This is a genomic window from Rhodococcus sp. 5G237 (assembly GCF_053764735.1).
On sequence record NZ_JBSNCD010000002.1, the window covers coordinates 456,071 to 511,993 of the forward strand.

Annotated in this window: 59 protein-coding genes and 1 pseudogene (2 of these 60 only partly in view); 34 read left to right on the top strand and 26 right to left on the bottom strand. The window is 68.6% G+C overall.

Annotation, left to right across the window (positions count from 1 at the left end; genetic code table 11):
• Positions 1-333, top strand: the 3' portion of a protein-coding gene (locus ACWPOC_RS05485) for a phosphatase PAP2 family protein (protein ID WP_120281546.1). 207 nt of this gene lie to the left of the window's left edge; 333 of the gene's 540 nt are visible here — the last part of the coding sequence; its start codon lies beyond the left edge, outside the window; the stop codon is at positions 331-333.
• Between the two features lie 39 nt (positions 334-372).
• Here ACWPOC_RS05485 and ACWPOC_RS05490 read toward each other — a convergent pair whose 3' ends face one another.
• Positions 373-624: a DUF2530 domain-containing protein gene (locus ACWPOC_RS05490; protein ID WP_016691319.1), complete on the bottom strand. Its 252-nt coding sequence runs from the start codon at positions 622-624 to the stop codon at positions 373-375.
• A gap of 80 nt (positions 625-704) precedes the next feature.
• Here ACWPOC_RS05490 and ACWPOC_RS05495 point away from each other — a divergent pair, with 80 nt between their 5' ends.
• From ACWPOC_RS05495 to ACWPOC_RS05530, 8 genes are all read left to right on the top strand, one after another.
• Positions 705-2,174 carry an NCS2 family permease gene (locus ACWPOC_RS05495; protein WP_120281547.1) on the top strand — a complete coding sequence of 490 codons (1,470 nt, stop codon included), beginning with the start codon at positions 705-707 and terminating at the stop codon, positions 2,172-2,174.
• A gap of 44 nt (positions 2,175-2,218) precedes the next feature.
• On the top strand, positions 2,219-2,650 hold the full coding sequence (locus ACWPOC_RS05500; protein WP_120281548.1) for an Rv0880 family HTH-type transcriptional regulator: 432 nt from the start codon (positions 2,219-2,221) through the stop codon (positions 2,648-2,650).
• Between the two features lie 125 nt (positions 2,651-2,775).
• Positions 2,776-3,582 carry a TrmH family RNA methyltransferase gene (locus ACWPOC_RS05505; protein WP_120281549.1) on the top strand — a complete coding sequence of 269 codons (807 nt, stop codon included), beginning with the start codon at positions 2,776-2,778 and terminating at the stop codon, positions 3,580-3,582.
• Positions 3,579-3,851 (top strand): DUF2537 domain-containing protein, encoded by a 273-nt coding sequence (locus ACWPOC_RS05510; protein ID WP_120281550.1) that lies wholly within the window; start codon positions 3,579-3,581, stop codon positions 3,849-3,851. Before ACWPOC_RS05505 ends, ACWPOC_RS05510 begins: the two co-directional genes overlap by 4 nt.
• Positions 3,852-3,953: 102 nt before the next feature.
• Positions 3,954-4,379 carry a DUF7144 family membrane protein gene (locus ACWPOC_RS05515; protein ID WP_120281551.1) on the top strand — a complete coding sequence of 142 codons (426 nt, stop codon included), beginning with the start codon at positions 3,954-3,956 and terminating at the stop codon, positions 4,377-4,379.
• 311 nt (positions 4,380-4,690) lie between these two features.
• Entirely contained in the window at positions 4,691-5,107 is a 417-nt protein-coding gene (locus ACWPOC_RS05520; RefSeq protein ID WP_120281552.1) for an SHOCT domain-containing protein, read from the top strand.
• A 210-nt stretch (positions 5,108-5,317) separates the two neighbouring features.
• Positions 5,318-5,743, top strand: a complete 426-nt coding sequence (locus tag ACWPOC_RS05525) for a DUF7144 family membrane protein (RefSeq protein WP_455408159.1) — start codon at positions 5,318-5,320, stop codon at positions 5,741-5,743.
• Positions 5,744-5,870: 127 nt separating this feature from the next.
• Complete coding sequence (locus ACWPOC_RS05530) at positions 5,871-7,454, top strand: alpha/beta hydrolase (protein WP_455408160.1); 1,584 nt, start codon at positions 5,871-5,873, stop codon at positions 7,452-7,454.
• Positions 7,455-7,487: 33 nt separating this feature from the next.
• Here ACWPOC_RS05530 and ACWPOC_RS05535 read toward each other — a convergent pair whose 3' ends face one another.
• The 4 genes from ACWPOC_RS05535 to ACWPOC_RS05550 all read right to left on the bottom strand — a co-directional run bounded on the left by ACWPOC_RS05535 (position 7,488) and on the right by ACWPOC_RS05550 (position 11,645).
• Entirely contained in the window at positions 7,488-8,189 is a 702-nt protein-coding gene (locus tag ACWPOC_RS05535; protein ID WP_455408161.1) for a DUF6928 family protein, read from the bottom strand.
• 14 nt (positions 8,190-8,203) lie between these two features.
• Entirely contained in the window at positions 8,204-9,070 is an 867-nt protein-coding gene (gene sepH / locus ACWPOC_RS05540) for a septation protein SepH (RefSeq protein WP_268655216.1), read from the bottom strand.
• Between the two features lie 221 nt (positions 9,071-9,291).
• Positions 9,292-10,413, bottom strand: a complete 1,122-nt coding sequence (serC, locus tag ACWPOC_RS05545; RefSeq protein WP_060651998.1) for a phosphoserine transaminase — start codon at positions 10,411-10,413, stop codon at positions 9,292-9,294.
• Between the two features lie 104 nt (positions 10,414-10,517).
• The gene (locus tag ACWPOC_RS05550) at positions 10,518-11,645 is read right to left on the bottom strand and encodes a citrate synthase 2 (protein WP_230788029.1); all 1,128 of its coding nucleotides are present in this window, start codon (positions 11,643-11,645) and stop codon (positions 10,518-10,520) included.
• 184 nt (positions 11,646-11,829) lie between these two features.
• On the opposite strand from ACWPOC_RS05550, the gene pdxH reads away from it, so the two are divergent.
• Positions 11,830-12,516 carry a pyridoxamine 5'-phosphate oxidase gene (pdxH, locus tag ACWPOC_RS05555; RefSeq protein ID WP_174247087.1) on the top strand — a complete coding sequence of 229 codons (687 nt, stop codon included), beginning with the start codon at positions 11,830-11,832 and terminating at the stop codon, positions 12,514-12,516.
• Positions 12,513-13,781 (top strand): MFS transporter, encoded by a 1,269-nt coding sequence (locus tag ACWPOC_RS05560; protein WP_159416588.1) that lies wholly within the window; start codon positions 12,513-12,515, stop codon positions 13,779-13,781. The genes pdxH and ACWPOC_RS05560 overlap by 4 nt, the downstream gene beginning before the upstream one ends.
• Here the strand turns inward: ACWPOC_RS05560 and ACWPOC_RS05565 are convergent.
• A complete protein-coding gene (locus ACWPOC_RS05565; RefSeq protein ID WP_455408162.1) occupies positions 13,764-14,711 on the bottom strand; it encodes a serine hydrolase in 948 nt (315 codons plus the stop codon). The genes ACWPOC_RS05560 and ACWPOC_RS05565 overlap by 18 nt on opposite strands.
• The gene (locus tag ACWPOC_RS05570) at positions 14,708-15,583 is read right to left on the bottom strand and encodes a LysR family transcriptional regulator (protein WP_455408163.1); all 876 of its coding nucleotides are present in this window, start codon (positions 15,581-15,583) and stop codon (positions 14,708-14,710) included. Before ACWPOC_RS05570 ends, ACWPOC_RS05565 begins: the two co-directional genes overlap by 4 nt.
• 167 nt (positions 15,584-15,750) lie before the next feature.
• Between ACWPOC_RS05570 and bla the strand changes: the two genes are divergently transcribed.
• The 4 genes and pseudogenes from bla to ACWPOC_RS05590 all read left to right on the top strand — a co-directional run bounded on the left by bla (position 15,751) and on the right by ACWPOC_RS05590 (position 19,070).
• Positions 15,751-16,728: a class A beta-lactamase gene (bla, locus tag ACWPOC_RS05575; protein ID WP_455408164.1), complete on the top strand. Its 978-nt coding sequence runs from the start codon at positions 15,751-15,753 to the stop codon at positions 16,726-16,728.
• Between the two features lie 270 nt (positions 16,729-16,998).
• Complete coding sequence (locus tag ACWPOC_RS05580; protein WP_016694482.1) at positions 16,999-18,297, top strand: citrate synthase; 1,299 nt, start codon at positions 16,999-17,001, stop codon at positions 18,295-18,297.
• 50 nt (positions 18,298-18,347) lie between these two features.
• Positions 18,348-18,698 (top strand): annotated as a pseudogene (locus tag ACWPOC_RS05585) (FKBP-type peptidyl-prolyl cis-trans isomerase); the annotation flags it as partial.
• A gap of 6 nt (positions 18,699-18,704) precedes the next feature.
• Positions 18,705-19,070, top strand: a complete 366-nt coding sequence (locus ACWPOC_RS05590; protein ID WP_039958015.1) for an FKBP-type peptidyl-prolyl cis-trans isomerase — start codon at positions 18,705-18,707, stop codon at positions 19,068-19,070.
• Positions 19,071-19,140: 70 nt separating this feature from the next.
• On the opposite strand, the gene ACWPOC_RS05595 is transcribed toward ACWPOC_RS05590, so the two are convergent.
• Positions 19,141-19,821: a TetR/AcrR family transcriptional regulator gene (locus ACWPOC_RS05595; RefSeq protein WP_120281561.1), complete on the bottom strand. Its 681-nt coding sequence runs from the start codon at positions 19,819-19,821 to the stop codon at positions 19,141-19,143.
• A gap of 105 nt (positions 19,822-19,926) precedes the next feature.
• On the opposite strand from ACWPOC_RS05595, the gene ACWPOC_RS05600 reads away from it, so the two are divergent.
• Positions 19,927-21,726 carry an acyl-CoA dehydrogenase gene (locus tag ACWPOC_RS05600; protein ID WP_120281562.1) on the top strand — a complete coding sequence of 600 codons (1,800 nt, stop codon included), beginning with the start codon at positions 19,927-19,929 and terminating at the stop codon, positions 21,724-21,726.
• Here ACWPOC_RS05600 and ACWPOC_RS05605 read toward each other — a convergent pair.
• Genes ACWPOC_RS05605 through ACWPOC_RS05620 form a run of 4 tightly spaced genes read right to left on the bottom strand, consistent with a single transcriptional unit; the run spans position 21,709 to position 24,070 of the window.
• Positions 21,709-22,221 carry a hypothetical protein gene (locus ACWPOC_RS05605; RefSeq protein WP_120281563.1) on the bottom strand — a complete coding sequence of 171 codons (513 nt, stop codon included), beginning with the start codon at positions 22,219-22,221 and terminating at the stop codon, positions 21,709-21,711. The genes ACWPOC_RS05600 and ACWPOC_RS05605 overlap by 18 nt on opposite strands.
• Before the next feature lie 44 nt (positions 22,222-22,265).
• Positions 22,266-22,757, bottom strand: a complete 492-nt coding sequence (locus ACWPOC_RS05610) for a CinA family protein (RefSeq protein WP_120281564.1) — start codon at positions 22,755-22,757, stop codon at positions 22,266-22,268.
• Entirely contained in the window at positions 22,747-23,523 is a 777-nt protein-coding gene (locus ACWPOC_RS05615; RefSeq protein WP_174246930.1) for a pyrimidine reductase family protein, read from the bottom strand. The genes ACWPOC_RS05610 and ACWPOC_RS05615 overlap by 11 nt, the downstream gene beginning before the upstream one ends.
• Before the next feature lie 37 nt (positions 23,524-23,560).
• On the bottom strand, positions 23,561-24,070 hold the full coding sequence (locus tag ACWPOC_RS05620; protein WP_120281566.1) for a flavin reductase family protein: 510 nt from the start codon (positions 24,068-24,070) through the stop codon (positions 23,561-23,563).
• Positions 24,071-24,169: 99 nt separating this feature from the next.
• On the opposite strand from ACWPOC_RS05620, the gene ACWPOC_RS05625 reads away from it, so the two are divergent.
• Genes ACWPOC_RS05625 through ACWPOC_RS05635 form a run of 3 tightly spaced genes read left to right on the top strand, consistent with a single transcriptional unit; the run spans position 24,170 to position 25,961 of the window.
• Complete coding sequence (locus ACWPOC_RS05625; RefSeq protein ID WP_120281567.1) at positions 24,170-25,300, top strand: YihY/virulence factor BrkB family protein; 1,131 nt, start codon at positions 24,170-24,172, stop codon at positions 25,298-25,300.
• The gene (locus ACWPOC_RS05630) at positions 25,297-25,722 is read left to right on the top strand and encodes a phage holin family protein (RefSeq protein WP_060652009.1); all 426 of its coding nucleotides are present in this window, start codon (positions 25,297-25,299) and stop codon (positions 25,720-25,722) included. Before ACWPOC_RS05625 ends, ACWPOC_RS05630 begins: the two co-directional genes overlap by 4 nt.
• On the top strand, positions 25,719-25,961 hold the full coding sequence (locus ACWPOC_RS05635; protein ID WP_120281568.1) for a DUF3618 domain-containing protein: 243 nt from the start codon (positions 25,719-25,721) through the stop codon (positions 25,959-25,961). The genes ACWPOC_RS05630 and ACWPOC_RS05635 overlap by 4 nt, the downstream gene beginning before the upstream one ends.
• A 69-nt stretch (positions 25,962-26,030) precedes the next feature.
• On the opposite strand, the gene ACWPOC_RS05640 is transcribed toward ACWPOC_RS05635, so the two are convergent.
• Positions 26,031-27,923 carry a propionyl-CoA synthetase gene (locus ACWPOC_RS05640; protein ID WP_120281569.1) on the bottom strand — a complete coding sequence of 631 codons (1,893 nt, stop codon included), beginning with the start codon at positions 27,921-27,923 and terminating at the stop codon, positions 26,031-26,033.
• A 130-nt stretch (positions 27,924-28,053) separates the two neighbouring features.
• Here ACWPOC_RS05640 and ACWPOC_RS05645 point away from each other — a divergent pair, with 130 nt between their 5' ends.
• Entirely contained in the window at positions 28,054-28,728 is a 675-nt protein-coding gene (locus tag ACWPOC_RS05645) for a GOLPH3/VPS74 family protein (RefSeq protein WP_455408165.1), read from the top strand.
• A gap of 21 nt (positions 28,729-28,749) precedes the next feature.
• On the opposite strand, the gene ACWPOC_RS05650 is transcribed toward ACWPOC_RS05645, so the two are convergent.
• From ACWPOC_RS05650 to ACWPOC_RS05695, 10 genes are all read right to left on the bottom strand, one after another.
• On the bottom strand, positions 28,750-30,255 hold the full coding sequence (locus tag ACWPOC_RS05650) for a carboxyl transferase domain-containing protein (protein WP_455408166.1): 1,506 nt from the start codon (positions 30,253-30,255) through the stop codon (positions 28,750-28,752).
• 118 nt (positions 30,256-30,373) lie between these two features.
• A complete protein-coding gene (locus ACWPOC_RS05655) occupies positions 30,374-31,567 on the bottom strand; it encodes an ABC transporter permease (protein WP_455408167.1) in 1,194 nt (397 codons plus the stop codon).
• Positions 31,564-32,454: an ABC transporter ATP-binding protein gene (locus ACWPOC_RS05660; RefSeq protein WP_455408168.1), complete on the bottom strand. Its 891-nt coding sequence runs from the start codon at positions 32,452-32,454 to the stop codon at positions 31,564-31,566. Before ACWPOC_RS05660 ends, ACWPOC_RS05655 begins: the two co-directional genes overlap by 4 nt.
• Positions 32,451-32,987, bottom strand: coding sequence for a hypothetical protein (locus ACWPOC_RS05665; protein WP_120281573.1), 537 nt, complete (start codon positions 32,985-32,987; stop codon positions 32,451-32,453). Before ACWPOC_RS05665 ends, ACWPOC_RS05660 begins: the two co-directional genes overlap by 4 nt.
• 1 nt (position 32,988) lies before the next feature.
• Positions 32,989-33,261 (bottom strand): helix-turn-helix transcriptional regulator, encoded by a 273-nt coding sequence (locus tag ACWPOC_RS05670; RefSeq protein WP_159416576.1) that lies wholly within the window; start codon positions 33,259-33,261, stop codon positions 32,989-32,991.
• A gap of 69 nt (positions 33,262-33,330) precedes the next feature.
• Positions 33,331-33,708: an RNA-binding S4 domain-containing protein gene (locus ACWPOC_RS05675; RefSeq protein WP_006551630.1), complete on the bottom strand. Its 378-nt coding sequence runs from the start codon at positions 33,706-33,708 to the stop codon at positions 33,331-33,333.
• Positions 33,709-35,346, bottom strand: a complete 1,638-nt coding sequence (locus ACWPOC_RS05680; protein WP_120281574.1) for an ABC-F family ATP-binding cassette domain-containing protein — start codon at positions 35,344-35,346, stop codon at positions 33,709-33,711. It lies immediately after the preceding gene.
• A gap of 69 nt (positions 35,347-35,415) precedes the next feature.
• Positions 35,416-36,780 carry an MFS transporter gene (locus tag ACWPOC_RS05685; RefSeq protein ID WP_455408169.1) on the bottom strand — a complete coding sequence of 455 codons (1,365 nt, stop codon included), beginning with the start codon at positions 36,778-36,780 and terminating at the stop codon, positions 35,416-35,418.
• A 115-nt stretch (positions 36,781-36,895) separates the two neighbouring features.
• On the bottom strand, positions 36,896-37,969 hold the full coding sequence (locus ACWPOC_RS05690) for a S1C family serine protease (RefSeq protein WP_455408170.1): 1,074 nt from the start codon (positions 37,967-37,969) through the stop codon (positions 36,896-36,898).
• Positions 37,966-39,096, bottom strand: coding sequence for an NAD(P)-binding domain-containing protein (locus ACWPOC_RS05695; protein WP_455408245.1), 1,131 nt, complete (start codon positions 39,094-39,096; stop codon positions 37,966-37,968). Before ACWPOC_RS05695 ends, ACWPOC_RS05690 begins: the two co-directional genes overlap by 4 nt.
• 131 nt (positions 39,097-39,227) lie before the next feature.
• On the opposite strand from ACWPOC_RS05695, the gene ACWPOC_RS05700 reads away from it, so the two are divergent.
• From ACWPOC_RS05700 to ACWPOC_RS05710, 3 genes are read left to right on the top strand one after another with little or no spacing between them, the layout of a single operon-like run.
• Entirely contained in the window at positions 39,228-40,118 is an 891-nt protein-coding gene (locus tag ACWPOC_RS05700; RefSeq protein ID WP_455408171.1) for an SPFH domain-containing protein, read from the top strand.
• 12 nt (positions 40,119-40,130) lie between these two features.
• Entirely contained in the window at positions 40,131-40,340 is a 210-nt protein-coding gene (locus ACWPOC_RS05705) for a hypothetical protein (protein ID WP_060652022.1), read from the top strand.
• 6 nt (positions 40,341-40,346) lie between these two features.
• Positions 40,347-41,030: a DUF2332 family protein gene (locus tag ACWPOC_RS05710; RefSeq protein ID WP_455408172.1), complete on the top strand. Its 684-nt coding sequence runs from the start codon at positions 40,347-40,349 to the stop codon at positions 41,028-41,030.
• On the opposite strand, the gene ACWPOC_RS05715 is transcribed toward ACWPOC_RS05710, so the two are convergent.
• A complete protein-coding gene (locus ACWPOC_RS05715; RefSeq protein WP_455408173.1) occupies positions 41,024-41,632 on the bottom strand; it encodes a TetR/AcrR family transcriptional regulator in 609 nt (202 codons plus the stop codon). The genes ACWPOC_RS05710 and ACWPOC_RS05715 overlap by 7 nt on opposite strands.
• A 127-nt stretch (positions 41,633-41,759) precedes the next feature.
• Between ACWPOC_RS05715 and ACWPOC_RS05720 the strand changes: the two genes are divergently transcribed.
• From ACWPOC_RS05720 to ACWPOC_RS05740, 5 genes are all read left to right on the top strand, one after another.
• On the top strand, positions 41,760-42,149 hold the full coding sequence (locus ACWPOC_RS05720) for an SPW repeat domain-containing protein (RefSeq protein WP_120281581.1): 390 nt from the start codon (positions 41,760-41,762) through the stop codon (positions 42,147-42,149).
• 78 nt (positions 42,150-42,227) lie between these two features.
• On the top strand, positions 42,228-42,959 hold the full coding sequence (locus ACWPOC_RS05725; protein WP_120281582.1) for an enoyl-CoA hydratase: 732 nt from the start codon (positions 42,228-42,230) through the stop codon (positions 42,957-42,959).
• On the top strand, positions 42,956-44,089 hold the full coding sequence (locus ACWPOC_RS05730) for an MBL fold metallo-hydrolase (RefSeq protein ID WP_455408174.1): 1,134 nt from the start codon (positions 42,956-42,958) through the stop codon (positions 44,087-44,089). The genes ACWPOC_RS05725 and ACWPOC_RS05730 overlap by 4 nt, the downstream gene beginning before the upstream one ends.
• Positions 44,090-44,141: 52 nt before the next feature.
• Positions 44,142-46,619, top strand: a complete 2,478-nt coding sequence (locus tag ACWPOC_RS05735; RefSeq protein ID WP_455408175.1) for an HAD-IC family P-type ATPase — start codon at positions 44,142-44,144, stop codon at positions 46,617-46,619.
• A 63-nt stretch (positions 46,620-46,682) separates the two neighbouring features.
• Complete coding sequence (locus tag ACWPOC_RS05740) at positions 46,683-46,967, top strand: antitoxin (RefSeq protein ID WP_455408176.1); 285 nt, start codon at positions 46,683-46,685, stop codon at positions 46,965-46,967.
• Positions 46,968-46,992: 25 nt separating this feature from the next.
• Here the strand turns inward: ACWPOC_RS05740 and ACWPOC_RS05745 are convergent, their stop codons facing one another.
• Positions 46,993-47,949, bottom strand: a complete 957-nt coding sequence (locus ACWPOC_RS05745) for a TIGR03885 family FMN-dependent LLM class oxidoreductase (RefSeq protein ID WP_455408177.1) — start codon at positions 47,947-47,949, stop codon at positions 46,993-46,995.
• Between the two features lie 29 nt (positions 47,950-47,978).
• On the bottom strand, positions 47,979-49,748 hold the full coding sequence (locus ACWPOC_RS05750) for a glycoside hydrolase family 15 protein (protein WP_455408178.1): 1,770 nt from the start codon (positions 49,746-49,748) through the stop codon (positions 47,979-47,981).
• A 151-nt stretch (positions 49,749-49,899) separates the two neighbouring features.
• Here ACWPOC_RS05750 and ACWPOC_RS05755 point away from each other — a divergent pair, with 151 nt between their 5' ends.
• From ACWPOC_RS05755 to ACWPOC_RS05780, 6 genes are all read left to right on the top strand, one after another.
• The gene (locus ACWPOC_RS05755) at positions 49,900-51,546 is read left to right on the top strand and encodes a Na+/H+ antiporter (RefSeq protein WP_455408179.1); all 1,647 of its coding nucleotides are present in this window, start codon (positions 49,900-49,902) and stop codon (positions 51,544-51,546) included.
• A 32-nt stretch (positions 51,547-51,578) separates the two neighbouring features.
• Positions 51,579-53,093 carry a SulP family inorganic anion transporter gene (locus tag ACWPOC_RS05760; RefSeq protein WP_120281588.1) on the top strand — a complete coding sequence of 505 codons (1,515 nt, stop codon included), beginning with the start codon at positions 51,579-51,581 and terminating at the stop codon, positions 53,091-53,093.
• A gap of 75 nt (positions 53,094-53,168) precedes the next feature.
• The gene (locus tag ACWPOC_RS05765) at positions 53,169-54,383 is read left to right on the top strand and encodes a sensor histidine kinase (RefSeq protein WP_120281589.1); all 1,215 of its coding nucleotides are present in this window, start codon (positions 53,169-53,171) and stop codon (positions 54,381-54,383) included.
• Positions 54,384-54,414: 31 nt separating this feature from the next.
• Positions 54,415-55,197: a LytR/AlgR family response regulator transcription factor gene (locus ACWPOC_RS05770; RefSeq protein WP_120281590.1), complete on the top strand. Its 783-nt coding sequence runs from the start codon at positions 54,415-54,417 to the stop codon at positions 55,195-55,197.
• Positions 55,194-55,568, top strand: a complete 375-nt coding sequence (locus ACWPOC_RS05775) for a hypothetical protein (RefSeq protein WP_217580127.1) — start codon at positions 55,194-55,196, stop codon at positions 55,566-55,568. Before ACWPOC_RS05770 ends, ACWPOC_RS05775 begins: the two co-directional genes overlap by 4 nt.
• A 7-nt stretch (positions 55,569-55,575) precedes the next feature.
• On the top strand, positions 55,576-55,923 hold the 5' end (the start) of the coding sequence (locus ACWPOC_RS05780) for a sodium/solute symporter (RefSeq protein ID WP_455408180.1). 1,449 nt of this gene lie beyond the right edge of the window; 348 of the gene's 1,797 nt are visible here — the first part of the coding sequence; it begins with the start codon at positions 55,576-55,578; the stop codon falls past the right edge of the window.

The following is a 55,923-nucleotide window of genomic DNA, read 5'->3' on the forward strand; positions in this document are numbered from 1 at the left end:
GTGTTGCTCAAGAATCTGTTCGGCCGTGTCCGGCCACCGGAACCCGAACGGCTGCTGGCCCTGCACACCGAATCGTTCCCGTCCGGACACGCGATGACCAGCGCCGTTCTGGCGACGGTGCTCGTCGCGGTCGCCGTGCGCACGTGGCCGCGCGGCGATCGCCGCCGGACCGCCGCGACGATCGCGCTCGCCGCCTACACCGTCGTGATCGGGCTCTCCCGCGTCTACCTCGCGGCGCACTGGTTCACCGATGTCGTCGCAGGCTGGATCTTCGGGATCACATGGGCCCTGCTGTGGGTGTGGTTGATCACTCGGGTGCGGATCCGTCGCTGACACCGCTGCGGGCGTGTCGCGCACGGCCGTGGGTGAGGGTCAGTCCAACCCCACCTGGGCACCCCGGTCGCCCCGTCGAGCGGCACGACGCTGCAGCAGGAAGAGCGCAGTTCCCAGCAGCCCCACCACGATTCCCGCCACGCAGACCGGAAGCACATCGTCCCGGAGTTCGCCGCCCACCACCGCCACGACGACGGTCGCCACCACCCACAGACCGGTTCCCACGGCAAGCGCGGGGCGAGGGTCGGCGAGGCGTCGGATGCGGGCTGCGACGAGCTGGGCGGGTTCCACGGTTTGCAGATTAGTTCCTTCGCGCTGCAATAATCGGTTCCCGTTGCGACGCCCCGTACTCGACGAGCGGATTTGTGGACATGGCCGTAGGCACCGACTCCAAGCGAACGTCCTTTCTGGACACCTATTTCAAGATCACCGAACGCGGTTCCACCGTGTCCCGGGAGGTGCGTGGCGGCATCGTCACGTTCTTCGCGATGTCGTACATCGTGGTCCTCAACCCGCTGATCCTCGGAAGCTTCTCCGCCGACGACGCGAGCGCGAAGATCGACGTGATGGGCAACATCCTGCCCATCAACCAGGTCGCCGCCGTCACCGCGCTGGTCGCCGGCTTCATGAGCATCGTCTTCGGTGTGGTCGCCAACTATCCGTTCGCCATCGCCGCCGGCCTCGGCATCAACAGCCTGCTCGCGGTGACCATCGCGCCGCAGGTCACCTGGCCCGAAGCGATGGGTCTGGTGGTCATCGACGGCATCATCATCGTCGTGCTGGCCCTGACCGGCTTCCGCACCGCGGTCTTCAACGCGATCCCGGCAGAACTCAAGGCCGCGATCGCCGCCGGCATCGGCGCCTTCATCGCCATGATCGGACTCGTCGACGCCGGCTTCGTCCGTCGCATCCCCGACGCCGCGGGCACCACTGTGCCCGTCGGCCTGGGTATCGACGGCTCGATCGCGTCGTGGCCGACCTTCGTCTTCGTCGTCGGTGTGCTGCTCATGGGTGTGCTCGTCGCACGCAAGGTGCGCGGCGGCCTGTTGATCGGCATCGTCGCCACGACGATCCTGTCGATGATCATCGAGGCCATCGCCGACGTCGGCCCGTCGCTGGGCACCAATCCCAAGGGCTGGAACCTCAGCACCCCCGAGGCCCCCGACTCCTTCTTCGGCATCCCGAACCTGAGCCTCGTCGGCAACGTCGACCTGTTCGGCGCGTTCACCCGCATCGGCGTGATCGCCGCGACCCTGCTCGTGTTCACGCTCGTCCTCGCGAACTTCTTCGACGCCATGGGCACCATGACCGGCCTCGGCAAGGAAGCCGGCCTGGCCGACAAGAACGGCACCCTCCCCGGCATCGGCAAGGCCCTCGTCGTCGAGGGCACCGGCGCCATCGTCGGTGGTGGCGCTTCCGCCTCGTCCAACACGGTGTTCGTCGAATCGGCCTCGGGTATCGCGGAAGGAGCCCGCACCGGCCTGGCCAACGTGGTCACCGGCGTGATGTTCCTCCTCGCGATGTTCCTGACCCCGCTGTACGAGGTGGTCCCCATCGAGGCAGCCGCTCCGGCTCTTGTCGTGGTCGGTGCCCTGATGATCGGTCAGGTCCGCGACATCGACTTCTCGGTGTTCGCTGTGGCGCTGCCGGCCTTCCTGACCATCATGGTCATGCCGTTCACCTACTCGATCGCCAACGGCATCGGCGTCGGCTTCATCACCTGGGTGATCTTGCACGCGGCCAGTGGCAAGGTCCGCACGATCCACCCGCTGATGTGGATCGTCGCGGTGCTGTTCGCCATGTACTTCGCTGTCGATCCGATCACCGAACTGCTCACCTAGACGGCCGACGCGTGTTTCGGGCGATGTGACGTATTCTGCACGCCATGATCTCGGATACACGCGCACTCGCCGGTGACCTCTCACTCGCCGTTGTGCGTCTGACGCGTCATTTGCGGGGGAGACGCACCGATTCCCGAGTTTCTCTGACCCAGATCTCGGCGATGGCCACCCTTGCGCAGGAGGGTGCGATGACCCCGGGGGCACTGGCAGCGCGCGAACGCGTCCAACCACCCTCGATGACCAGGGTCATCGCCTCTCTGCACGAACTCGGTCTCGTCGAGCGGACACCGCACCCGACGGACGGACGGCAGATCATCGTGACGCTGTCCGAAGCCGGGAGCGAGCTGCTCGCCGACGAGGCGCAGGCACGCGAAGTGTGGCTGACCGAACGGCTCGACAAGCTCGATCCGGACTCGCTCGCCACGCTGCGCGACGCCGTCGGAATCCTCACGGCGCTCGTCGCGGAAGACGACTGACCGCACCGCGGTCGATGACGACTGACCGCGCTGCACTGCGGTCGATGACGACTGACCGCGCTGCACCGCGGTCGCGACGACCGACCCGGTGCGGGAGGGTGCGGGGCCGCTGGGAGAATGACCCGGTGGTTCACGTCATCGACATCGACGATCCTTCCGACCCCCGGGTGGACGACTTCCGCGATCTCAACTCCGCGGACCGTCGGCCCGACCTTCCCGGTGGCAAGGGCCTGGTGATCGCGGAGGGTGTGCTGGTGGTCCAGCGCATGCTCGACTCCCGGTTCGCTGCGACGAGCCTGCTCGGCGTGGGTCGGCGGCTGGACGAACTCGCCGACGACCTGCGCGACGTCGATGTGCCGTTCTACCGCACCGATGCGGCGACCATGGCGGAGGTCGTCGGCTTCCACCTCAACCGCGGGGTGCTCGCCGTCGCGCACCGGCCCGAACCGCTGTCGCTCGACGACGTCCTCGACAAGGCGACCACGGTCGCGGTGCTCGAAGGGGTCAACGACCACGAGAACATCGGCTCGATGTTCCGCAACGCGGCCGGGCTCGGCGTCGACGGTGTGCTCTTCGGGAAGGGATGCGCCGACCCTCTGTACCGGCGTGCGGTGCGCGTGTCGATGGGGCACGTCCTCCGTGTCCCCTTCGCGCACGTCGACCGGTGGCCGTACGACCTGGATCTGTTGCGCAGCAGAGGCTTTCAACTGATCTCGCTGACCCCGGACCCGCGGGCGATCCCGCTCGCCGAAGCGATGACGGGGGAGAAGGTCGCACTGTTGCTCGGCGCCGAGGGACCGGGCCTGACCGAGCATGCGATGCGGGCGACCGACGTGCGTGCCCGGATTCCCATGGCTCCCGGCACGGATTCGCTGAACGTGGCCACCGCTGCGGCGATGGCGTTCTACGAGCGGGTGCGGCTCCCGCGATGAGCCAGGCTCGCGGCCCCGCGCCCACCCCCTGGGCGACGGGGCTCACGCTGACGGCATTCTCCTTCGTCGCCACCGTCATCACCGTCGTCGCCTGCGGGCAGGTGCTCGGCCGGATCCATCCGGCCCTCGCCGTCGTCGTCAATGTCGTGACGGTCGCGGGAGTCGCGCCGACCGTGTGGTCGTGGCTTCAGGTGCAGGTACTGCGCTGGCTCGCCGCCGGTTTCGTGGCCGGTGTACCGTTCGGCTGGCTCGCGCTGCTCGTGTCCTGACCGTTTCCGGGTGTGATTGCCGGCGGGGAAAATCCCCAACCTCCATTGAAGAATTCCGACGAAGCGCACACTCGAGATGTCGGGTCATCCGGAAGGAGCATCATGTCTCACAATGTGCATGCCGAGCGGGAGGAAATGTCGGTCAAGCAGGGTCTGGCCGCGGGAACGTCGGTCGGTGCCGCGATCATCATGACCTTGATCGGTGCTCTGCAACTGTTGCAGGGAATTGCTGCGGTCGCTGAGGACGAAGTCTTCGTCGCCGGCCAGGAGTATCTGTTCACGTTCGATCTCACCACGTGGGGGTGGGTCCACATCGTTGTCGGTGTCGTGATGGTGATCGTGGGCATAGCGTTGATCTCCGGGGCGACATGGGCGCGGGTGTCCGCGATGGTCATCGCCGCGCTGTCGATCCTGGTGAACTTCATGTGGCTTCCCTACTACCCGGGGTGGGCGCTTGCGATCATCGCCCTCGATGTAGTGGTCATCTGGGCGATCGCGACCTGGAACCCCCGCGCCGTGTACTCCTGACCGACTCGAGCGCGATACTGAATCGCGCCGATTGCGCAAACTGATGTCCTCCACCCATGAACGGGCGTATGGTATATCCGGCCCTCCCGATCAGAGGGACGGAGGTCGTCATGACTGAAGATGGACCTGCCGAAGCCCGAATCGGACAGTCGTCACGATTCGACACCGGTATCGATGAGTGGACCGGGGGCCGCGAGTAGTGGCAGTGCCGTAGCGGCACACTGCAGGGGGAAGCAGGATTCGAGATCTTCATTCTCCGGTGGTTTCACGGGGCATCGTCCCGCCATCGGTTCGGCCGAGGAGGTTCGGCTATGGATTCATTCTGGGACTACGTGTGGTACACCGTCGTCGTATTCGCCTTCGTGGCATACCTGATCGTCCTGTTCCAAATCATCGTCGACCTCTTCCGGGATCATTCCGTATCCGGTTGGGTCAAAGCGGTGTGGGTCATCGGTCTGGTGCTCCTTCCGTACCTGACAGCGCTGGTCTACCTGATCGTTCGCGGTCGGGGAATGGCTCTGCGGGCACAACAGGCCCAGGCCGAGGCGAAGCAGGCCACCGACGAATACATTCGCACCGTGGCAGCCGGGAAATCCCCGGCTCAGCAGATCGCCGACGCCAAAGCCCTGCTCGACTCCGGGGCGATCACGCCCGCGGAGTTCGAACACCTCAAGGCACAGGCCCTCGGCACCGTCGCGCCCGGACGTGACGGCGTGCCCATCGCGTGAATCGTCGTCGCGGGGAGGGCGCTGCGGACGGTGTCCTCCCGTGGTCGGCTCGTGCGTTCGACGCCTCGTCGCGTCGAGGAGCCTGCGGTTGAAAGTGTAAGGGTGGCAGCATAACCCGCAGGCACCCTTGTTCCTGAGAATCGGACCGTGACCGCTCCTCGCGAGGATCGGCGCACGGTCGATGTCTTCTTCGTACACGAGAGGATTGTCATGTCACAGGATGTACGCCCCGACCGGGGCGGGGTCAGTGTCAAACAGGGCATCGCCGCAGGCACCTCGATCGGAGCAGCGATCATCCTGGCAACCGTCGGCATCGTCCAGATCTTCCAGGGCATCGCTGCGGTGGCCGAGGACGAAGTCTTCGTGCGGGGCGTGGAATACACGTTCAAGTTCGACTTCACCACGTGGGGATGGATCCACATCGTCCTCGGTGTCGTGATGCTGGTCGCCGGTCTCGCGTTGATGAGCGGCGCCACGTGGGCTCGCGTCACGGCCATCATCATCGCCGCGTTGTCGATCATCGCGAACTTCCTGTGGTTGCCGTACTACCCGTGGTGGTCGATCCTGATCATCGCGTTGGACGCGGTCGTGATCTGGGCGATCTCGACCTGGCAGCCACGCGCCGACTACTACTGACGCGACCGTGCAAGAAAACGGCCGCAGCGTCCGGGGTGATCCGGGCGCGAACGTCGCGACCGATGTTCCCCGATCGCGGACACGGCGGTGGGCACTGCACCTCACACTTCCCGGGTGTTGGGGTGCAGTGCTTTTCGCGTGCCTGTCGTTCACCCCGTCGTTGCTTCCGCGCGGCGGGATCCTGCAGGGGATGATCTGCGGGATCACTGCCGCGATCGGATACGGCCTCGGCGTGCTCCTCGCGTTCGTGTGGCGCGCCTTCGCCGACCGGCCTCCTCGGTCTCCCAAGACTGCGTCGTGGTGGATCTTCGGCGTCTGCGGGGTGGTCCTCTTCGCGGTCTTCTTCGGGCTCGGTCAGTACTGGCAGCACGAGATCCGTACTCTGATGGGGGTTTCCGAGTACAACCTGGCACTTGCGGTTCTCTCCCCGCTCGTCGCGGTCGCGATGCTCGCTGTGCTGCTGGCGATCGGACGTGGTATCCGCGCCCTGTACCACTGGGCGGCACGGACACTCGACCGGTGGATCGGGCAGCGGGCCGCGAACGTCGTGGGGTGGGTTCTCGTCGCGGGACTCGTGTATGCGATCGTCTCCGGAGTGCTCCTCGCCGGCTTCATCGACGCCGCCAACGCGGCGTTCTCGGTGCGGGACACGAGAACCGAGGAAGGTGTGCAGCAACCGACGACCGCACTCCGCTCCGGTGGACCGGATTCGGTCGTTCCGTGGGATTCTCTCGGGTGGCAGGGGCGGATCTTCGTCGGGCAGGGGCCGACCACCGAACAACTCGGTGAGTTCACCGAAGGTCCTGCCCTCGAACCGATCCGGATCTACGCCGGCCTGGCATCGGCGGACGACACCGAGGATCGCGCGTCCCTCGCTGTCGAGGACCTCACCCGGGCAGGAGGATTCGAGCGGAGCAACCTGGTCGTCGTGACGACGACGGGGAGCGGCTGGGTGGACCCGGCTCTGGTGGACTCCGTCGAGTACCTCACCGGCGGCGACGTCGCGACGGTCGCGATCCAGTACTCCTATCTGCCCTCGTGGATCTCCTATCTCGTCGACCAATCGAAGGCGCGGGAAGCCGGACGCGACCTGTTCGACGCGGTGTACGACGTCTGGTCGAAGCTTCCCCAGGACGCCCGCCCCCGACTGCTCGTGGCTGGGGAGAGCCTCGGTTCGTTCGGCGGGGAGACCGCCTTCAGCGGCGAGTACGACCTGCGCAATCGCACGTCGGGCACGGTCTTCGCCGGACCTCCGAACTTCAACGTCCTCTTCCGGGAGTTCAGCGATCGCCGGGAGGCCGGCAGCCCCGAGATCGAACCGGTCTTCCGGGACGGCCGCACGGTGCGGTTCACGAACGACCCACAGGCGGAGATCCCGCCGACGGGCGAGCCGTGGGAGGGGAGTCGGGTGCTGTATCTGATGCACCCGTCGGACCCGATCGTCTGGTGGAGTCCGCGCCTGATCACGAGTGAGCCGGACTGGATCGGCGAAGCCCCCGGCCGCGACGTGCTCGAGGACATGGTGTGGATCCCGTTCGTGACCTTCTGGCAGGTCACGGCCGATCTGCCCTTCTCCACGGGTGTCCCGGCCGGGCACGGCCACAAGTACAGCACCGAGTACGTCGACGCCTGGGCTGTCGTCCTGCAATCCCCGGAGATCACACCCGACGACATCGACGAGGTGAAATCCATTGTCGGAGCAGAGGAGTGACGAGTACGACCGGGAGCGTCGCTCGATGGCACGTCAGTGCGCGGCGAGGCGCCGCCACCAGGAGGTCTTCGGTGCGGGGACGGAGATCTGCGGGACGGGGGTGCGCAGCGTGAAACTCCACGTCTCGATGTCCCGCGGGTCGAGTTCGTCGTCGCGACGCCCGACGTAACGGAACCCGAGCCAGGCCCCGTGCGCCTCCTCGACGAGCTTGCGGGGATGGAAGGGCAGCGACTCCGGGGGAGGGGGCACGTTCGGCGGCCAGCGGAGCGGATGCTCACCCGCCCAGAACGGGCGCTCCCACACGAACGGGAGTCCCTGGTCCTCGAAGAACTCGACGGTGTTCGCCCCGAAGCTGCGGCGCAGCGTGCCGCACTCCCACACGGCGAACGATCCCCACGCGCCGGCCGGATCGGAGGTCAGCAGGCACGTGCGTTCGGCGGCGGGCGTGCGCAACCACATCGCGGGTAGCTCCGAGGGGTGGCGCAGCGCGAACCGGCGACTCGACACCACCGTCACGCCGGGATAACTACCGATCCAGAATCGTTCGACGCCGTCGTCCTCGCTGGTATCCCCGGCGTCGGTCAGCGGAACCCGCGCGCCGGGATCGACCTGGAGATCCGGGAACAGGCGTGACAGAAGTGCTTGTGCCGCATCGCGATCCGGGGAGAATTCGCGCAGGACCGTTGCGGGATCGGGTGCGTCGACGTACCAGAGCGTCGACACCGTCGCCGACATCGTCGACGACTTCCTCAGACGCGCCCGTTACTGCGCACACCGAGCAGCACGTCGTCCCACGAGGGCAGCGCGGGCTTACCGCGCTTGTCCTTCGCGGGAGCCTGCGCCGCGCGTGATGCGTCGGTGTCGTCGGGCACCGTGACGGCGGCGGTCTCCTCGTCGGCGACCGGCTCGGGCGCCGGTTCGTCGGCGGCGGGAGCCTCCAGCGTGATCGGGGCGTGCCGCTCGGCGTTCTCCGCCTCGGTGGAATCGTCGACGTCGCGCGCCGAGTAGACCGGGGTCAGGTAGCGCAGGGGACGACCGCAGTCGGGATCGACAAGATCGGCGGCGATGTCGTCGAGCGCGGTGATCGTGCCGCCGTGAGCATCGGGCTGGTAGCGCCAGTGGGCGCGGTTCGTGGAGCGACCGGCGTGCCACCGCAGCTGTGCGACCCAGAAGCCCTCGTCGTCGCGCCAGGCGTCCCACTCGGCCTCGTCGAGGCTGTGTCCGCGAGCGCGGAAGGCCTGCGTGACGATCTCGTGGAGGGTCTCGACGGCGGGGCCGTCGGGGCGGACGGGATGCCCCTTCTTGGCCATGTCGGCCGCCCGGGACCGCTCGAGCAGGACGGGATAGGCGAACCGTTCGACCTTGGCGACCGGGATCCCGGCCTCGTCGGCCACCTGCTCGACCGAGGCGCCGCCGCGGATGCGGGCCTGGATCTCGCGAGGACGGAGCTGGCTGGTCGTCTCGATCTGGATCTGGCCGAGACGGGCCAGATCACCGCGAGCGGCCGCGCGCAGGGTGTCGTCGACGGGAATGCGGAACTTGTCCCCCGTCGTGGGATCGGCGAGCACCACATGCTTAGCATCGGGCTCGAGGCCGACCACTCGAAGCTCTCGCACCTTGACCTCCTCGCGCCGATCGCGATTGACCCGCCCGACTGTAACCGACCTGGATATTTTTCGTGGCCGGACACGCCGCGCCACGCCGAGCGACATCGCAAGAAATCCGCCGCGGCGCGTTATCGTCCAGGGTTCGCCGAAATGTCTCGATGCGAGGTCGAGACTATGACGAACAACGGGGCCGGATCCGACATCGGACCCGGCCCCGCTGTGCGGCGTGCTCAGAGCTGGGAGACGACCCAGTCGATGCTCTTGGTCAGCTGCGTGACGTCCTCGGGGTCGATGGCCGGGAACATGCCGATGCGCAGCTGGTTGCGGCCGAGCTTGCGGTACGGCTCGGTGTCGACGATGCCGTTGGCCCGCAGGATCTTCGCGACCTGCGCCGCATCGACGGAGTCGGCGAAGTCGACGGTGCCGACGACCTGCGAACGCAGCGACGGATCGGCGACGAACGGCGTCGCATACTCGGAGGCCTCGGCCCACTCGTACAGGCGTGAGGACGAATCCTTCGTGCGCGCGACGGCCCAGTCGAGGCCGCCGTTGCCGTTGAGCCACTCGATCTGGTTGGCGAACATCAGCAGGGTGGCCAGCGCCGGGGTGTTGTAGGTCTGGTCCTTGCTGCTGTTGTCGACGGCGATCGGCAACGACAGGAACTCGGGGGTGAAGCGACCCGACTCCTTGATCTCGGCGACACGCTCGAGCGCGGCCGGGCTCATCAGCGCGATCCACAGGCCGCCGTCGGCGGCGAAGCTCTTCTGCGGGGCGAAGTAGTACACGTCGACGTCGGAGATGTTCACCGGCAGGCCACCGGCACCCGAGGTCGCGTCGATCGCGATCAGGGCGTTATCGGAACCGGCAGGACGCTGCACGGGGACCGCGACACCCGTCGAGGTCTCGTTGTGCGCCCAGCCGATGAGATCGGCCGACGCGTCGGCGACGATCTCCGGAGCCGAGCCCGGCTCCGAACCCACGACGATCGGGTCGCCGATGAACGGGTTCTTCTTCGCGACCGTCGCGAACTTCGACGAGAACTCGCCGTAGGTGAAGTGCTGCGAACGCTCCCGGATCAGACCGAAGGCCGCGGCGTCCCAGAAAGCGGTGGTGCCACCGTTGCCGAGGACGACCTCGTAGCCCTCGGGCAGGGAGAACAGGTCGCGCAGACCCGAGCGGACACGGGCGACGACGTCCTTGACCGGCTTCTGCCGGTGGCTGGTGCCGAACACCGAAGCGCCGACGTCGACCAGCGACTGCAGCTGCTCGGGACGAACCTTGGACGGGCCGCAGCCGAAGCGGCCGTCTGCGGGCTTGAGGTCGGCGGGAATGATCGGTGACGCGTCTGCCATCGGAATGCGTGTCCTAAGAGTCGAGGGACATGGTGCACAGGTAGTCTAGACCGCCCCCTCGGAGCCCCGGCCGGGCGCTGGTCGGCCCGGCCGAGGAAGAGGCATCAGCGATGCGTGATCGAATCCCAGCCCGTGACCTCGGAGGCAGGGCGCGGATCGGGGCCGGTGTAGATCGCCGCGGGACGCACCAGCTTGCCCAGACGCTTCTGCTCGAGGATATGGGCGCACCAGCCGGCGGTCCGACCGCAGGTGAACATCGCGGGCATCATCGCCGCGGGGACCTCGGCGAAATCGAGGATCACCGCGGCCCAGAACTCGACGTTGGTCTCTATCGCCCGGTCGGGACGACGCTCGCGCAACTCGGCCAGGGCAGCTTGCTCGAGCGCGGCCGCAGCCTCGAAACGGGGAGCGTCGAGCCGCTTCGCGGTGCTGCGAAGCACCCGGGCGCGGGGGTCCTCGGCACGGTAGACGCGGTGACCGAAGCCCATGAGCTTCTCCTTGCGATCGAGGATGCCCTTGACCAGGCCGCGCGGATCGCCGGTGCGTTCGGTCTCCTCGATCATCGGCAGCACGCGCGCGGGAGCACCGCCGTGCAGCGGGCCGGACATCGCGCCGACCGCGCCGGAGAGCGAGGCGGCCGCGTCCGCGCCGGTCGAGGCGATGACCCGGGCGGTGAACGTCGAGGCGTTCATGCCGTGCTCGGCCGCCGACACCCAGTAGGCGTCGATCGCCTCGACGTGCTTGGGATCCGGGTCGCCCTTCCACCGCACCATGAAGCGCTCGGTGACGGTGCTCGCCTCGTCGATGCGCTGCTGCGGCACGGCGGGCTGGTAGATGCCGCGGGCGGACTGGGCGACATAGGACAGGGCCATCACCGCGGCGCGGGCGAGATTGTCGCGGGCGGTCGCATCGTCGATGTCGAGCAGCGGACGGAAGCCCCAGATGGGTGCGAGCATCGCCAGACCGGCCTGGACGTCGACGCGCACGTCGCCGGTGTGGATCGGCAGGGGGAACGGCTCGGCCGGGTGCAGACCGCGACCGAACTCGCCGTCGACGAGCAGGGCCCACACGTCGCCGAAGGTGATTCCCTTCTCGACGAGCTCTTCGATGTCGACCCCGCGATAGCGCAGCGCGCCACCGTCCTTGTCGGGCTCGGCGATGTCGCTCGTGAAGGCGACCACGCCTTCGAGTCCTGCGACGAAATCCTCGGGAACTGACGCGCGCGCTGCCATGACGGTTGGGCTCTCCTCGTTCGAGCACGGCCCGGTCCGAGCCGCGCTGCCGGTGGAATGAGGTCACCGTCAGGTGTGATCGGCGCCCCACTCGGGTCGTCGTGAAAACTGTAGCGCCCGTGGTCCGAGCGTCGCCGCCCGGATGCCGGGAGTACCGTCGTCGTTCGTGCCGTCCGATTTCCCGTTGCCGCGCCCCGAGGGTGACGACCTCGCGCGTATGCGTGTCGACTACAGCCCGGCCGGGCCGACCGACGAGTCCCCGGCCGACCGCGATCTCACCCCCGGCGATGTCGCCGAGGGCTGGCTTCCGCTGGTGCGTACGTGGTTTGCGAACGCGGTCGCCACCGCGGTGCCCGAGCCGAACGCGATGGTGCTCGCGACCGTCGACGAGCACGGACACCCGGCGACCCGCACCGTGCTGTGCAAGAAGATCGACGCCGACGGCCTGACCTTCTTCACCAACTTCGAGTCCGACAAGGGCCGCCATCTGGCCGGGCACCCCTATGCCTCGGCGACCTTCCTCTGGTTGCCCGTCTACCGGCAGGTGACCGTCCGCGGACCGGTCGTCCGCGTGTCCGACGAGGAGACCCTCGCATACTGGCAGACGCGGCCGCGCGGATCCCGCCTGGGCGCATGGGCGTCGCAGCAGTCGCGTCCCGTGGCCGAACGCGCCGATCTCGAGCACGCCCTCGTCGAGGCCGCCGAGCGCTACGAGGTCGACGACGACATCCCGGTGCCGCCGTTCTGGGGCGGATTCCGCATCGTCCCCGAGTCGGTCGAGTTCTGGCAGGGCCGGCCCAACCGGTTGCACAACCGGATCCGGACCCGGCTGGTGGACGGTCGCTGGATCACCGAGCGTCTGCAACCGTGAGGCGGCTGCTCGCCGACACCACACCGCTGCGCAACAAGGACTACGCCCGGCTGTGGTGGGCCGGGATCGTCACCGTCATCGGTGCACAGATGGCGGTCGTCGCCGTTCCTCAGCAGATCTACGAGATCACCCGCAACTCTGCCTATGTGGGGCTGACCGGTGTGTTCGGGCTCGTGCCGCTCGTGGTCTTCGGACTGTGGGGAGGGGCGCTCGCCGACGCGATGGACCGCCGCAAGTTGCTGCTCATCACCTCCACCGGTCTCGGCGTCACGTCCGTGTTGTTGTGGGTGCAGGCGGCGAGCGGGCTGAACAACGTGTGGGTGCTGTTGTGCCTGTTCTCGCTGCAACAGGCGTTCTTCGCGGTGAACCAGCCGACCCGCGCGGCGATCATCCCTCGGCTGCTGCCGGTAGGGCAGATCGCGGCCGCCACCTCGCTGAACATGACCGTCGTGCAGTTCGGCGCCATCGCGGGCCCGCTGTTCGCCGGGGCCCTCATACCCGTCGTGGGACTGTCCACCCTCTACCTGCTGGACGCGATCTTCCTGCTGGCCACGCTGTGGGCGGTGGTGCGACTCCCGGCGATTCCGCCGCTCGGCGAGGTCACCAAGGCCGGGCTGCGCGCGGTCTTCGACGGCTTCCGGTACCTGTCCGGCCAGAAGATCCTGCTGGCGTCGTTCGTCGTCGACATCGTCGCCATGGTGTTCGGGATGCCGCGTGCCCTGTTCCCGCAGATCGCCCACGAGTCGTTCGGCGATCCGGCGCAGGGCGGCTTCGCCCTCGGTCTGCTGTTCGCGGCGATGTCGGTCGGCGCGGTGGTCGGCGGCGTCTTCTCCGGATGGCTGCCGCGGGTGCAGCGCCAGGGTCTCGCCGTGATCGTGTGCATCGTCCTGTGGGGCGTGGCGATGGTCGGCTTCGGCGCCGCGGTGTGGTGGGCCGAGCCCGACGGCAGCGGTCTGCTGCTGTGGGTCGCCCTGTTCTTCCTGGCGTTCGGCGGGGCGGTCGACATGGTGTCCGCGGCCTTCCGCTCGACGATGCTGCAGACCGTCGCCACCGACGAGATGCGCGGCCGGTTGCAGGGCGTGTTCATCGTCGTCGTCGCGGGAGGACCGCGCATCGGCGACGTGCTCCACGGCGCCGCCGCGGCCGCGGCAGGAACCGCGGTCGCCGCGGCCGGCGGCGGCGTCCTCGTAATCGTCGGCACGCTCGTGTGCGTCGTCGCCTTCCCGGCCTTCGTCCGGTACCGGGTCTCACGCACTCTCGGATGACGGACCTGCGGAGTCGCCCGGCAGGGGAGCACGCAGCTCGGTGACGGCGATGCGCGCGGCTTCACCGATCGCAGCGTCGACGACCGGCAGTACGGGATCCGCGCGGGCGGCGCGGGTGAACACTGCGACGGCGATCGGATACTCGCCGGGGAACTCGACGACCGCCACCTCGTTGCGGATGATGCCGATCGTGCCGGTCTTGCCTGCGATCGCGACCCCGCGATGCGGGAAGCCCGACGCGATGCGGTGCGGCCAGATCTGGGCGCGCATCACCTGCTGCGCGAAGGCGGTGCTCTCGGGCGAGAGCACCGAGCCCGACCACACGGCCTCGAGCAGCCGGGTCATCTCCTCCGGGGTGGTCGCGCTCGTGTAGGCCGGGTCGTACGCCGAGACGGTCCAGGCGGCGTCGATGTCGGTGAGCGCCCGGAACGCCTCGACGGTGGTGCGGGTGTCCGTCTCCTCGACGAGGCGCTGATAGACGTCCGCCGTGCCACCGATGATCCGGGTCCGTGTGAGTCCGAGGCGCGCGAGCAGTTCCTCGACAGCGGTCGTGCCGATCTCGCCGAGCAGCACGTCGGCCGCCGCGTTGTCGGACACCGTCATCATCGATGCGGCCACGTCGCGTCGGCTCATCGTCACCGGATCCCGGAAGCTCGCGATCCCGGTCGGGCCGGGGGTGCAGTCCGACGGCACGATCCGCAGCTGCCCGGATGCGTCGAGCCGGCCTGCGTCCACCTCCGCGCAGAACGCGAGGAACAGCGGAAGCTTGTACACCGACGCGAGCACCACGCGTTCGTCCCCGCGCACCGACAACATCGCCGCACGCGGATCCGAACACCGGCGGACGTGCAGCCATCCCGTGCACCCGGCATCCGCGAACACCGCCCGGATCCGGTCGACCGCACTGTCTCGCCGTTCCTCGCCGTTCACCGGACCCGTTCCTTGAACAGCACGCGGTCGAGGGCGTCGACGTGCGCACCGACGTCGGCGTCGGCACGCCGGACGATGCGCACCCGCAGGGCCAGTGCGGACGGAGCCCAGTCCAGCCAGGCCACGCCGGGCACCGAGCCGGGTGGTGAGGTCGACATCCCGAAGTGGGTACCGGCGGCCACGGCGGCGAGCACCGCGCGGTCGTCCGCCGCCGGGGTGGTCTCGACATCGAGTCCTCGTTCGCGCAGCAGATCCTGCACCGCGTCGAAGGCCGCGGGGTTCCCCGTCCGCGGCGGCGCGGCGAACGTCAGGTCGGAGAGCATCGGCAACCGGGGCCGGTCGGAGCGGGCGCTGCGGTGGTCGTCCGGCACGACCAGCCATCGCCGGAGTTTGACCACCGGTCCGGCGTCGAGTCCTTCGGTCAGGGCCGGATGTTCGACGACGGCGAGATCGCACATGCCCGAGCGGACGGCGTCGACGAGTTCGACGGTGCTCGCGGAACGCGTCGACACCGTCGCCTCACCGCGTCTGCTCAGAGCGGTGACGCACAGAGTGACCAGACGGTCGGGTAGTGCGCGGGTGGCACCCCAGTGCAGAAGACCCCGGGCGCGGGCGACGCGTCCGGCCTCGGCGAGGAAACGATCGGCGTCGTCGACGAGGAGACGAGCGCGGGGGAGCAGCTCGGCTCCGGCGGGCGTGAGGACCGCTCCCTGCCTGGTGCGATGCACGAGTTCGGAACCGAGATGCTGCTCGAGTTTCCGAAGTCCTTGTGACAGAGGAGGTTGCGTCATGTCGAGCACCGCTGCGGCCCGGCCGAAGTGTCCTTCCTCCGCGACGGTGACGAAGAACCGGAGGTGGCGGATCAGGTCCATGGCAGGGGATTCAATCAGTACGGGCGGACGATTCGCCGACCCGGCGTGTCGCGCGGCCGGATCCCGTCCGTCGTTCCCGTCTCCAACAGCGGCGATAGTTTTTCCGACTCGTGCGGACGGCGGGTGGGTATTGGCGGGACGATTCCCGTCGGTGGTGTCCTGTCGGCATGACACCCACCGATTCACTCCTCCGGAACAGATTGTCGCGCAGGGGTTTTCTCCACTCCGCCCTTGCCCTGTCCTCCGTCGCCGCAGCGACGGCCTGCGGGTCGCAGGACGGTCCGGTCGACACGATCCCGTCGACGACGGCCGATTCGGTGCCCGACACACAGTTGCTCGCCGCCGGTGTCGACGAGCGTCTCCGGGAGATCGAGGACCGCTACGCCGTACGACTCGGTGTGGTCGCCCAGTCGCCGGTGACCGGGCGCGTCCACACCTACCGGGCCGACGAACGGTTCGCGATCTGTTCTCCGTTCAAGGTCTACGCCGCCGCCGCGATCCTGCGACTCGAGGCGGAAGGATCCCTCCGTCTCGACGAGACCCTCCCGATCGACCCGGAGGACATCGTCGTCAATTCGCCGGTGACCTCGGAACATCAGGGGCGCGTACTGCCGATCGACCGGCTGTGCGAGGCCGCACTCACCCGCAGCGACAACACCGCCGGAAACCTGATGCTCCAACGGATCGGCGGACCCGAGGCCGTCACCGCCTTCGCCCGTTCCGTCGGGGACGAGACCACCCGGCTCGATCGCTGGGAACCCGAACTCAACGAGGCGGCACGGGGCGACGAGCGCGACACCACCACCGCTGCCGGACTCGCCCGCGGCTTCCGGGAGGTGCTCCTCGGCTCGGGGCTGCCCGCTCCGCAACAGCGGACTCTGCTCGGCTGGATGCGCGCGACCACCACCTCGGACACCCGGATCCGCGGGGGATTGCCGCCGGGATGGACGTCGGCGGACAAGACGGGCGGGGGCAATCACGGGACGGTGAACGACGCCGGGGTGGTGTGGTCGCCGGACGGGCAACCGCTGCTGCTGGCGATCCTGTCGGACTCGACCACCGGTGACCCCGACGCGCCCCTCGAGGGCGCGCCCGTCGCGGAGACCACCGCCGTGCTGGTCGACGCACTCTTCGCCGTGCCGTGAGTACAGGGGCCGGCGTGGGGCGCCGATACGCGCAGATCCCCGCGTAACGACCTTGGTGAGACCCGGGTAGTATTGCCGCAGGTTATCGGCGTGTGCCGGCCTTGCGGCGCAGTCGCGGAGGGTGCGGGCGAGCGTTCGGAACCCACATGGACGACATACCGATCGGGGACTTTCGGCGGACCCTGCCTCAGCGCATACCCCGCGCTACGGCTAGGTTCTACGTGAATGTCCGGAAGTTTCTCGTAGGTCTGAGCTTGAGAGGGATCCTTCGTGCCCGCTGAGAATGACACCAACCCCACCCTCAGCTACCCCGGTGGCGAACACACGATGTCGATCGCCAAGGCGACGGAAGGCAATGACGGTATCGAGCTGGGCAAGCTCCTCGCGGCGACCGGGTACACCACCCTCGACCCGGGTTTCGTCAACACCGCCTCCACGAAGTCGGCGATCACGTACATCGACGGCGAGAAGGGCATTCTGCGGTACCGCGGATACCCGATCGAGCAGCTCGCCGAGAAGTCGACGTTCATCGAGGTCAGCTACCTGCTGATCTACGGTGAGCTGCCGACTGCGGAGCAGCTCGAGGTCTTCACCGACAAGATCCGCCGCCACACCCTCCTGCACGAGGATCTCAAGCGGTTCTTCGACGGCTTCCCGCGCAATGCGCACCCGATGCCCGTCGTGTCGAGCGCGGTCAACGCTCTGTCGGCGTACTACCCCGACTCCCTCGATCCGGACGACTCCGAGCAGGTCGAGCTGTCGACGATCCGTCTGCTCGCCAAGCTGCCGACCATCGCGGCCTACGCCTACAAGAAGTCGGTCGGTCAGCCCTTCCTCTACCCCGACAACTCGCTGTCGCTGGTCGAGAACTTCCTGCGCATGACCTTCGGCTTCCCGGCCGAGCCCTACGAGATCGATCCCGAGATCGCTCAGGCGCTCGACATGCTGCTCATCCTGCACGCCGATCACGAGCAGAACTGCTCGACGTCGACGGTGCGCCTCGTCGGTTCCTCCGACGCCAACCTCTTCACGTCCATCTCGGGCGGCATCAACGCACTGTGGGGTCCGCTGCACGGCGGCGCCAACCAGGCCGTGCTCGAGATGCTCGACGGCATCCAGAAGTCCGACGGCGACGTCAAGGACTTCGTCCGCAAGGTCAAGAACAAGGAAGACGGCGTGAAGCTCATGGGCTTCGGGCACCGCGTCTACCGCAACTACGACCCGCGGGCCGCGATCGTCAAGAAGACCGCCGACCGCATCCTCAAGAAGCTCGGTGCGGGCGACGAACTGCTCGAGATCGCCATGAAGCTCGAAGAGGCCGCCCTCACGGACGACTACTTCATCGAGCGCAAGCTGTACCCGAACGTCGACTTCTACACGGGCCTGATCTACCGTGCGATGGGCTTCCCGGACCGCATGTTCACCGTGCTGTTCGCTCTGGGTCGCCTGCCCGGCTGGATCGCGCACTGGCGTGAGATGCACTCGGACCCGACCCTGAAGATCGGCCGTCCGCGTCAGATCTACACCGGTTACACCGAGCGCCCGTACACGTCCCTCGAGGAGCGCTGAACCCTCGTAGCGACCGGAAAGATCGACCGAATCCCGACGAGGAGACACGCATGACAAAGCCCGAAATCGAGTTCCAGGAGGGTCCCGCCCCCACCCAGTTGGTCATCAAGGACCTGGTGGTCGGCGAAGGTGCCGAAGCGGAGCCCGGATCGAAGGTCGAAGTCCACTACGTCGGGGTCGAGTTCGATACCGGTGAAGAGTTCGACTCGTCGTGGAGCCGTGGTGAGTCCATCACCTTCCCGCTGTCCGGTCTGATCGCCGGCTGGCAGGAGGGCATCCCGGGCATGAAGGTCGGCGGCCGTCGCCAGCTGACCATCCCGCCGGAGCTCGCCTACGGTCCCGCCGGATCGGGACACCGCCTGTCGGGCAAGACGCTCGTGTTCATCATCGACCTGCTCGCCGTGCAGGTGCCGCCGGAGGTTCCGACGGTCGAACCGGCCACCGGCCCGGCGCCCGCCGATCTCGTCATCGAGGACATCACCATCGGTGACGGCGACGAAGCGCAGCCCGGCGGTGTGGTCGACGTGCATTACCACGGCGTGGAGTACGACACCAACGATGTGTTCGACTCGTCGTTCGCTCGTGGCGACTCCGTCCGCTTCCCGCTCGGACGTCTGATCCCGGGCTGGCAGGAAGGCATTCCGGGCATGCGCGTCGGTGGACGCCGCAAGCTCACGGTGCCCCCGCAGCTCGCGTACGGACCGGCCGGTTCCGGGCATCCGCTCGGAGGCAAGACGCTGGTCTTCGTGATCGATCTGCTCGGCGTCGGATAACCGGACCCGCAACGACATCCGAGGCCCGCAACACCGGTGAGACCACCGGTGTTGCGGGCCTCGTCGTCGTTCAGTTCCGGGGCGCCCCGAGCATCGACAACGCGAGGTCGACATAGTTGCGGGCCAGATCGTCGACGTCCACGCGGCCGGGCCGGTACCAGCGGGCGACGTCGATCCCCAGCGACAGGATCGCCAGCGCTGCGGTGGGCACGTCGCCGACCCGGAACGCGCCACTGTCGACACCCGAGGAGATGACCTCCCGGACCACGGCGTCGGTGCGCCTGCGGATCTCCGCGATCTCGCGGTAGTGCTCCTCCGAGAGCGCGTGCAGTTCGTACTGCGCGACCCGGCAGGTGGTGTGGTGCACGGCGTGGATCCGCACGAAACGGTCGACGATGGCGCGGATCCGCTCGATCGGGTCGGTGGAACTCGCGGCGGCGCTCTCGACCTCCTCGAGGACGTGGTGGTGCCCGTTGCGGCCGGCCTCGAAGAGTACGGCCTCCTTGGACGGGAAGTGCACGTAGAGCGCCGCGGGGCTCAACCCTGCGCCGACGGAGATGTCGCGGGTGGTGGTCGCGTGGTAGCCGCGGCGTGCGAAGGACTCCACCGCGGAGGCGACCAGCCGGCGCGCGACCTCGGATCCACCGCCTGGCAGCGCTGTGACAAGAGAGGCGTCGGGGGTCTGCTCGGGTGTGTCGGTCACGGGGTCCGTCCTGCGGCTCGCGGAGAAGGCGTCGTTGACATCATGCACCGTCGTTGGTCTACTGAGTGAGCGCTTAGTTCGCTCTTGCTCAGTTCGTTCCTGCTGAGTTCGTTCCTGCTACGGCCGATATCGAGTCGCCCGAAAGGATCCTCGATGCCCTCTCCCGTACTGTCCCGCCGCGACCTGGACTTCCTCCTGTACGACTGGCTCGACATCGAGTCCCTCACCGCTCGGGACCGCTTCGGCGAGCACTCCCGGGAGACCTTCGACGCCGTGCTCGACCTGAGCGCCGACATCGCCACCAAGCACTTCGCGACCCACAACAAGAAGGGCGACGCCCAAGAACCCCGCATCGGTGAGGACGGTCGCGTCGAGATCATCCCCGAAGTCAAGGACGCGCTCGACCTGTTCTGCAAGGCAGGACTCCTCGCCGGCGGGTTCGACGAGGAGCACGGCGGCATGCAACTGCCGGTCACCGTGCAGCGCGCATCGATGGCGTGGTTCCAGGCCGCGAACGCCGGCACCTCGGCCTATCCCTTCCTCACCGCCGCCAACGCGAGCCTGCTGGTCACCCACGGCAGCGACGAGCAGATCGAGACCTTCGTGCCGCCGATGCTCGAAGGCCGCTTCTTCGGCACCATGTGCCTGTCCGAACCGCAGGCCGGTTCGTCGCTCGCCGACATCACCACCAGGGCCGTGCCCGCCGCCGACGGCACCTACCGGCTGACCGGCACCAAGATGTGGATCTCCGGCGGTGACCACGAACTCACCGAGAACATCGTCCACCTCGTCCTCGCCAAGATCCCCGGCGGACCGGACGGCGTGAAGGGCATCTCGCTGTTCATCGTCCCGAAGTTCCTCGTCGAGGCCGACGGCGCGCTCGGCGAACGCAACGACGTTGCGCTCGTCGGCCTCAACCACAAGATGGGCAACCGCGGCACCACCAACACCCTGCTCAACTTCGGCGAGGGCGTCCACACCCCGGGCGGTGAGGCCGGCGCGGTCGGCTATCTGCTCGGTGAGGCGCACAAGGGCCTGTCGTACATGTTCCACATGATGAACGAGGCCCGGATCGGCGTCGGCTTCCTCGCCACCTCCCTCGGCTACGCCGGGTACCTGCAGTCGCTCGACTACGCCCGTACCCGCACGCAGGGCCGGCCGCTCGGCGCCAAGGATCCGGCCTCGCCGCAGGTGTCGCTCGTCGAACACGCCGATGTGCGACGAATGTTGTTGGCGCAGAAGTCCTATGTCGAGGGAGCGCTCGCGCTGGGGCTGTACTGCTCGAAGCTCGTCGACGTGCAGCGCACCGCCGAGAGCGACGGCGAGAGCACCCGCGCCGGTCTGCTGCTGGACCTGCTCACTCCCATCGCGAAGTCCTGGCCGTCGCAGTGGTGCCTCGAGGCCAACAGCCTCGCGATCCAGGTGCTCGGCGGCTACGGCTACACCCGCGAGTTCGACGTCGAGCAGTTCTACCGCGACAACCGCCTCAACCCCATTCACGAAGGCACGCACGGCATCCAGGGTCTCGACCTGCTCGGCCGCAAGGTGATCATGCAGGGCGGTGCCGCTCTCGCGCTGCTCGGCGAAGCGGTAGGAGAGACCATCACCCGGGCGACGCAGGCCGGGGGTGACGCCGCCGCCTACGCGGAGCAACTGGGCTCGGCCGTGGCGCGCGTCGCGGAAACGACCGCGACGTTGTGGTCCACCGGTGATCCCGCTGTGGCCCTGGCCAACTCGTCGGTCTACCTCGAAGCTGTCGGGCACGTGGTGGTGGCGTGGATGTGGCTCGAGCAGCTCCTCGCGGTGGGCGACCGCGAGGGCGACTTCTTCGATGGGAAGCGCGCCGCCGCGCGGTATTTCTTCCGCTTCGAACTGCCCAGGACCGGTCCGCAGTTCGATCTGCTCGCGAGTCTCGACCGCACGACCCTCGACGTGTCACCCTCGGTTCTGTAGCGACACCTTCCAGGCGACCGTCAACGACCCGCCGACCGGTAGCGCATGCCACCGGTCGGCGTGGTCGTCGAAGGTGTCCACGATCCGGTCGACCACCGGGGTGACGTCGTGCGCGGACACATATGCCGGAAGGCTCCGCGCCAGACCGCGCCGCACCTCCCAGACGGGAACGGCGATGCGCGCCAGTGTCTCCGACCTGATCGTGTCGGCCTCCGCGCGCGGCGACATCGTCTGCTTCTTCGACCGGCGACGCCGTCCCGCGCGGGTCCGCTCCGCGTTGTCGACGGGCCAGAACATGCCGTTGCCGCCCGCGGCCAACTGCCCGAAGACACCGAGTTCGATACCCGCCTCCCTCTCGACCAGCAGGTGCACGAGGTCGTGGGGGAGATAGGGGTGACCGCCCGGGCCGTTGCGCGGAGCGAGCTCCGGACCGGTGTCGCGATGCACCGCGATCTCGTACCCGATGCCGGGACCCTTCGTGAAGACGACGCGCATGCTCGTCACGTTAGGCCCCGGGGGTAGGAGATCGCATCCGATTTTCAGGCGGACGCACGCTCGACGAGCAACGACAAGGCGTGACGCACCGTCTTCGCGAGCACATCCTGGGGATCACCGTCGAAGCGCTGCTCCTCGCTGCGGGTGCCGTCCGGACCGGTCGTGGCGAAGCAGACCGTGCCGGGCGGCCGGCCGTCCTGTGGGTCGGGTCCACCGGCGCCGCTCACGGCGACGACGATGTCCGCGCCCAGGAGGCGGGAGGTGCTCTCCGCCATCGTGCGCGCCGCGCTCTCGCACACGACCGGGCCTTCCGCAACCTCGAGCAGGCCGTACTTGACCTCGCGCGAGTACGCGACGATGCCGCCGCGGAACCAGTCGGAGCTGCCCTTCGCGGCACCCAGGCGGGCTGCGAGCGTGCCCGCGGTGAGCGACTCCGCGCAGCCGAGTGTCAGCTCCTTGTCGGAGGCGAGCCGTGCCAGCTGCTCGATCAACTCGTCGGAGGTGTCCGTCCCCTCCACCACGTCGTCATCGGCCATGCGTGTCTCCTTCCAGAGCATCGGGTCGCACCCAGCGGGTGAGCAGGGTGCCGTCGTCGTCGCACACCAGGTGCGCACGTCGCAGGGGTGTCAGAGCGGCGGTCGGCGAGTGCGCGATACGCGCGGCGTTACCGGCGGCCAGGACCGGAGCCCAGGTCAGGCACAGCTCGTCGACGACGCCGTCCTCGATCAAGCGGCCGAACAGATTCGGTCCGCCCTCGCACAGCACCCGGAGCCAACCCGCCTCGCCGATCGCCGCGAGCAGGGAGGGCCCGTCGATCACCGCGTCGGCGATGACGCGGACGTCGCCTCCGGCGGCCTCCACCGCGCGCCGGGCGGTCTCGGGGGCTCGTGCGGTCGTGAAGACCACCGGTGGGATCGTCGTGTCGGTGAACAGGCGCAGGTCGGACGGCAGGTCGCACGAGGCGGTCACCACCGCGACCGGCGGTATCGGAGAAAGTCCGGCCTCCTCGCGGCGCGCGCGCAGGGCCTCGCTGGTCCTCGCGCCGCCGTAGTTCTCGGCCCGCACGGTGCCCGCGCCCACAAGGATCACATCGGCGAGTTCGCGCAACAGCCCGAAGACCTTCTTGTCGGCGGGCGAGCCGAGGGCACCGGATCGTCCCTCGACCGCCACGGCTCCGTCGAGGGAGGACACGAAGTTGATCCGCATCCACGGCCGGGGCAGGTCGTCGGGGTAGGCGTAGAGAGCGCGCAGCGCCGTGTCGTCCACGTGCTGCGCCGCATCGGTGTCGTCGAGTCGTCGCATGTCGCCGATCAGACCACTCCCGCCCGCCGGATGCACGTCACGCGCCGTGCCCGGCGTCGAGATCGCCCACGGACTTGAAGGTCATGAGGCGGTCCAGGTCGCCGCGGAGCTCACCGCGCTCGGGTTCGAGGAGGAAGCCTCCGTGGTCGCCGGTCGTGAAGGTCTCGAGGATCCGGCCGACGAACCACGCGCGCGGACCGTCCAGCACAGGCAGTCCGTGGGGTCCCTCGCGCCATGAGCAGCGCTCGAACTTGTCGATGTCGTCGCCGGTGTGCTCGCCGAACAGGGCCGCCAGTTCGCGGTCGGCCGGGGTCAGGACGTGCACGGCGAGGTGCTTCGCCTTCGACGCCACCCGGTAGGTCCGGTTCTTGTTCGACAGCGCCACCAGGAAGCGGGCCGGATCGATCGCGGACTGGGTCGCGAAGCCGATCAGGCAACCGCTGCGTTCCTCACCGTCGAATGCGGTGACGATGAACATCGGGTAGTCGAGCTGCGAGGCGATGTCCGCGAAACCGTCGGCGGATCCTTCGAGTGGGGTGTCGGCCATGAGCGGAATCGTACGGCCGCTGCACTGCTCCGGCGGTGGGTTCGGCCGCGGCGCGGCTGTGAGTTTGGTCGGTGTGTGACATGGGGTACCCGCCGCAGTATGGACGCCGAGCACAAAGGTGACGGATCATCGGGTGCCACCCTCGCCCCCGATGACCCGCGCAAACCCGACTCTCCGACCGATCTGTCCACGCCGTCGTGGAAATATGTGCTGCGCAGGACGATTCGAGAGTTCAGTCGAGACCAGTGCACCGATCTCGCCGCCGCACTGACGTACTACGCCGTCCTGTCGTTGTTCCCCGCCCTGCTCGTCGTGGTCTCGTTGCTCGGCGTGTTCGGTCAGGGGCAGACGACGGTCGATACGGTGCTCGGCATGGTCGAGGACCTCGGACCGTCCTCCGCCGTCGACACCCTGCGAGGGCCGATCGAACAGCTCGTGTCTGCACCGACAGCCGGATTCGCCCTGGTCGTCGGTATTCTCGGCGCGTTGTGGTCCGCATCGGGATATGTCGGCGCGTTCGGCCGCGCTATGAACCGGATCTACGAGATCGAAGAGGGCCGGCCCGTCTGGAAGCTGCGCCCGTTGATGCTGCTGATCACTGCTGTGGCCCTGGTGGCCGCCGGTGCGACCGCCCTGATGCTCGTGATCAGCGGTCCGGTCGCACGCACGATCGGCGACGTCATCGGTCTCGGCGACACCGCCGTGACGGTGTGGAACATCGTCAAGTGGCCCGTGATGCTCGCACTGGTGGTCATGATCGTCGCGGTGCTGTACTACGCGACGCCCAACGTGTCCCAGCCGAAGTTCCGCTGGGTCAGTCTGGGATCGCTCATCGCGATCGTCGTGTGGATCGTGGCCTCGGTGGTATTCGCCTTCTACGTCTCGAATTTCGGCAGCTACAACAAGACCTACGGTTCACTCGCCGGCGCGGTGATCTTCCTGCTGTGGTTGTGGATCACCAATCTGGCCCTGTTGTTCGGTGCCGAGTTCGACGCCGAGATGGAGCGTGGCCGTCAGCTGCAGGCCGGTATGCCTGCCGAGAAGACACTGCAACTGCCCGAACGTGATTCGCGCGTCAGCGAGAAGAACGCCGCCAAGCTGGAAGAACTCGTCGAGCACGGGCGCAGGCTGCGTGAAGCCCACAGCACCGACAACCCCGACGGCTCCTCCGGAGAGGCGGCCGACCCCGTGGGCCCTACCGTGCCCACGACGGAAAGGAATCCGCGATGACGACACCCACCGGTAATGCACGCCCCGTGGCCGAACAACCGAAGAACCTGTCCACGGTCGAGCTCACCGAGCGACTCACCGAACAGGTCTCGACCCTGGTGCGGACCGAGGTCTCGCACGCGCTCGAGGAGGTCAAGTCCAAGGGCACCCGCATCGGTGTGGGCGTGGGGATCTCGGGTGCGGGAGCGATCCTGTTGTTCCTCGGTCTGGCGACGCTGATCGCGACGGCGGTGCTCGGCCTCGCCACCGCCGTCGAACCGTGGCTCGCGGCTCTGATCGTCGCGCTCGTGGTGCTCGCCGTCGGTGGCATCCTCGCCGCGGTCGGGGCCTCGAAGGCGAAGAACGCCGCACCGCCCGTGCCGGAACGCACGGTCGCCAGTGTCCGCGCCGACATCGACGCCGCGAAGGGAGCAACGAAGTGACCGCATCCGACAACGGTGGTCGTCCGGACGAGGTGGCCGACATCGAACGTCAACGGGCCGAACTCGCCGCGACCGTCGGCGAACTCACCGACAGACTCGACGTGCCCACCCGGGTCAAGCAGTCCGCGGCCGAACGCGCCGAGGAGGTCCGCAACCGGCCCGATCTGATCGCGGTGGCCGGAGGAGTCGTCGCGGCCGTGCTCGTGCTGGTGCTCGTGAGGCGCCGACGACGGAAGTGACCTGAATGCAATGCACTCGGCGGACGGAGACGAGGTCTCCGTCCGCCGATCCGTGCGGGTCGGGGTCGGTCAGCCGCCGAGCTGTTCCTTCAGCGCGTCGAGCACGGCGGGGTCCTCGATCGTCGACGGCACGGTGTACTCCTCGTGGTCGGCGATCTGCCGCATGGTCTTGCGGAGGATCTTGCCGGAGCGCGTCTTCGGCAGGGCCTGGACCACCGTCACGTCGCGGAAGGTCGCGACCGCACCGATCTGGTCGCGGACCATCGTGACGAGTTCCTGACGCAGGGTCTCGGGATCGATCTCCACACCGGCCTTGAGCACCACGTAACCCGACGGACGCTGGCCCTTCAGTTCGTCGCGGATGCCCACCACGGCGCATTCGGCGACGGCGGGATGCGACGCCACCACGGCCTCCATGCTGCCGGTCGAGAGCCGGTGCCCGGCAACGTTGATCACGTCGTCGGACCGGCCGAGGACGAAGACGTAGCCGTCCTCGTCGACGTAACCCGAGTCGCCGGTGAGGTAGTAGCCGGGGAAGGTGTCGAGATACGAGCGGCGGTACCGGTCGTCGTCCTGCCACAGGCCGGCGAGCGTGCCCGGCGGCAACGGCAGGCGGATGACGATGTTGCCCTCGGTGTTCGGATCGACAGGCTTGCCCTCTCCGTCGACGATCTCGACCCGGTATCCCGGCACGGGGACGGTGGGGGAGCCGGCCTTGAGCGGCATCGCCTCGAGGCCGCGCAGGTTGGCGGCGATCGCCCAGCCCGTCTCGGTCTGCCACCAGTGGTCGACGACCGGGCGGTCGAGCACCTTCGTCGCCCAGTGGTAGGTGTCGGGGTCGAGGCGCTCACCGGCGGCGAAGAGCGTCTGCAGCGAGTCGATGGGGTACTTCTTCAATTCCTCGGCGTTCGGATCCGCCTTGCGCACAGCGCGAATCGCCGTGGGAGCGGTGAACAGGGCCTTGACGCCGTTCTCGGCGATGATCCGCCAGAACGCACCCGCATCGGGGGTGCCGACGGGCTTGCCCTCGTACATCACCGTCGTCGCTCCGACCAGCAGCGGGCCGTAGACGATGTAGGAGTGGCCGACCACCCAGCCCACATCGGAGGCGGTCCACCACACGTCGCCCGGATCGATGTCGTAGATGTTGCGCATCGACCACGTCAGGGCCACGGCGTGTCCACCGTTGTCGCGGACCACGCCCTTGGGCTTCCCGGTGGTGCCGGAGGTGTAGAGGATGTAGAGCGGGTCGGTCGCCGCGACCGTCACGGGCTCCGCAGGGGCCGCGTCGGCGCACAGCTCGTCCCAGTCGAACCACGCCGCCGAGGACGTCTGGTAGTCGGCCGCCGAGCCGGGGATCTGCTCGCGGTTCTTCACGATCACGGTGTGCGGCGGGGTCGGCGACAGACCGATCGCCTGCTCGACGATCGGGAGGTATTCGACGGTGCGGCCGGGTTCGAGGCCACCGGAGGCCGTGACCAGCACGACCGGCGTGGCGTCGTCGATGCGGGTCGCGAGTTCCTTCGCGGCGAACCCGCCGAACACCACCGAGTGCACCGCCCCGATGCGGGCGCAGGCGAGCATCGCGATCGCTGCCTCGGGGATCATCGGCATGTAGACGATCACACGATCGCCGGCCGCCACACCCTGGTCGCGCAGCACACCGGCGAACTTCGCGACCTCGTCGAGCAGTTCGGCGTAGGTGTAGGTGCGCTTGGCCGGGACCATCGCCGAATCCCAGATCAGGGCCGGACGGTCGCCGTTCCCGGCGGCCACGTGCCGATCGAGTGCGTTGACGCTGGTGTTCAGGGTGCCGTCCGGGAACCACTTGTACGACGGTGCCGCCGAGTCGTCGAGGGCTCGCGTCGGCGCGCTCTCCCACTCGACCGCGCGGGCGGCCTCGAGCCAGAATCCCTCCGGATCCTCGGTGCTCCGGCGGAACGCCTCCTCGTACGAGCCCATCGTTCGTGTCCTTCCTCGACGGCGGTTGTGGCCCGAACCACTCTATGTGACCTGCAAGGGGGTGGCTGCAGGTCTGCGTCGGACGGACACAACCACGCGACGAACGGACGAAGTGCCTACCCTGAGCCGCATGACCTCGATCGCGGAAGACCTGCTGCTCCTGCTTCTCGACGACGAATCGGGAAAGCCTCTCGTCGACGGAGTGAAGTTGCCCCGCGTCCTTGCGGGTGCGGTGCTCCTCGAACTCGCCCTCGACGACGTGGTGGCCGTCGACACGGAGGGCAAGCAGGTGAGGAAAGGGCGGATCGCGATACGCACCGAGGCACGACCCGCCGATCCCATCCTCGCCGAGGCGGTCGAGCGTCTCGGCTCGGGCAGGCCGCTGAAGCCGACGGCGGCCATCGAGAAACTGCAGAAGGGCCTGCAGGAGAAGCTTCTCGCGCGGGTCGTCGAGCAGGGCTGGGTCTCGGAGGAGCGCGGGAGAATCCTCGGCGTGTTCCCGACGACGAAGTGGCCCGCGATCGATTCCACCCACGAGCAGCGCGTCCGCGACCTGATCCGCGCGGCGTTGATCGACGGCCTGACCCCGGAGCCACGCACCGCGGCGCTGATCGCGCTGCTGTCGGCGGCGGATGCGGCTCCGAAGGTGTTCCCGGACGCCGACAAGCGGGCAGTGAAGAAACGGGCGAAGGAGATCGCGCAGGGCGAGTGGGCGGCCAAGGCGGTGCGTGACGCCGTCGCGTCCGTCAACGCCGCCATGATGGCCGCCGTCGCGGCCGGCGGAGCGGTGGCGGGTTCGAGCTGATCCGGATCGCGCCGGCGACGGTCAGGAGGGCAGGCCGAGCTTCCGGTACCGCTCGATCCGTCGCCGGTAGCGGTCCTCCGCGGGCTCGTCGGTGAGGATCGCGAGTTCGCGGGCCACCGCGGCACCGATCCGCTTGACGAACGAGACCGGTTCCTCGGTGGCGTCCGGATGCTCGGGGACGACCGCGTCGACGACACCGTTGCGCAGCAGGTCGCGGGAGCGGATCCCCTGATCCTGCGCCATGGCCGGTGCGTGGGTGGTGTCGCGGTGCACGATCGCACTCGCGCCTTCGGGCGGGAGCGGCGCGAGCCAGCCGTGCTGCGCGCACAACACCCGGTCGGCGGGCAGCAGGGCGAGCGCGCCGCCGCCGGTCCCCTGACCGAGCAGCACCGATACGGTCGGGGTGGGCAGGGTGACGAGATCGGCAAGGCAACGGGCGATCTCGGGTGCGAGCCCGCGCTCCTCGGCCTCCTTCGACAACGAGGCACCGAGGGTGTCGATGACGAGCACGAGCGGCAGACGCAGTTCGTCGGCGAGACGCATCGCGCGGCGGGCCTCGCGCAGTGCTCCCGGCCCCATCGTGCGTTCGGGCGACTGTCCCGCACGGTCCTGACCGAACATCACGCACGAGACGCCGCGGAACCGGGCGAGCGAGAGCAGGACGGTGCGATCGGACTCGCCCTCACCGGTCCCGGACAGAGGGACCTGCGCGGACGCGGCGTGGCGCAGCAACTGCCGGATGCCGGGCCGTTCGGGGCGTCGGCTGAGCATCACCGACTGCCAGGCCGGGATGTCGGGCACGTCGTCGACGGCGGTGATCGCCGGACTCGACGTCACCTCGGGCCGGTTCCCCTCGACCAGCACGCGCAGCAACCGGTGCACGACCTGCCGCACACCGCCGAGGGGCACGACCCCGTCGATCACGCCCTTGCGGTACAGGTTCTCCGCCGTCTGGACGTCCTCGGGAAAGTTCTCCTGGTAGAGCGCCTTGTAGACGCGCGGGCCGAGGAAGCCCACGAGTGCGCCCGGTTCTGCGGCGGTGACGTGCCCGAGCGACCCCCACGACGCGAACACCCCGCCCGTCGTCGGATTGCGCAGGTACACGAGATAACCGAGATGTGCGGCCTTGTGCGCAGCCACAGCGGCGGCGATCTTCACCATCTGCACGAAGGCGAGGGTGCCCTCCTGCATGCGGGTGCCGCCCGAGGTGGGCGACGCGAGCAGCGGCAGTCCCTCGGCGGTCGCGCGTTCGACGGCGGTGACGATGCGTTCGGCGGCGGCGACACCGATCGAGCCTGCGAGGAAGGAGAATTCGCACACGATCAGAGCGACCCGGCGGCCGTGGACGGTGCCCGAACCGGTGAGCACGGATTCGTCGACCCCGGACTTCTCGGCAGCCCTGTCCAGATCGGCGAGGTATTTCTCGCCAGCCCCGACATCGATCGGCGAAACGTCCCAGGAGACGAAGGTTCCCGGGTCGAGCACCTTGTCGATGAACTCCTGCGCCGAGATCCTGCCACCGGCCACGTCGCCTCCACCTGTCCTCGTCCGTCGAGGTCAACCTATACCGACGCGAACGAGGGGGAGGACATGTGCGTGTTCTTGCGACACACCGCACATATCCTCCCCCTCGTTGTGGGATCGGCTATCGGCCGAGCGCTTCCTTCCAGGTGACCGTCCGGCCGATGCGCAGGATCGACCGCTGGTAGATGCGCGCGGCGATCACACTGAGCACCGCGATGGCGGCGACCATCAGCACGATGGTGCCGACGATCTGCACCGGCGTGGCCACTCCCGCGGCGATGCGCAGCGGCATGAGGATCGCCGAGAACGGCGGGATCCAGCTCAGCGTGGTGCTCCATCCGGCCTCGGGGTCGTCGACCGACGAGAACGCCGCGAAGAACATCGCGAGGATCAGCATCACCAGCGGACCCGAGGTGGAGTTGACGTCCTCCTGCCGCGACACCATCGACCCCGCCGCCGCGTAGAGGACGGCGAAGAACGCGAAGCCGAGGACGAACCAGCCGAGGGTGCCGGCGAGCACGCCGAGGGCGGTGCCGGTGATCGTGAGGGTGTCGGTGGCGAGCGCCGTGCCGACACCGACCGCACCGTAGGCGGTGAGCTGCAGGAGCCCGACGGCGCCGATGCCGAGGATCTTGCCCCACAGCAGCTGCAGCGGACGCAGCGTGGACAGCAGCAGTTCGACGACGCGCGAGGACTTCTCCTCGACGACACCCATCGCGACGTACATGCCGAACATCAGGATCTGCATGTACAGCAGGATCACCGCGATGATCGAGAGGATGATGCGTTGTCCCTGTTCGGGATCCGGCGGATCGAGGGCGTCGACGGTCACGGTCGCCGCCGAGACGTCGGCCGCGACCGCGGCGGGATCGACGCCGCGGTCGGTCAGCGCGGCGACCTGGGCCTGCTGCACGACAGCGGCCTCGACGACCGCGCGGACGTCGGTGTCGAGCTCCGATTCGGTGATCGCCGTGACGGATGCTCCGTCGCCGGGGACGAGCGCGACGTCGAGATCGCCGGAGGACACCTGCTCGCGGGCGGTGGCGGCGTCGGGAACGTCGGAGACCTCGAGCGGAGTGCCGACGGTCTCGCCGAGCGACTCGATCGTCGTCTGCAGCGCGGGCGCCCCCACGACTCCGACGGTGGGCCGGTCGTCGCTGCCGCCGGACAGGACCGAGGTGGCGACGATGCCGACGACGATCGCGACGAGGATGATCGCGTTGCTGATCAGGAAGCTCTTCTTCCGGACCTGCGTGACGAACTCGCGCGACGCGACGAGACCGACCGCGCGGGCGTTGCTCAACGGGACGCTCATGCGGAAACCACCTCTCGGAACAGCTCGGTCAGGGACGGGCGTCGGAGCGAGAACTCGTGGACCGGGCCGGTCGCCAGGGCCGCCTTGAGGATCAGCTGGTCGTCGGCGCCGGGGGTGACGGTGAGCACGGTGCGCTCGTCCTCGTACTCGGCGTGCGTGACGCCCGGCAGACCGTGCGCCCAGCCTCGGGGTGCCTGCGGCGCGTGGACGACGAGGAGCGCGTCGCCCTTGGATCGCAGGTCGTCGACGGTGCCGACGGCGCGCATCCGACCCGCGCCGATGATGCCCACGCGATCGCACAGGCGCTGGACCAGGTCGAGCTGGTGGCTCGAGAACACCACCGGCACACCCTCTTTCGCCTTCTCTAGCAGGACGTCGCTCATGACGTCGACAGCCACCGGGTCGAGGCCGGAGAACGGCTCGTCGAGGACGAGGACCTTCGGGTCGTGCACGAGAGCCGCGGCGAGCTGTACGCGCTGCTGGTTGCCGAGCGACAGGGCGTCGACGGTGTCGCCGAGACGTTCGGCGATGCCGAGCCGCTCGGTCCACCGTTGTACCGCCTCCGACGCCTCCGGCTTCGAAAGGCCGTGCAGCCGAGCGAGATAGGACAGCTGCTTACCGACCTTCATCTTCGGATACAGGCCGCGTTCCTCGGGCATGTACCCGATGTTGCGGCGCATCTCGAGGTCGACCGGCTTCCCGTCGATACGGACCTCGCCGGAGTCGGCGGCCAGGACACCGAGGGTGATCCGCATGGTGGTGGTCTTGCCGGCGCCGTTGCTGCCGACGAAACCGAACAGCTCGCCGGGGCGGACCTCGAAACTCACGCCGTCGAGAGCGACCGTGTCGCCGTAGCGCTTCGAGAGATTGTCGATCGTCAGTGTCACAGCAGGTCCTCCGGATCGTCGTCGGGGCGGGTCCAGGCGAGCAGAACGGCGGGCAGACAACCGCTGAACAGAATCGAGGCAAGAGCGAATCCACCTGCGGAATAGGCGAGTGCCCGATGGTCGATCGAGTCGATCGCCGGGCTCCACAGCAACGCGAAGATCGGGAACATCAACAATCCCTGCGCCACGGACAGGCCGATCGAACGGGCGCTGTTGCGTTCGGCTATCTCGCGTTCGTCGAGGGCGTGGCGGGGCGCGTCGGACTGTCTCCCCGACACGATCTGCAGGCAGGTCCACGCGGGAAGGAACGCGAGAACGATCGGCAGCCACACCAGGGAGACCACGATCGTGAAGTACGACGCGACGGCGGTGACGAACATGGCGCCGATGAGTGCGACCACTGTGCCGGCGAGGATGCGACGGCGATGTTGCGTGCGCCAGTTCGGCAGCCACCCGGAGGTGAGCTTCTCGTTCTCGAGGAACCGGCGGGTGCGGTAGTGCTCGTAACGGTCGAGCAGCGAGGCGGTGGACACGTCAGGCCTCCTTTCGAGGCTTGTACAGCTCGGTCGACAACGGCGTGAACTCGGTACGGGAGAAGACGGCTTCGACCGGCAGTCCGAAGACATCGCAGATACGGAAGGCCAGATCGAGGCTCGGGTAGTGGTCGCCTCGTTCCAGGGCGCCGACGGTCTGCGGGTTCACCTCGACGAGTTCGGCCAGTTGCGCGCGGCTCAGTCCGCGTTCCGCGCGCAGGACGCGGATGCGGTTGTAGATGGGGAGTGTTTCCCCACGGCGTACCGGACTCATGGAACAAAGTGTTGTGAAAACACAACATTTTGTCAATAGATGAGGACGGATCGATATGTCGTGGTGTTGTCAGTCGTCGTCGGCGAAACCGCGGAGACGGTCGAGTTCGCGGCGTTCCTTCTTCGTCGGACGGCCCGCCCCGCGGTCGCGACGGGGGAGCGCCGCGAGGATCTCCTTCGGCGGAGGCGGGGGACTGTGATCGATGTAGGCGGTCGCGGCGATCGGTGCACCCACGCGCTTGTTCACGAGCTGGGTGACCTCGACGATCTTCTCCGTACCGTGCGCGCGTACGCGGACCTCGGCTCCGATCGTCACCGGCGTCGACGGCTTGGCCGTCACACCGTCGACGCGGACGTGCCCGGCGCGGCACGCGCTCGCCGCGGCGGACCGGGTCTTGAACAACCGGACCGACCACGTCCAGCTGTCCACGCGCACGCTTCCACCCATCTACAGCAACTCCTCGCTCAGCTTCCCGTCGTCGAGCATCCATCGACGTGTCGTCCGTGTGGTCTCCAGCATGCGGCGATCGTGCGTGATCAGCAGCAGGGTTCCCTCGAAACTGTCGACGGCCTGCTCGAGTTGTTCGATCGCCGGCAGATCCAGGTGGTTGGTGGGTTCGTCGAGCACCAGCAGATTGACGCCGCGTGCCTGCAGCAGCGCGAGGCCCGCGCGGGTGCGTTCGCCCGGCGACAACGACGACGCCGTCCGCAGGACGTGGTGACCCTTGAGGGCGAACTTCGCCAGCAGGGTCCGCACGTCGGCGTCCGGCCAGTCGGGCACGTTGCGCCCGAACGCCTCGACCAGCGGTTCGTCCCCCTCGAACAGGCTGCGGGCCTGATCGATCTCGCCGACGAGCACACCCGACCCCAGCGACGCGCGACCGGAATCCGGTTCGATCGTGCCGAGCAGCAACCGCAGCAGCGTGGACTTCCCGGCGCCGTTCGGGCCGGTGACAACGATGCGGTCGCCCCACTCGACCTGCGTGGTGATCGGCCCGAGGACGAAGTCGCCCCGCCGGACGACGGCCTCGCCGAGGGTCGCGACCACCGTGCCGCTGCGCGGGGCGGCGGCGATGGACATGCGCAGTTCCCATTCCTTGCGCGGCTCCTCGACGACGTCGAGCCGCTCGATGCGCCGCTGCGTCTGACGCGCCTTCGCGGCCTGCTTCTCGGTGGCCTCCGCGCGATGCTTGCGTCCGATCTTGTCGTTGTCCTTGGATTTGCGGCGCGCGTTGCGGACGCCGTGTTCGAGCCAGTTGCGCTGCATCCGGGCGCGTTCCTCGAGCTGCGACTTGGTGTCGGCGAACTCCTCGTACTGTTCACGCGCGTGCCGGCGCGCCACCTCGCGCTCGACGAGATACGCCTCGTACCCGCCCTCGTAGACCGAGATCTGCTGTTGCACGGGATCGAGTTCGACGATGCCCGTCACGGTGCGCGCGAGGAACTCGCGGTCGTGGCTGACGACCACCAGTGCCGTGCGCGTCTCGTCGACGAACCGTTCGAGCCGTTCGAGGCCGGCCAGATCCAGGTCGTTCGTCGGTTCGTCGAGCAGAAGCACGTCGTAGCGCGAGAGCAGCAGCGCCGCCAACCCGGCGCGCGCGGCCTGACCACCGGAGAGCGACGTCATCGGCGCGTCGAGTCCGACGTCCAGACCGAGGTCGTCGACCACCTTCTCGGCACGCTCTGCCAGGTCGGCGCCGCCGAGCGCCAGCCACCGTTCGAGGGCCGGGGTGTAGTCGTCCTCACCGGAGTCGCCGAGCCGCTCGGCGGCGGCGTTCATGACGCGTTCGGCCTCGGCGACACCGGTGCGCCGGGAGAGGAAGCCGAGGATCGTCTCGCCCGGCACCCGCTCGGGTTCCTGCGCGAGATAGCCGATCGTGGCGTCGGGTGGGCTGAGGATCACCGAGCCGGTGACATCGGCGTCGCCGACCCCCGCGAGGGTCGTGAGCAGCGTCGATTTCCCGGCGCCGTTGGCGCCCACGAGGCCGATCACGTCGCCCGGTGCGACGGTGAGATCGAGTCCGTCGAACAGGACACGTTCCCCGCGGGAGGCCGACAGGCCGTCGATACGAAGTGTTGCGCTCACGCTCCGAGTATCCCGGTCGAGGTGGACCCGGGTTCGGGCGCGGGTCCTCCGTGCCACGGAACCACCTCGTCAGCTCCGGCACTCCGCGGGGACGACCTCCTCGTCCACCGGGGTGACCTCCTCTGCATCCACCGGGACGAGATCGAGCGGATCGGCGATCTCGTCGCGCGGCGTCCGGGCCGCGACGATCACGATCACGGCCGCGACGGCCGGCACGATCCCCGCCACCGCGAAGGTCGGCGCGAGCCCGACCGTGAGAGCCAGCGGCCCGGCCGCGGCCATCGACAGCGGCATGAACACGATCGAAACGAAGAAATCGAGACTCGACACCCGGCCCAGCAGGTGCGCGGGTACCCGCCGCTGCAGCAGGGTGCCCCACACGACGGATCCGGCATTGAACAGGGCGCCGACGACGAACACCGCCACGACCATGATCGGTACCGACCCGGAGACGCCGATGACGACGAGGGGGATGCAGCCCAGCCCCCACATCAGGAACGGGACGGTGAGATAGCGCCTCGGCAGTCGCAGCGACGCCACGAGCATCGATCCGACGGCCCCACCGACACCGAATCCGGCCATCACCATCGCGTGCTGCGAAGGCCCGCCCCCGGTCGCCTCGCGGATCGCGAACGGGATCAGCACCTCGATCGGTCCGAGCACGCAGAAGACCACGACGGACCCGAACAGGAGCGTTCCGAGCAACCACGGCGTGCGCACGGTGAACCGCACACCCTCCGCGAGATCGTCGAAGACGGAACGGAATCCGCTCGATCCGCCGGGCTGCGTGTCGTCGCGGCGGACCGCGGTCGGGTGCATCGCGAGGATGCACAGCGCCCCGACCACCTCGAGGAGCGCGACCGTGCACATGGCGACCGCGGGGGACGAAGCCGCGACGACGGCGCTCGCCGCCGCCGGACCGGCCGCCTGCATGAGCGTCGGCCGGAGCACGCCCTCGACACCGTTGGCGGCGAGCAGGTCCTGTGGCGGGACGATGGACGGCAACAGTGCCGAATAGGCCGGGAACTGGACGCCGTTGGCGAGCCCGAGTGCGAAACCCACGACGGTGAGATGCCAGAAGGCGATCGATCCGTTCACGGCGAGCGCAGCCGTCACCGCGACCAGCACCGCCCGGGCGATGTACGTCGCGAGGAGCAGGGTGCGCTGCGGGATCCGATCGGCGAGCACGCCCCCGAGAAGTGCGACGAGGAGCATGCCCACGGCCGGTCCCACTGCGACCGAGGACAGTTCGGCCGGGCCGCCACCCATCTCGACGACCTGCCACACCACCGCGATGAGCCAGGTGCCCACGGACAGCAGTCCCGCCGCGAGCGCCAGGATCAGCAGGCGGTACTGCGGATGGGCGAACGGCCGCACGGGCCCGCGCGCCAGGCGCGGACGCCGGTGCGTCGGTGATGCGGTGTGGTTGCTCATCGCGTTCCCCCGGTCGTCGGACGGTCCGATGAGATCTTGCGACCTCGAGGCGACTCGAGGTCAAGTGTCTTCGCCCCTCGGGCGACCGATCAACCGATTTTCCGTGGGCGTCGCCTCAGCGTGCGGGTCCGGATTCGAGAACGATGTCGGCGGAACGTCTTTCGCCGTTCTCGATGGTCCACTCGATCGACACGACGTCGCCGGGGCGGTGACGGAGCAGACGTTCCTCGAGTTCCCCGGTCGACGAGACGCGCTCACCGTCGAACGACACCACGACGTCGCCGGCGTCGAGACCGGCGTGATAGGCGGGACTGTCGTAGGACACCCACAGCACCTCGGCCCCGAGATTCTGCCCGTCCCTGCGGGCGGTGGTGACGCTCGCGCCCAGCCGAGGTGTGGGGCCCACGTGCACCGACCCTTCGCTCACTCCCGTCCGAACCTGTTCGACGACCGTGATCGCCTCGGTGATGGGCACGGCGTACGCCTCGGGGGTCGTATCGGGCGAGGTGTCGGTGTTCCGCTGCACCGCACCCGCGGTGTTGATCCCCACGACCGTTCCGTACTCGTCGACGAGCGGCCCGCCGGAATCGCCCGGCCGGATCGGGGCGTCGGTGCGGATCATCCCCGTGAGGCGGTGACGCGAACCGTCCGTGGCGTCGCGGACCACCACATTGCGGTCGAACTCGACGATGGTGCCGGGGGTCGCCACGACGACCCCACCACCCTCGGAGTTACCGAAGGCCGTCACCCGGCTGCCCACCGGCGGCAGGTCCTCGGCGATCGCGGCGGCCGGAAGATCGCTCGCGGTGCCGAGTCGCAGGACGGCGAGATCGCGTTCGCGGTCGTAGCCGAGGACCTCCGCGTCGTAGATCAGGCCGTTCGCACCGCTCACCGCGCTGATGTCGGTGGCTCCGCTCACCACATGATGATTCGTGACGACCGTGCCGTCGGGAGTGATCACGATCCCGGTGCCCGTCATGCCCGTCCAGCCCGCGCTCGCGTCGATCGTCACGACGACCGGCAGGGTGCGCGCGGTGAGTTCGTCGGCGGTCAGCGGCGTCGGGGGAGGGGCGACCGGCGCCGGTGGTGGGGGAGGGAGCGCCATGTCGACCAGGGCCGGTGCCGATGCGACGAGGCTGGCGGTGGTCGCGAGCGCGACCAGCAGCACCGATCCGCCCCGCCCACTCACTGCTGCGGCACCTCGCCGGTGAGATGGTCGAGCAGTTCACGCGCCGCGGCGCGACCGGCGCGGTTCGCCCCGATCGTGGACGCCGACGGGCCGTAGCCGACGAGATGGACGCGCGGATCCTTCGCGACGCGGGTCGCGAGCCGGCCGTCCATCGTGATGCCGCCACCGGCGTTGCGCAACGACAACGGTGCGAGATGATCGAGGGAACTCCGGAATCCGGTGCACCACAGGATGACGTCGACGTCGAGTGTCCGGCCGTCGCTCCATCGGACGCCGGTCTCGGTGATCTCGGAGAACATCGGGGACCGCTCCAGCGCGCCGCGTTCGCGCGCGGCCCGCAGCGCCGGGGTGAGCGGGAGCCCGGTGACGGAGACGACCGATCCGGGTGGCAGTCCGCGTCGTACCCGATCCTCGACGAGCGCGACGGCAGCGTGGCCACGCTCGGCCGTGAACGGTTCCTCGCTCCACGCGGGTTCGCGTCGCGTCACCCAGGTGGTCTCGGTGATGCGGGAGATCTCGTCGAGGAGCTGGACCGCGGAGATGCCACCACCGACGACGAGCACGTGCTGCCCGGTGAACTCCTCGGCCGTTCGGTAGTCCTTGGTGTGCAGCTGCCGTCCGGTGAATCGCGCGGCGCCGGGATACCACGGGACGAAGGGCCGCTCCCAGGTGCCGGTCGCGTTGATGATGCCGCGTGCCGCGTAGACGGCCGACTCGGTCTCGACGCGCAGTCGCTCGCCGCGGTCGCACACGACCCGCACGGTGGTGGGGCGGTGGACGGGAAGGTCGAACTCCTTCTCGTAGGCGGCGTAGTACTGCGGTACCGCCGAGGCGGCCGGAACCTCTCCCGCGGAGGTGTCGACGACGTCCGCGAACGCGAGGCCGGGCAGGTCGTGGACGCCGTTGACGGTGCTCAGTGTCAGCGACGGCCAACGGTCCTGCCATGCCCCGCCGGGACCGAACGAGCGGTCGAGGACGACGAATCCGGTCTCGGGTGCGACTCCGAAGCGGGTGAGGAAGTAGGCGGTCGACAGGCCGGCCTGCCCGGCGCCGATCACGACGATGTCGACCGGCGTCGCATCGGCGGTCTGTACCTCGGCCGCATCGAGTGCCTCGTCGGCGAGCATCGCGAGCCTCCCTCTCGGATCGTTGTCCTTCATCATGCCGCGATCGCGGCCGGTGCGCGGAGGGAACGCTGTCCGGGTCCCGAGAAATGTGATATCACTTTAATATCGCTTTGACTCTGGGAGGTAGGAACATGGATGTCGTGCAGTCGCCAGTGACCGTCGAGCGGCCGGGCCCCTCGTCCAACGGCTGGTCGGTGCTGATCGCCGCTCTGGTCGCAATCGCCGTCGGCGCCGGTCTGATCGGCTGGGGAGCGGTGGATGTCACCGTTCCGCTGATCGTCGCCGGCGCCGTCATCGTGGTGCTCGCCCTCGTGCCGCTCGCCGGACTCGTCCTCGTCGAACCGAACGAGGCCCGTGTCCTCCAACTCCTCGGCAGCTCGTACACCGGCACCCTGCGCGAACCCGGTCTGCGCTGGATGAACCCGCTCAACACCCGCCGCAAGATCTCCACCCGTATCCGCAACCACGAGACGGGCAGAGCCAAGGTCAACGATGCCGACGGCAACCCCATCGAGATCTCGGCGGTCATCGTGTGGCAGGTCGAGGACACCGCGCGCGCCGTCTTCGACGTCGACGACTTCGAGGAGTTCGTCGCCGTGCAGACCGAGGCCGCGGTCCGCCACATCGCCGGTTCGTACCCGTACGACGCTGCGCCGGAAGCGATGTCGCTGCGTCAGAACGCCGACGAGATCACCACCAAGCTCTCGGCCGAGGTCCACGACCGCGTGCAGTCCGCCGGTATCCGCGTCATCGAGACCCGCATCAACCAGCTCGCCTACGCACCCGAGATCGCCCAGGCGATGCTGCGACGTCAGCAGGCCGGCGCCGTCATCGCCGCCCGCGAGCAGATCGTCAAAGGTGCCGTCTCGATGGTCGGCACCGCCCTGGCCCGCCTCGAGGCCGAGCACACCGTCGAACTCGACGAGGAACGCAAGGCCGCGATGGTCTCGAATCTCCTCGTCGTGTTGTGTGGAGACCAGAGTGCTCAGCCCGTACTCAACACGGGATCGCTGTACCAGTAGGGATCATGCGGCATGGCCGAACGTAAGAAGGTGCTGCTGCGCCTCGACCCGGCAGTCCACGACGCGCTCGCGCGGTGGGCTGCCGACGAGTTGCGCAGCACCAACGCCCAGATCGAGTTCCTGCTCCGGCGGGCCCTCACCGAGGCCGGTCGGATGCCGCGCGAGGTGGGGCGCATACGCGGACCGGGCCGTCCGCGTGCCGATGCCGACGACGAGGAGTGAGCAGACATGGCCGGCACGGCACGACGGGAAGGTGCCACCGACGAGACGGGTCGCTACGCGGTGCTCTATCCCGCGCTCGCCGAGGCGGCCCACCGCGTAGGCGCGACCGCGATCGGTCTGATCGACGTGGGACGCCCCGCGGCGCTGAACCTGTGCGTCGACCGAGTGGGCATCACCTACAGCGACGGGGTGTTCCTGGGTGACCCGGATTCTCCTGTGCAGGAGAGCTGTTCGATCGTCCACGGCGGGTCGGTTCCCGACCGTGCGATGCCTCCGGTGGTCGCGCGCGTCGCTGTGACGCGCCACCGCCCCGACGTCGAGGACGCCCTGCTCGCCGAGGACCCACCCGTCCGGTTCTGCGGTGACGTCGTGGAGCTGCTGCCCGAGGCGATCGCGGCGGTACCCGAGGATGCCCTGCCGGTCGTGACGACCACCTGGGCTCTGTCGCGTCTGGCGATTCCGCGGCGCCCGTCGTTCGTCGACCGCCTTCGCGAGGCGACCACGGGACGAACGGTCGCATGGGTGTCGGCCGAGGGTGTCGGTGTCGCGCCGTCGGTCCCGACGCTCGGTGATCGTCCGGCCTCCGGCCACAGCATCGTCGGCATCGCGCTGTGCGAGGGTGCCGAGCAGCGGGTGGATGCGGTGGCGCGCTGCTGGTCGCGGGGCCGAATTCTCGACTGGTTTCACTGATTTCGGTGGTTCCACCCCAGCTCGGCGGGGTCGGATCCACCTGAACCCGATCGGGCGGCGAAGGTCGGTAGCAGGGTCCGCGTGATGCGAGCGGGCCAGTCCTCGTCCACCTCGCCGCGGCGCGCCTGCTCGGCGAAGTAGGCCCCGACCACGCAGTCCAGGAAGGTCTCCACATCGAGATCGGCGCAGACGGTTCCGTCGTCGCAGTGGCGTCGGATGGCCTCGGCGAGCATCTGCCGGTGGCGCGTCAACAGAGATCGCATCAGCTCGGTGAACCACGGTTCCTGTTCGGTGACGAGCGCCGCGAGCCCACCGAGCCCGATGCCCTCGTCGACGGAGAGGCGGGACTGCTCCACCACCCACCGCAGGAGCTCTTCGGCCGTGGCCTCCGGTTCCGGGGGTGCCGGTCGGGTGAGGGGTTCCATCACCGCCTTCAGCATCTCGCTGCGGTCCCGGTACCGGCGGTAGATCGTCGTCCGGGCCATGCCGGCGACGTTCGCGACCGCTTCGATCGTGACGGCCTTCGGCCCTTTCGTGCGCAGCAGCAGGAGCACGGTGTCGGCGATCCGCTGTTCGGGTGAGGGTGTCGTCGCGGCGTCCATCGCCTTCGGCCTCTTCTTTCGGGTGTCGGGTCGGCCGCTCCATCGAAGCATGGCATTCGAACCGGAACGTCGATACAGTGGCTGTAGCTACAATACATGTAGCGTTTCGCTGTCAGGAGGTTTCGACATGTCCGTTCGCGCGTCCTGGGCAGGACGAATCGCGTTGTTCCTCGGTCTGCTCACCATGTCGTCGTCGTTCTGGGTGGAGACCACGGAGCCCGGTCGCGGCGCCACCCTCGGTCTGGGTGCTCTGGCGAGCATCTTCGCGCTGTGGTCGTTGGTCGCGCGCGATCCCACGAAGGATCACTGGGCGCTGTCCGTGGTGGGTCTGGCGATGCTCGTCTCACCGTGGGTCGGCCGATTCGCAGGCGACGGCGCCTCGTGGATCGCGTGGATCTCCGGTGCATCGATCATGATTCTCGGTGCCATCGCGTATCTCTCGGACGAAGCCGACAACGTGACCGAAGAGGTCGAGCGGTGGGAACGTGAGAGCTACGCGCCGACCGGCCGCGCCTGACGATCCGGCGCCTCGCCCACACTCGCGGGGCGGGTGGAATGATGCGGGGTGTTCGGTGACGAAGGGATGGGGCGACACATGATCGGGATCAGCCGCGACGGCGACGTCGTGACCGTGGAACTGCAACGCGAAGAGCGTCGTAACGCGCTCAACACGCAGCTGTGCGTGGAGATCCGCGAAGCGGTGGACAAGGCCGTGGCGGACGACGCGCGTGTCGTGGTGATCACCGGGCGGGGCACGAGCTTCTGCGCCGGGGCCGATCTCTCCGGCGACGTCTACGCCGAAGGGTTCACCGACAGCCTCGCCGAGATGCTGCGCACCATCGTCGAGGCCCCGATCCCGGTGATCGCGGCCGTCAACGGTCCGGCCATCGGTGCCGGCACCCAGCTGACGCTCGCGGCGGATCTGAGGGTCGTGGCGCCCACTGCACGTTTCTCGGTTCCTGCTGCGCGCCTGGGCATCTCGGTGGATCGGTGGACGGTCCGGCGACTCGCCTCGCTCATCGGCGGCGGTCCGGCACGCGCGGTCTTCCTCGCCGCCGAACCCGTCCACGCCGAGGAAGCTCTCGCGCGTGGGCTCGCCAATCGCATCGGCGACCTCGCCGACGCGCAGGCATGGGCGCACGAGATCGCGAAGCTCGCGCCGCTGTCGCTGAACGCGATGAAGTTGTTCCTCAACGACGACGGCACCCGCGACGAGGCCACGCCCGAGCAGACCGCCGCACTCGCCGCGGCGTGGCTCAGCGAGGACGCCCAGGAGGCCAGGCTCGCTCGTGCCGAGCGCCGCGACCCGATCTTCCGCGGACGATGAACATCCGGTCCGCCGTCTCGGCCGCGCTCGCCGGAGCGGGCACGCTGTGGGTCGCGCGCGCCGTGAACGGCCTGCCCGGTTCCATCGGCGCCTCGGTCTCCGACATCCGTCCCTACGCCGCCGCGTCGCCCCGCTACCGCGACGGTCGTTTCCACAACACCGACCCGGCGTCCGTGCTCGGCCCCGAGGCGGCGGGCGGTTTCGCGAAGGACCTGCTCACCCGCGGGTCGCGGGGGAGACCTCGCACCGAGGTGCCGGTGTCGACCTATCTCGCGCCGGTCGACGCGGCGGAACTCGCCGTGACGTGGTTCGGGCACTCGACCGCCCTCGTCGAGGTCGACGGCTACCGGGTGCTGTGCGACCCGGTGTGGAGCGAACGCGTGTCACCCTCACCCACCGTCGGCCCGGCACGTCTGCATCCGGCGCCGGTCGAACTGCAGACCCTGCCGCGTCTCGACGCGGTGGTGATCTCGCACGACCACTACGACCATCTCGACCGGTTCACGGTCGAGAGCCTCGCCGTGCTGCAACCGACCGTCCGGTTCGTCGTGCCGCTCGGGGTGGGCGCACACCTGCGCCGATGGCGGATCGCCGAGGAACGCATCGTCGAACTCGACTGGGACGAACACGTCGAGGTGGACGGCCTGCGCATCACGTGCACCGAAGCCCGGCACTTCTCCGGGCGCGGCCTGCAGCGCAACATCACGTTGTGGTCGTCGTGGGTGTTCACCGGGCCGACGCGCCGGGTGTTCTTCGGCGGCGACAGCGGCTACACCCCGCGGTTCGCCGACGTCGGCGAGGCCTACGGTCCGTTCGACCTGACATTGCTGCCCGTGGGTGCCTACGACAAGCGATGGCCCGACGTGCACATGAACCCCGAGGAAGCGGTGCGCACGCATCTCGACCTCGGTGGCGTCGACCGTCGCGACAGTCTGCTGGTCCCCGTGCACTGGGGAACCTTCGACCTCGCCTTCCACGCCTGGTCGGAGCCCATCACCCGGTTGCTGCCCGCCGCGCGGGAGTCGGAGGTGACCACCGCGGTGCCGATGCCGGGTCAGCGGATCGACGTGTCGAAGTCCGATGCGTCGAAGCCCGTCGCGGTCGATCCGTGGTGGCTCAGGTCGAGCTGATCCACCTGCCGCGGCACCGGCTGTTCGCTTTCGTGCCCTAATCTGGTTCGTCATGGCAGTAGAAGAGCCCACGACGGTGGTGGGAACGGACGAGGCGCCGGTCCTCGCATCCGACCATGCAGCCACCGGGCTGTCCACCGAGCAGGTCGCCGAGCGTGTGGCACGTGGCCTCACCAACGATGTCCCCGACCGCGCGTCCCGATCGGTCAAGGACATCGTCCGGGCCAACGTGTTCACCCGGATCAACGCGATCCTCGGGGTGCTGCTGCTGATCGTGCTGGCCACCGGCTCGATCATCGACGGCATGTTCGGTCTGCTGATCATCGCGAACAGCGGCATCGGCATCATCCAGGAGGTGCGCGCCAAGCGCACCCTCGACAAGCTGGCCATCGTCAGCCAGACGAAACCCGTCGTGCGCCGGGACGGCGTCGCCGCACCGATCGCTCCGCGCGAGGTGGTGCTCGACGACATCATCGAGCTCGGCCCCGGCGACCAGCTGGTCGTCGACGGCGAGGTGGTCGAGGCCCAGGGTCTCGAACTGGACGAGTCGCTGCTGACGGGCGAGTCGGATCCCGTGCACAAGGTGCCCGGTTCGACGGTGATGTCGGGCAGCTTCGTCGCCTCCGGCTCCGGCTCCTACCGTGCGACGAAGGTCGGCCGCGACGCCTACGCGGCGCGACTCGCGGAAGAAGCGAGCAAGTTCACACTCGTGAAGTCGGAGCTGAACGCGGGCATCAACAAGATCCTGCGTTTCATCACTTACCTGATGATCCCCGCGGGTCTGCTCATCATCTACAACCAGCTCTTCTCCAGCGGCGAGTCGCTCGGCCCCGCGCTGAGCGGCATGGTCGCCGCCCTCGTGCCGATGGTGCCCGAGGGTCTCGTGCTCATGACGTCCATCGCGTTCGCGGTCGGTGTCGTCCGCCTCGGACGTCGTCAGTGCCTCGTTCAGGAGCTGCCGGCGATCGAAGGCCTCGCGCGCGTCGACGTGGTGTGTGCCGACAAGACCGGCACGCTCACCGAGAACGGCATGCGCCTGTCCGATCTCGAGCCCCTCGACGGCAGCAACCTCGACGAGGCCCGCGCCGCCCTGGCCGCGCTGGCGGCCGACGACCCGCGTCCGAACGCCAGCGTCCTCGCGATCGCCGAGGCGTTCCCCACCGCCCCCGGCTGGGGCGAGCCCACCGCGGTCGCGCCGTTCTCGTCGGCGAAGAAGTGGAGCGGCCAGTCGTACGGCACCCACGGCAACTGGCTGCTCGGCGCACCCGACGTGCTGCTCGACCCCGGCACCGAGGCGGCGCGACGCGCCGAGGAACTCGGCTCGAGCGGGCTGCGGGTGCTGCTCCTCGCATGCAGCGACCGCCCGGTCGACGACGAACTCGCCCCCGGCACGGTCACGCCCGTCGCGCTCGTCGTCCTCGAACAGCGGGTGCGCCCGGACGCGAAGCCGACCCTCGAGTACTTCGCCGGCCAGCAGGTCGACGTCAAGGTCATCTCCGGCGACAACGCGATCGCCGTCGGTGCGGTCGCCTCGTCGCTCGGCCTGCCGGGTAGCGGGTCTCCCATCGACGCGCGTTCCCTGCCGGAGGGCGAGAACGAACTCGCCGACGTCGTCGAAGGCTCGACGACCTTCGGCCGGGTCCGTCCCGATCAGAAGCGCTCGATGGTCGGCGCGCTGCAGTCGCGCGGTCACACCGTCGCGATGACCGGCGACGGCGTCAACGACGTGCTCGCCCTCAAGGACGCCGACATCGGAGTCGCGATGGGGTCGGGTAGTCCCGCGACCCGCGCGGTCGCACAGATCGTCCTTCTCGACAACAAGTTCGCGACGCTGCCCTACGTGGTGGCCGAGGGTCGCCGGGTCATCGGCAACATCGAACGCGTCTCCAACCTGTTCCTCACCAAGACGGTGTACTCGGTGCTGCTCGCCTTCCTGGTGGGCGTGTCGGGTGTGCTGTCGCAGGTGTTCGACTTCGAGCCGTTGCCCTATCCGTTCCTGCCCCGGCACGTGACGATCGCGGCGTGGTTCACCATCGGCATCCCCGCCTTCCTGCTGTCGCTGGCACCGAACAACGAGCGGGCACGCTCGGGCTTCGTCTCCCGCGTGATGCGACTGGCGATCCCCTCGGGCGTGGTCGTCGGTGTGGCGACCTTCGTCTGTTACGTGCTCGTCTACGGCGGCCCGGAGCAGACCGAGCAGCAGAAGATCCAGGCCGGCACCTCGGCCCTGATCACCTTGCTGATCATCGCGCTGTGGGTGCTCGCCGTGGTCGCCCGCCCGTACCAGTGGTGGAAGATCGCGCTGCTCGCCGGTTCGGTGCTCGGCTACGTGATCCTGTTCTCCGTGCCGTTCACCCGGGAGTTCTTCGCACTCGATCCGTCGAACGTCGCGTACTCGACGATCGCGGTGACGTGCGGGCTGATCGGAGTCGTCCTCGTCGAGGCCCTGTGGTGGGTGTCGGGACGTCTCCACGGGGAGCACCGCCGCCTGTTCGCCGCCCCCGACGATCTGCTGCCGGGCGTACACTGACCCGCAGCGCACGGATCGGTGCGCCCGAACCTCACGGCGATCCGACGAGGGAAGGACCGAACGATGGGTTTCATGGATTCGGTGAAGGGCTTTGTGAACAAGGGCAAGGACTACGCCTCGAAGAACCCCGACAAGGCCGATCAGTTCATCGAGAAGGCCGGCGACCAGGTGGACGGACGTACCGGCGGCAAGTACACCCAGCACGTCGACAAGGCGCAGGACGCCGCCCGTCAGCATCTGGGTACCAGCGACAATCCTGCACCGGGCGCGCAGCCCGGACCCGGCGGGGAGCCCGGTCCCGAGGGCGGTCCCGGACCCGAAGCACAACCGGGACCGCGTCAACCCTGATCGAGGCAGGGGTGGCAGCCCCCGTTCACGGCAGGTGCGGCAACACAGCGTCGCCGAAGGTGTCGATGAACGGGCGCTGATCCGGCCCCACATGGTGCAGATAGATCTCGTCGAAACCGAGTTCGGCGAATTCGCACAAGCGGTCGACGTGTTCGGCGGGATCGTCGGACACGATCACCGCGCCCTCGAGGTCGCCGTCGTCGAGTTCGGCGGCGTGGGACTCGAATTCCTCGGGCGTGGCGAGTTCTGCCATGAGTTCCGGCGGTAGGGCGTTCGTCGCCCACTGTTCCCGCGCGATCTCCCGAGCGCGCTCCCGCGTGGGCGCCCAACTCAGATGGACCTGCAGCACGGTCCGTCCGCGTCCGCCTCCGTCGCGGTAGGCGCCGAGGATCCGCCGCAGGTCCTCGAGTGGGGCGTTCACGGTGACGAGACCGTCGACCCGGTCGGCGAAACGACCGGCCGTCTCGGGAGTCAGTGCGGGAAGCAGAATGTCGGGAGGAGTCTCCGGCCGGTCCCAGACCCGTCCCCGGTCGACCTTCACCGCGCCGTCGTGGTCGACGACTTCGCCCGTGTGCAGGCGTCGCACGATGTCGAGGTTCTCACCGAGGAGTTGCTGCCGTTCCTCCTTGGGTGGCCAGGCGACTCCGGACATGCGTTCGTTGCAGTGCTCGCCGCTGCCGAGTGCGAACCAGAAGCGCTGCGGGAACATCGATGCCAGAGTGGCGGTGGCCTGGGCGGTGACGACCGGGTGGTAGCGGAAGCCGGTCGCGGTGACGACACCGAAACGTAGGTCCGTGGTGGCCAGGGCCGCTCCGAGCCACGACCACGCGAACCCCGAGTGTCCCTGGCGATGCGACCACGGTTCGATGTGGTCCGAGCACATGGCCGCCCCGAAACCGGCCGCTTCCGCGAGCCGGACGTCCTCGAGCAGGCGGGATGGGGACGCCTGTTCGTGTGAGGCGTGAAAACCTATCAGCGTCATACCTGTCCGCTCCTCCGGTCGATCGGCGATCAGTACTTCTCGATGAGGGTCAGTGCAGCCGTCATGAGTGCGAGATGGCTCAGTCCCTGGGGGAGATTGCCGAGGAAGGTGCCGTCCTCGGCGATCATCTCCGAGTACAGGCCCACGTCGTTGGCGAGCGGTACGAGTTCGCCCATCAGTTCGGTGGCCTCGTCGGTCCGTCCCGTCTCGGCCAGTGCCGCGACCATCCAGAACGCGCAGGCGACGAACGTCCCTTCCTCCTTGTCGGCGCCGCTGAACCGGTAGAGCAGCGGCCCGCGACCGAGTTCCCGTCGCAGAGCGTCGCAGGTGGCCTGCATTCGCGGACCCCGGTCGTACCCGCCGACGGCTCCGAGCAGGACGGACGCGTCCAGCCGGTCGGTGCCGGGATAGGCGGTGTAGCACCCGAGTTCGTCCGACCAGCAGTTCTCCTCGATCCAGTCGCGGATGAGATCGCGTTCGCGTCGCCAGCGATCCGCCGTCCCCGGGATCTGCCCGACCTCGGCGAGATGGACGGCGCGGTCGAGCGCGTGCCAGCAGCTCATCTTCGAGTTCGTGTAGTGCTCGCGGTCGAGCAGCTCCCAGATGCCGTGATCGGCCTGTTGCCAGACATCGCAGGTGTGGTCGGCGATGCGGGCGAGCAGACGCGCGGTCGCGATGTCGAGCACGTAACCCTCACTGCTGTAGAGGGTCACGATCTCGAACAGGTCGCCGTAGATCCCGAGCTGCAATTGACCTGCGGCCCTGTTCCCCTCGACCACCGGGCCGATACCGCGCCAACCCGGAACATCCAGTCGCCGTTCGTCGTCGGGAGTTCCGCCGTCGAGCCGGGTGAACACCTCCGCGTCGGCACCCTGATCGCGCACCACGCGGAGCAACCAGCTCATCGCGGCGTGCACCTCCTCGCGATCGCCGAGACGGATCAGCGCGTGCAGGGTGTAGGCGGCGTCGCGCACCCAGGCGAAACGGTAGTCCCAGTTCTTCTCGCCGTCCGGGCTTTCCGGAACGGACGTCGTCGCCGCTGCGGCGATCGCACCCGATCGGTTCTGCAACAGTTTCAGTGCGAGCGCGCTCCGGATCACCGCATCGGCCCACGGCCCGTCGTAGTGGAGGAGCGACGACCACTGCTTCCACCGGTCGACGGTACGGTCGATGTTGGCGTCGATCGCGTCGGCGTCGGGCAACGGCAGGGGTTCGTTCTCCGTCGACAGCACAGCGATCAGGTGCCGGGATCCGGCCGAGGTGACGAAACGGCCGCCGATCGAGCGGTGTTCGATCACCGGTTCACCGGTGCCGGACGTGCGCACCCCGATGCTCACGGTCCCCACCCGCAGGACGGGTCCGTGTTCGGTTCGGTCGCACCAGGGCTGGTACCGGCCCAGTCCGGTGCCGGGGGCGACCGTCCAGCGCATCGCGACCTCGCCGTCCAGGCCTTCGACGCGGCGGGCGAGCTCACCCCAGGGCAACCGCCCGGCGACACCCGTATCGATCGAGTCGGTCACCCGGACCCGGCCCTGTGCGGTGGTGAAGACGGTACTCAGCACGTTCGTGCCCGGCACGTATGCGCGTTCGACGGTGAACTCGTCGACAGGCTGTAACTCGACGGAACCACCCGCCGGTGCGTCGAGAAGTCGTGCGAAGACCGGGTGCGAATCGAGGAGCGGTACCGGATACCAGTCCACCGAACCGTCCTCGGCGACGAGGGCGACGGTGTCGCCGTCGCCCAGCGCGGCGTAGGTGCGCAGGTCCGCATAGCCGTCGTCGTCGCGGGCTGGGATCACACGCACTCCTCGCTGGGGCCGGGTACACGGCGGTCGATCGGTTGCATACCCCGGCCGGGTCGGGGCAAACGACCTGCACGTTCGCGACGGCCGACCGTCGGCTGTGTCACCATCACACCGTGAACCGGACACCTGGCACGGTGCCGTCGCGATGAACGGCGCGTGGATCCTGCTGGTCGTCATCGCCGGGATCGCGGTGACCGCCCTCGCGTCGCGACGCGACCTGCAGGCCCCGCTCGTGCTCGTCGCCGTCGGAGCACTGGTGTCGTTCGTGCCGGGTCTGCCAAGGCTCGAACTGGATCCGGAGATCATTCTCGGGGTCGTCCTGCCGCCGCTGTTGTATTCGTCGGCCCTGAGGTTCTCGGTTCCTACCTTCCGGCAGTATCTGCCGTCGATCCTGCGGCTCGGGATCTATACGGTGCTCGTCACGGCGTTCGTCGTGGCGTGGACGGCGTCCGCGATGATGACGGCGCTGTCCTTCGGTGCGGCGCTCGCTCTCGGCGCGGTCGTCGCACCGACCGACGCGGTCAGTGCCGTCGCCGTGGGGCAACGGCTCGGACTGCCGAAACGGGTCATCGCGGTGCTGACCGGGGAGGGTCTGGTCAACGACGCCACCGCCCTGACCCTGTTCACCGTGGCGATCTCGGCCGTCACGGGAACACACATCCTCGCTGATTCGCCGCTCCTGTTCTTCCTCTACGAGGTCGCGGGTGGGGTCGCTGTCGGTCTGGCACTCGCATACATCGTCCACCTGATCCGCGTCCGGATGTACGACTCGCCGCTCGAGACCGTGCTGGGGCTGGTGCTGCCGTTCGCGGCGTATCTCGCCGCCGAGGAGCTCCACGCCTCGGGAGTGCTCGCCGTCGTCGCTGCCGGACTGTTCATCGGGCACCGTGCCACCGAGGTCTCGGTGAGCACGCGACTGCAGGAACGCGCGGTGTGGAAGAGCATCGACGTGGTGCTCGAGACGTTCGTCTTCGCTTACATGGGCCTGCAATTGCGGTTCGTCCTCGACGAGGTCCGCGACAGCGGCGCCGACCTGCGCCTCGCGTTGCTCGGTGCGGTGGTGATCCTGCTCGTCGTCATGATCGTGCGACCCGCGTGGGGTCTGCTGCACTGGGGCCGGCGCGCGCTCGTGCGGCGCGCCGGATCCGAACGCCTCGGCCGCGACCAGCTGAACTTCCGGGAACACGTCGTGGTGTCGTGGGCGGGCATGCGCGGGGTCGTCACCCTCGCCGCGGCCGGTGGGGTGCCCGTGGTGATCGCATCGGGTGCTCCCTTCCCCGGCCGCGAGATGATCCAGATCTCCGCGCTGGTCGTCGCCATCGGCACACTCCTCATCCAGGGCGCGACGATGCCGTGGCTCATCCGTCGACTCGAGGTCACCGACCCCTACGAGCGGCTGCGGACCGAGGAACAGATGACCGTGGCCCGCAGGATCTCGGCGGAGTCCAGCGACCGTGTGCTTGCCGAACTCGCCGCGCAGCCACCCGACGGCGTGGACCCGGAGATCTACGACAGGCTGCTGGCCAAAGCACGCACGTCGCTCCGATCCCGGCAGGAGGCAGAGACCGTCGAGGACGCGGCTGCAGACGCGGGAGCGCGACTTGCCGCACTGTTCGACGACATCCGGCGAGCGTCCCTGCGGGCGCGACGACAGGATCTCATCGACGCACGTGATCGTGGGGAACTCGACGACGAGATTCTCCGCGACGTGCTGGAGAGTCTCGATGTCGACGAGGCGGCCGTCGAGGAACGCATCCGCCGCCGCCGTCGGGACAGCAGTGCACAACAGTAGGACGACAGGGCGCAACGGTAGACTTTCCGCAAGTGAACACCCCGCACGGCCCGGAACAGGTGCCGCACGATCCCCGCACCGACGTCTCCGTGCGATTCGCTCTCCGGTCGACTGCTCGTCTCAAGACCGAACTCCTGGCCGGCCTGGTCGTGGCGCTCGCCCTGATCCCCGAAGCCATCGCCTTCTCCGTGATCGCCGGTGTCGACCCCCGGGTCGGGCTGTTCGCCTCGGTGACCATGGCGATCACCATCGCGATCGTCGGCGGACGGCCCGCGATGATCTCGGCGGCGACCGCAGCGGTGGCGCTCGTGATCGCTCCGGTGTCCGAGCAGTACGGTGTGGACCATCTCATCGCGACCGTGATCCTCGGCGGCATCTTCCAGGTGCTGCTCAGCTTCCTCGGCGTGGCCAAACTCATGCGGTTCGTGCCGCGCAGCGTCATGGTCGGCTTCGTCAACTCGCTCGCAATTCTCGTCTTCGTCGCCCAGATTCCGCATCTCGTGGACGTGCCGTGGATGGTCTATCCGCTGGTGGCGGCAGGTCTGCTGGTGCTGGTGTTCCTCCCGAAGATCACCGAGACCGTACCGGCTCCGCTCGTCACGATCGTGCTCCTCACCGTCGTGACGGTGGCCTTCTCTCTGAACGTGCCGGATGTCGCGGACCAGGGTGAACTGCCCGAGAGTCTGCCCTCGCTCTTCTTCCCCGACGTGCCGCTGACCTTCGAGACCCTCCGGATCCTCGCGCCGTACGCGCTCGCGATGGCCCTCGTCGGCCTCATGGAATCGCTGATGACGGCCAAGCTCGTCGACGACATCACCGACACCCGGTCGGACAAGACCCGCGAGGGCTGGGGGCAGGGCATCGCCAACATCGTCACCGGATTCTTCGGCGGCATGGGCGGCTGCGCCGTCGTTGGCCAGACCATGATGAACGTGAAGGTCTCCGGGGCACGGACTCGTCTGTCCACCCTGGCGGCCGGCGTGTTCCTGCTGATCCTCGTGGTCGCGCTCGGCGACATCGTCGGGTTGGTCCCGATGGCCGCCCTCGTCGCCGTGATGATCATGGTGTCGATCGCGACGGTCGACTGGCACAGCGTGCACCCGCGGACGCTGCGGTTGATGCCGCTCAGCGAGACCGTCGTCATGGTCGTCACGGTCGTCGCCACGGTGAGCACCGGCAATCTCGCGATCGGAGTGTCGCTCGGAGTGCTCACCGCGATGGTGCTGTTCGCCCGCCGCGTCGCGCACATGACCACCGTCGAGAGAACGCTCACGAGCGACGACACGTGCACCTACCGGGTCACGGGTGAACTGTTCTGGGCGTCGAGCAACGATCTCGTCTTCCAGTTCGACTACGTCGGCGACCCGGAGAACGTCGTCGTCGACCTCACCGCCGCCGACATCTGGGACGCGTCCACTGTCGCGACCTTCGATGCGATCCAGCAGAAGTACGCGGCCAAGGGCAAGACGGTCACCATCGTCGGACTGGACGGCGCGAGCCTCGAACGCCTCCGCCGGTTGTCCGGCCGGCTCGGCGGGGAGAACTGACCGCGCATCCCCGGAGCAGGCCGCCGTTGTCGAGGCGCAACTCGACGTCGGATCGATTCGACGTAACGTGAGCGCATGATCGCGATCGAGCTCGCCGCGGTGGTACTGCTCCTGGTGCTGGTCGTGGTCTCGGTGGTGCTGTGGACCCGGCGGGTGGTCACCACACCCGCCGAACGCGCGGTCCACGCGACCCTGCACACGGCGTCCCTCGCGGCGCGCCCCCTGCGCGCCGGGCTCGACGCGTCGTCCGCGAAGGAGGCCGCCCCGCACCTGCGGATGCTGCTCGCCGAAGCGCGCGCGGTGGCGCTGCTGGACGAGAACGGTGCCCTGCTCGCCTGGGACGGCCCGTTCGAGGAACTGACGGACGCGATGATCACCGCCGCGGGCCGGGCCGTCGCCGACAAGCGTCGCGTGCTCGTCGGGCACCACGACCTGCGGCGGGACCACGGCGACCTCGCGGCCCGCGCACTGATCGCCCAGCCGCTCGCCGTGGAGGACATGGGTGTGGCAGGGGTGCTCGGCGTCGTGACGACCGTCGAACCCGGCCCGGCGCTGCTCGGCGCGATCACCGAGGTGGCGCGGTACGCGTGCAGTCAGATCGAGCTGGCCGAGCTCGATGCCTCCCGCGCCCGGCTCGACCGCGCGGAGGTCCGTGCGCTGCGCGCCCAGATCAGTCCGCACTTCATCTACAACGCGCTCAACACGGTGGCGTCGTTCGTCCGGACCGACCCCGACCGGGCCCGTGAACTGCTGCTGGATTTCGCCGACTTCACCCGCTACTCGTTCCGCGCGGCCGGTGAGTACACCCTGCTCGCCGACGAACTGCGCAACATCGACCGGTACCTGACGCTCGAGCGTGCCCGCTTCGGCAACGCCCTCGAGGTGCGCCTGCAGGTCGCACCCGAGGTGCTCAACGTGACGCTGCCCTTCCTCGCTCTGCAGCCGCTCGTCGAGAACGCCGTGCGACACGGGATCGCGGGCAAGGAAACCCGCACGGGCACGATCACCATCACCGCGGCGGACGAGGGCACCGACTGCGTCATCAGCGTCGAGGACGACGGCATCGGCATGGACCCGGAACTGCTGCGATCGGGCACGCTCGACGCGATCGCCGAGAGCGAGCACGGCAGCGGTGTCCGCGAGTCTGCGCACGTGGGCCTCGCCAACGTCGACGACCGGCTGCGTGCGGCCTTCGGCAACGACTACGGCCTCGTCGTCGAGACCGCGCCGGGGGCCGGCACCCGGGTGAGCATGCGCGTGCCGAAGTTCAGGGCGGGTATCCGGCCGTGAGGAACACCCGGCATGGCACGATGGATTCGCCGTGAACGAGATCACAGACAACCTGACCGTGCTGGCGGTCGACGACGAACCGCCCGCCCTCGACGAGCTGACCTACCTACTGCGCGCGCAGGAGGAGATCGGCGTCGTACACACCGCGGGAGACGCGACGACCGCTCTGCGCGTGCTGCGCGACGGAGGCATCGACGCGGTCTTCCTCGACATCAACATGCCCGGACTCGACGGGCTGGAACTCGCGGGCATCCTGCGCAATTTCGCGGTGTCCCCGGCCGTGGTGTTCGTGACCGCGCACGACGATCGTGCGGTCTCCGCGTTCGACCTCGGCGCCGTCGACTACGTCCTCAAGCCGCTGCGGGAGGAACGACTCGCCGAAGCGGTCCGGCGGATCGCCGAGCGCCGCCGGCCTGCCGCGCAGGCGACATCCGACACCGGTCAGAGCGACGACGTGATCCCGGTCGAGCTCGGCGGTGTCACCACGCTCGTGCCGCGCTCGTCGGTCCACTGGGTCGAAGCCGAGGGCGACTACGCGCGACTGCACACCGCGACCGGTTCGCACCTGGTGCGTATCCCGATATCGACGCTCGAGAACCGCTGGGCCGATGCCGGCTTCCTGCGCGTGCACCGCTCCTATCTCGTGGCGCTGCCGCTCGTCACCGGTATCCGCAGTGTGGGTTCGGGTCTCGTCGTGTGCCTGCGCAGCGACAGCAACTCCCCGCCCGTCGAACTGCCCGTCAGCCGTCGGCACACGCGGGAACTCAAGGACCGGCTCATCCGCGGTCCGATGCAGTCGTGGACGTCGCGATGAGCACCACCGGCGGGTCACCCCCGCAGCGGCAGCGTGTCGTCCTCGCCGAACGGCGCGGGGCGCGCATGGTCCGCACCCGGGTCGAGGTGCAGCAGCAGACCGAGGTCGGCGACGCGATGGTCCGCGGGCTGGTCCGTGCGCAACTCGGGCTCGCCCTGCGGGTCGCGTTGTTCACGGTGTGCCTGCTCGGCGCGATTCCGGTGCTGTTCCACGTCTTTCCTGCTCTCGCGGAGATGACGGTGTTGGGGATCCGCCTGCCATGGGTGTTGCTCGGGGTGGTCGGCTATCCGATCCTGCTCGGTATCGCGTGGGTGTATCTGCGCCTCGCCGAACGCAACGAGCAGGATTTCACCGACCTCACCGACGATTGACGAGCCCATGAGTGGATCGATTCCCGTCGTCACCGTCGTCGGTCTCGTCGCCGCGGCGATCGCCACCGTCGCGATCGGTGTGTACGGCGTGCGGATGGCGCGCACCACCTCGGATTTCCTCGTCGCCTCGCGCAGTGTCGGACCGCGCTGGAACGCCGCGGCGATCTCCGGTGAATACCTCTCGGCGGCATCCTTTCTCGGCGTGGCCGGGCTCGTCGCGAAGTTCGGCGCCGACGCGCTGTGGTATCCCGTCGGTTTCACGGCCGGTTATCTGGGTCTGCTGCTGTTCGTCGCTGCGCCCCTGCGACGTTCGGGCGCGTACACCGTCCCGGATTTCGCGGAGTTCCGGCTGGGG

Coding starts and splice junctions, on each gene's coding strand:
- ACWPOC_RS05495 (WP_120281547.1), top strand. CDS start 705: ATGGCCGTAGGCACCGACTCCAAGCGAACGTCCTTTCTGGACACCTAT.
- ACWPOC_RS05500 (WP_120281548.1), top strand. CDS start 2,219: ATGATCTCGGATACACGCGCACTCGCCGGTGACCTCTCACTCGCCGTT.
- ACWPOC_RS05510 (WP_120281550.1), top strand. CDS start 3,579: ATGAGCCAGGCTCGCGGCCCCGCGCCCACCCCCTGGGCGACGGGGCTC.
- ACWPOC_RS05515 (WP_120281551.1), top strand. CDS start 3,954: ATGTCTCACAATGTGCATGCCGAGCGGGAGGAAATGTCGGTCAAGCAG.
- ACWPOC_RS05520 (WP_120281552.1), top strand. CDS start 4,691: ATGGATTCATTCTGGGACTACGTGTGGTACACCGTCGTCGTATTCGCC.
- ACWPOC_RS05525 (WP_455408159.1), top strand. CDS start 5,318: ATGTCACAGGATGTACGCCCCGACCGGGGCGGGGTCAGTGTCAAACAG.
- ACWPOC_RS05535 (WP_455408161.1), bottom strand. CDS start 8,189: ATGTCGGCGACGGTGTCGACGCTCTGGTACGTCGACGCACCCGATCCC.
- serC (WP_060651998.1), bottom strand. CDS start 10,413: ATGGCAGACGCGTCACCGATCATTCCCGCCGACCTCAAGCCCGCAGAC.
- ACWPOC_RS05550 (WP_230788029.1), bottom strand. CDS start 11,645: ATGGCAGCGCGCGCGTCAGTTCCCGAGGATTTCGTCGCAGGACTCGAA.
- ACWPOC_RS05570 (WP_455408163.1), bottom strand. CDS start 15,583: ATGGACCTGATCCGCCACCTCCGGTTCTTCGTCACCGTCGCGGAGGAA.
- bla (WP_455408164.1), top strand. CDS start 15,751: ATGACACCCACCGATTCACTCCTCCGGAACAGATTGTCGCGCAGGGGT.
- ACWPOC_RS05600 (WP_120281562.1), top strand. CDS start 19,927: ATGCCCTCTCCCGTACTGTCCCGCCGCGACCTGGACTTCCTCCTGTAC.
- ACWPOC_RS05605 (WP_120281563.1), bottom strand. CDS start 22,221: ATGCGCGTCGTCTTCACGAAGGGTCCCGGCATCGGGTACGAGATCGCG.
- ACWPOC_RS05610 (WP_120281564.1), bottom strand. CDS start 22,757: ATGGCCGATGACGACGTGGTGGAGGGGACGGACACCTCCGACGAGTTG.
- ACWPOC_RS05615 (WP_174246930.1), bottom strand. CDS start 23,523: ATGCGACGACTCGACGACACCGATGCGGCGCAGCACGTGGACGACACG.
- ACWPOC_RS05620 (WP_120281566.1), bottom strand. CDS start 24,070: ATGGCCGACACCCCACTCGAAGGATCCGCCGACGGTTTCGCGGACATC.
- ACWPOC_RS05625 (WP_120281567.1), top strand. CDS start 24,170: ATGGACGCCGAGCACAAAGGTGACGGATCATCGGGTGCCACCCTCGCC.
- ACWPOC_RS05630 (WP_060652009.1), top strand. CDS start 25,297: ATGACGACACCCACCGGTAATGCACGCCCCGTGGCCGAACAACCGAAG.
- ACWPOC_RS05640 (WP_120281569.1), bottom strand. CDS start 27,923: ATGGGCTCGTACGAGGAGGCGTTCCGCCGGAGCACCGAGGATCCGGAG.
- ACWPOC_RS05645 (WP_455408165.1), top strand. CDS start 28,054: ATGACCTCGATCGCGGAAGACCTGCTGCTCCTGCTTCTCGACGACGAA.
- ACWPOC_RS05655 (WP_455408167.1), bottom strand. CDS start 31,567: ATGAGCGTCCCGTTGAGCAACGCCCGCGCGGTCGGTCTCGTCGCGTCG.
- ACWPOC_RS05670 (WP_159416576.1), bottom strand. CDS start 33,261: ATGAGTCCGGTACGCCGTGGGGAAACACTCCCCATCTACAACCGCATC.
- ACWPOC_RS05675 (WP_006551630.1), bottom strand. CDS start 33,708: ATGGGTGGAAGCGTGCGCGTGGACAGCTGGACGTGGTCGGTCCGGTTG.
- ACWPOC_RS05685 (WP_455408169.1), bottom strand. CDS start 36,780: ATGAGCAACCACACCGCATCACCGACGCACCGGCGTCCGCGCCTGGCG.
- ACWPOC_RS05695 (WP_455408245.1), bottom strand. CDS start 39,096: ATGCTCGCCGACGAGGCACTCGATGCGGCCGAGGTACAGACCGCCGAT.
- ACWPOC_RS05700 (WP_455408171.1), top strand. CDS start 39,228: ATGGATGTCGTGCAGTCGCCAGTGACCGTCGAGCGGCCGGGCCCCTCG.
- ACWPOC_RS05705 (WP_060652022.1), top strand. CDS start 40,131: ATGGCCGAACGTAAGAAGGTGCTGCTGCGCCTCGACCCGGCAGTCCAC.
- ACWPOC_RS05710 (WP_455408172.1), top strand. CDS start 40,347: ATGGCCGGCACGGCACGACGGGAAGGTGCCACCGACGAGACGGGTCGC.
- ACWPOC_RS05715 (WP_455408173.1), bottom strand. CDS start 41,632: ATGGACGCCGCGACGACACCCTCACCCGAACAGCGGATCGCCGACACC.
- ACWPOC_RS05720 (WP_120281581.1), top strand. CDS start 41,760: ATGTCCGTTCGCGCGTCCTGGGCAGGACGAATCGCGTTGTTCCTCGGT.
- ACWPOC_RS05725 (WP_120281582.1), top strand. CDS start 42,228: ATGATCGGGATCAGCCGCGACGGCGACGTCGTGACCGTGGAACTGCAA.
- ACWPOC_RS05730 (WP_455408174.1), top strand. CDS start 42,956: ATGAACATCCGGTCCGCCGTCTCGGCCGCGCTCGCCGGAGCGGGCACG.
- ACWPOC_RS05735 (WP_455408175.1), top strand. CDS start 44,142: ATGGCAGTAGAAGAGCCCACGACGGTGGTGGGAACGGACGAGGCGCCG.
- ACWPOC_RS05740 (WP_455408176.1), top strand. CDS start 46,683: ATGGGTTTCATGGATTCGGTGAAGGGCTTTGTGAACAAGGGCAAGGAC.
- ACWPOC_RS05745 (WP_455408177.1), bottom strand. CDS start 47,949: ATGACGCTGATAGGTTTTCACGCCTCACACGAACAGGCGTCCCCATCC.
- ACWPOC_RS05755 (WP_455408179.1), top strand. CDS start 49,900: ATGAACGGCGCGTGGATCCTGCTGGTCGTCATCGCCGGGATCGCGGTG.
- ACWPOC_RS05765 (WP_120281589.1), top strand. CDS start 53,169: ATGATCGCGATCGAGCTCGCCGCGGTGGTACTGCTCCTGGTGCTGGTC.
- ACWPOC_RS05775 (WP_217580127.1), top strand. CDS start 55,194: ATGAGCACCACCGGCGGGTCACCCCCGCAGCGGCAGCGTGTCGTCCTC.